Source organism: Microbacterium sp. STRO-2N (genome assembly GCF_057747775.1).
Map to the genome: position 1 here is coordinate 3,228,531 of NZ_CM173223.1, position 57,671 is coordinate 3,286,201.

A 57,671-nucleotide genomic window follows, 5' to 3' on the forward strand; every position below is an offset into this window, starting at 1 on the left:
AGCGATCCGATGCGGTCGCGCAATGAGACAGCGCTTGCCACGCAGATGCACCCTGCGCACCGATCACGCGGTAGCGTTTTCGCGCGAGGAGGTGGCCGGATGGCGGTGAGCGTGCGGGATGTCGCGGCTGCGGCGTCCGTGTCTGTGGGCACCGTGTCGAACGTGCTGAACCGGCCGTCGAAGGTGTCGCCGGCGACCGTGGAGCGGGTGATGCAGGCGATCGACGAGCTCGGGTTCGTGCGCAACGACGCCGCCCGGCAGCTGCGCGCCGGCCGCAGCCGCAGCATCGCGCTGATCGTGCTCGACGCCGGCAACCCGTTCTTCGCCGAGGTCGCCCGGGGTGCCGAGGACCGGGCCGCGGAGTCCGGGATGAGCGTGCTGCTGGGCAACAGCGACGAACGCACCGACCGTGAGGAGGCGTATCTCGACCTGTTCCGCGAGCAGCGCGTCAACGGCGTGCTCGTCACCCCCGTGGGCGCCGACCTGTCACGACTGGACCGCCTCCGCAACGGCGGGGTGCCGGTGGTCCTCGTCGACCACGAGGACGCCGAGGACTCCCCGCGCGCGCTCGCGTCGGTGTCGGTCGACGACGTCGAAGGCGGGTACCTCGCAGTGTCACACCTGCTGTCGACGGGTCGCCGGCGCATCGCGTTCGTGAGCGGCCCGCTCACGATCCGGCAGGTGGCCGACCGCCTCGAAGGAGCTCGGCGTGCCGTGAGCGAGGTCGAGGACGCCACCCTCGAAGTCGTCGAGATGCCGGCGCTGACGGTGCTGCAGGGGCGCGCCGCCGGTGAGGCGATCCGCGCGCGGCCCGCCACGGCGCGGCCGGATGCCGTGTTCGCCGCGAACGACCTGCTCGCCGTCGGCGCGCTCCAGGCCTTCACGCTCATGTCGGACGTGCTGGTCCCGCGCGACATCGCGCTGATCGGCTATGACGACATCGACTTCGCCTCGGCGACGGTCGTGCCGCTGAGCTCGATCCGCCAGCCCGCCCACCTCATCGGCTACACCGCCGTCGACCTGCTGCTGAAGGACCTCGACGACCCGAAGGGCGGGCACGAGCGCACCGTGCGTTTCCAGCCGGAGCTCGTCGTGCGGGAGTCGACCGGCGGCTGAGCAGCGCTCGCGATCACGAAGCGACGGCCCGGTCGCCCCGCCGCAGCACCGCCTCGCGCGCCGCCGCGGCGACGGCATCCTCCACGAGAAGCTCGAGGAGCCGTGGGTACGGCGTTCCCGCCGCTGCCACGAGCCTCGGAAAGTGCGACTCACGGCGCAGCCCCGGGATCGTGTTGACCTCGTTGAGCAGGATGCGCCCGTTCTCGTCGACGAAGAAGTCGATCCTCGCGAGGCCGCGGCATCCGAGTGCTGAGAAGCACTGCAGCGCCGCGTGGCGCAGGCCGGCGAGCGTGTCGTCGGGGAAGTCCGCGGGGATCTCGAGGACCGCTCCGGCACCCTCGTACTTGTGGGCATAGGTGAACCCGCCCTCGTCGGCGCCGGTCGGGTAATGCAGACGGGACGCCCCGGTCGCTCGCGCGGCTCCGGCATCCGTCCAGACGCCGATGCTCACCTCCTCCCCCGTCACGCGCGGCTGCACGAGCGCGACATCACCGTGAGCGAGCGCCTCGGCGAGCGCATCGCGCGGCGACTCCCCGCGCGCCACGATGTGAACGCCGATGCTCGACCCGCCGGTGTCGGGCTTGACGACGAGGTCGCCGTCGAACGATCGCCGGACCATCCCGGCGATCAGGTCGGGGTCCGCGACGTACCGCGGCCGGCTCACAGACCACGTCGGGATCACCTCCACGCCGGCCGCTGCGCTGAGCCTCAGGCATTCGAGCTTCGACAGCGCCCGGGCGGACGCGTGCGAGCCGCTGCCGACGAACGGGATGCCGCGCAGCTCGAGCTCGTGCTGCAGGCCTCCTCCTTCTCCCCAGCCGCCATGGAGGGCGGGAAAGACCACGCAGTCCTGCGGCGCCTCATCGAGCACGTCGCCGAAGGGCAGTGCGGGAGCGGATGCCGAACCGACGTGCCACGCGCCGGCGCGGTCGACGTGAACGTCGAGGACCGAGAAGCCGGCATCCGCCAACGCCGCGGAGACATCCCGCCCCGACGCGACCGACACGTCGTGCTCGGTACTGGCGCCACCCGAGACGACGACGACTCGACGCGTCATGCGTCGACCTCCTCTTCGACGACGCGCGCCACGCGCGGCCCGATCCCGGTCAGCACTTCCTGCGGGATGGTGCCGAGGATGAGCGACCATTCGCGCAGGCTCGGCTCACCGTGGGCGGGGTCGCCCAGCAGCACGACACGATCGCCGACCTCGACATCCGCGCCGCCGACGTCGACGACGCATTGATCCATCGAGACGGCACCCACGAGCGGATGCCGCACGCCGTTGACCGAGACGGTCACACCCGGCCACGCGGCACGCGGCACCCCGTCGGCGTACCCGACCGGCAGCAGCGCGAGCCGGCCCGCCCGCGCGGCGCGGTACTGCTGCCCGTAGCCGACGGGATCGCCCGGACCGACGTGGCGCACCTGCGCGACGGTCGTCTCCCACCGCGCCGCGGGAGCGAGCCCCAGCGCCCGGGCGGGCACCGGCTCGATGCCGAACAGGGCCGCGCCGATACGCACCAGGTCGAGACGAGCCTCGGGGCTGACGGCGGCGGCGAGCGACGACGCCGCGTGCCGGCGATGCGGCCGCAGCCCGGCGCGGTGCGCCGCAGCCCACGCCGCATCGAGCTTGGCGAGGGGATCGGCGAACGCCGCCGGATCATCGTCGGTGACCCCGAAGTGCGTCCAGACCCCCGCCACCTCGACGAGGCCGGCGCCCTGCGCCGTCAGGGCGGCGGCGAACAGCGCGCTCCACTCCGGCTCGGGGCATCCCGAACGATGCATGCCCGTCTCGACCTCCAGCTCGACGCGCGCCCGCACGCCCGCCTCCTCCGCCGCGGCGGCGACGAGCTCGAGCAGGTGCGTCGAGGGGCACGACAGCGTGATGTCGCTCCTCACCGCCTCGACGAGGGGCGCGCCGGGATGCAGCATCCAGACCAGGATCGGCGCCGTGATGCCCGCGGCCCGCAGCGCGAGCGCCTCATCGCACGTGGCGACGCCGAGCTCACCGGCCCCACCGGCGAGCGCGCCGCGAGCGACGGCCTCGGCGCCGAGCCCGAAGCCGTCCGCCTTGACGACGGCCATGACGCGGGAGCCGCAGTGCGCGCGCATCGAGGCGGTGTTCGCAGCGATCGCAGCAGCCGAGACGGTCACCACCGACGGTGCGCGATGCGCGACCCGGGGCGGGGCAGGAGGCGAGGGCATGACCAGAACCTACCGGTCGCGACATATCGTCGGCGTATCCATCCACAGGCCGCGTCGGGGCATGCGCGTCCGGGAGTCCCGTCCACCCTTCGGCGGCGTGCGCGCTCGGCGAGATATCGCCTCTCGACCTCGTTCGTGGCGAGCAGCTCGGCGGGCGATCCCGTCGCCGCGCCGACGCCTCGGACGGGGCGCTTGCTGCGTCCCGTCCGAGGCTTCCGTGTCGGCTAGGGCACCGCGGGGAACGCTCCGTAACCGATGCTGCGGGTCTCGGTGATGGACTCGCCGTCCACGGTGCCGGTGACCTCGATCGCGACCTCACCGGCCGGAATGGAGCCGAGCTTGGTGTCGATCGTCGCCGACTTCGTCTTGCCGGGCTTGACGTTCTTGACCGTCTTGACGCCGTGGGGCGTGGTGATCACGACGTCCACCGTCACGCTGTCGTTGTTGGCCACCGAAACCGACAGGACGACCTTCCGGCCCCGTGTCTGCGGGGTCACAACGGCGTCCACGTCCAGCTGCCCGGCGCCGGCGGCCACGAGGCCCGCCAGTGCGGCGCCGAGCGCGACTGCCTGCTCATCGACGGCCTCCTGCGACGCTGCCGCCGTCGTGAAGGCCGCCTTCGCGCCTTCCCGAGCCGACAGCAGCGCAGACGTGCTCTCGAGCGTGTACGCGTTGCTGTCCACCGCGTCGGCCTGAGCGATCAGTGCTCCGAGCTCCGACTTCTCGGCGGTGGAGGTCACCGGGCACCACGCGAACTCGTCGCCCGCGCGGTGCGTGACCAACACGGACGCAGCACCCGCGCGACCGGTGGCAGCGTCGAACGCGACGCCGCCCCCATCGTCGAGGCGTCCGTCGCCGGTGATGCGGACCACATCCTCGTCGAGGGAGTAGGCGCGGAACTCGTCGCCGCCTGGCACGGGTGTGATGCGCGCCGAAACCTTGGCGGCACTGTTCGCCGGCGCGATGATGGGCGTCGTGCAGGCAAGGGTGTAGCCCCCGTAGAGCTCGAACTCCCAGATGTTGAGTCCGTACTGCGTTGCGGGCAGGCCCGCCACGCGCACGTAGCGGACGTCCACCGGAGTGAAGACATGAGTGTGCTTCAGCGTCGGCTGGGCGGCCTCCACGCGGGCCAGCTGCGTCCACGTCGTCCCGTCGACCGACCCCTCGATGCGGTAGTCGTTCGAGGTTCCGGTCTCCCAGTCGACGACGGCTCGCGACACCGATCGGACGCTCTGGAGGTCGACCTGCAGCCAGTGCTCGGCCTTCGCCCTGCCCGACGACCACTTCGTCGCCGGCGACCCGTCGGTCGCCTTCGACGCCACGATGGTCGGGTTGTCGTTGTGAACGCTGTCGGCGGTCGACGGTCGGTTCAGCGCGAGGTTCTCGCTGCCTGCGGCGACGGCCGGAGCCTCCGTGACGGACTTGTCGGCGAAGACCTCGAACTCCCACAGCGACGGACCGTAGTTGAGAGCGCGCTTGACGGTCTGCATCCGGACGAATCGGGCGCTCTCGCCCGCGAGGGCGATCACGTCCAGCCCCCCGTCGCTTCCGGCGGCCGGCGTGGCGTAGACATCGCGCCAGGCCGCGCCATCATCGGAGAGCTGGATCCTGTACGACTTCGCGAACGCGGCCTCCCACGACAAGCGCACGACGGACACAGGCTGGGAGCGGCCGAGATCGACCTGTGCCCACGCGCTGTCGGCGTTGTTCCCACGCCAGCGCGTGGCGGGATCGCCGTCCGCGAGCATGTGCACGAGGTTGTACCCCGAATACCCGGATGCGCGCGTCGCACTGTCGGCGGCGAGGTTCACGCTCGAGTCCACGCCGAGCTCCCGGACACCGAACGACTCCGAGTCCCCTTCGAGGAGCACCACCCGCACGAGCGAGGCCGGGGTCGGGTTGATCGCGATCTCGGACGTCCCGCCGGCACCGTCGACGACATGAGCGTGGTCGGTCCAGGTGACGCCGTCCTTCGAGGTCTGCACCAGGAAGTCACGGGCGAAGGCCTCGGCCCATTCGATGGTGACCTTGGTCACCCACGATCCGCGCGCGAGCCGCCTGGCGACCCAGGCCACGCCTTCTTCGCCGGCCGACCACGCGGTGCCTGCGTCGCCGTCTGCGAGCGCGGCGACAGAGCTTGCCGGGGCGGTGCTGCTTGCCGAGACGTCGGATGCCTCGGGCGCGGCGCCCGTGACGAGCGGCGCCGTGACCGTCCGGCCGAGGTCGGCCCCCGAACCGAGGGCGAAGGTGCCGTGCCAGTCCGCGCCCTTCCCGGTGAGCGTGACCGTCACCGCCAGGCCGGCCCGATCCGGGTTGGCGACGCTGACGACAGGCGCATCGCCCGCCTCGTCCAGGATGACGATGCTCGGCTGATCGACCGTCAGGGTGCGGCCTCGTCCGAGGTCGACCGCGCCCGCACGGTAGAAGGTCGCCATCGTCAGTCCGCGCTTGTCGTGGCGGACCGCCTGCACCTCGGTGTCGTTCCGCACGGTGCGCACCGCCGGGTTCGCCGCGTACGCCTCGACCTCTGAGGGCGTGTTCGCGGGGAGCACGGTGTAGTCGTAGGTGCCCGCCTCGGGGTGGGCGCCGTGATCGACATACAGCGTGAACGCATCGCGCGTGACCGCGTCCTCGTCGATCCAGCTTCCGGTCTGAGCCTTGTTCGAGACCTTGACGTCCTGGCCCGCGGCGAAGACGTAACCCACTTCGTCGTTGAACGCCCAGCGCGCGTCACCGACGCTCAGCCCGTCCGCGCCCGCCGCGACGGCTTCGCCGCCGACGGCGGCGTTCTGCTTGGCCGTCGCCTGGTTGATCGTGGTGTGAACGGGCGCATCGCCCGCCGAGCGGATGCCGGCGCCGAGCGCGACCAGCCCCTCGTCGAAGAGGAAGTAGCTCTTCTGCGCGTGCGTCGCGGCTGTGTCGAGGGTCATGACGTTCGCGCCGTACACGCCGTTCGAAACTCCGCCGGTGAAGCTTCCGCCGTCGCCGTTGCGCGTACGGTTCTCGAAGCCACGTTCGGTGCGCTTCTCGTAGGGCGCCGTCACGCCGGGGTAGTGCCACCAGTCGAAGGTGGGACCGAGATCGAGGTACTCGCGATTGGTGACCTGGATCGCGGTCGCTCCCATGGAGTTCCAGTAGACCGGGTTGCCCACGTCGTCGCGGTAGGCGGTGCGAAGCTCGCCGCCCATCGTGCGCGACGAGTTCAGCCGCGTGAAGATCCCGTAGTCGTCTCGCAGATGCGAGCTGAACTCGGACCGCCAGAAGTACTTGTCTCCGGTGATGCCGTTCGTGCGGGTCTTGCCGAGCACGCCGTCCAGAATCGCCTGATAGCTCGTGGCGTACAGCGCATCGGTGCGCACCATCCGCTCGAGAGGCTCGATGAACTCCGACGCATGGCTGGTCACGCCCGAGATCGTCTTCGGCGATCGGTAGTTCAGGTACAGCATCCCGATCTCGCCGCGGATCAGCCACCGTGTGCCGTCGACGATGTAGAACGCGATCGAGTCCAGCTGATCCCGCGAGAACGCCAGCGACGTCCCCCGCGCCACGTCGGCCCACAGCGCGGCGTATGTGAACAGCACCATGCCGTAGCCCTCGCTGTACAGCTGGGCGCCGTGAGCCCAGAAGCTGGCGTCCGGCTGTACGGCCTCCTGGACGGTGCCCGAGCCGTCGACGGCGATCGTCGCGACGATCGTCTCGAATCCCGCCCGGATGTTCTCGATGTTGCGGGTAGCAAGCGCCTCGAAGAGGTAGTTGGAGGTTCGCCACGCACCGTTCGCGCCCACCGGGTCCAGCTTCCCGGAATTGTGCGCGAGCGTCACGCCGAAGGCCTCGTCGCTCAGCGCGTCGCCGAGGAAGATCGAGATCCGCCCCATCGCGATCGACTCGCCGATCTCGGTCTCCCACCAGTTCTGATTCCCGGGGTTCACCACGTTCCAGTGCACGAGCGCCCGCTCGACCGCGCTGAGCACCGCCGGGTCTTCGAAGCCCTCGGCGTCGGCATCCCGATACGCCTGCGTGAGTGCGAGCATGCGGTAGAGCGCGATGTAGGGCGACCAGACCGAGCCGTTGGCGGAACTGGTGCGGTCGGCGTAGTCGACGTCCGACCACGATCCGTCCGCGTTCTGCGACTGGACATAGTCCATCGCCTCGGAGGCGCGGGCCAGATAGATGCCGTTGGCGAGGATGATCTCGTCGCCTTGGCCGAGATAGTACTCCTGCAGTCGGGACTCGATCGTGCGGACGTCCTCTTCGGGTGTCGCCGCCGCGGCCGGGGCTGCGGCGAGGGCCGAGAGGGCGAGCGCGGAGGCGAGCACGAGCCCCGCCAGCGCCTTGATGTGCTTCACTGTGGCTCCTTTGCCGATGTGTGCGCGTCCCGTCCGGTCACGCTGCGTGGATCGGTGGTGGTGGGTGGCGGACCCGCGCCGCGCCGGTCGGACGCGGCGCAGGTCCCGCGCGGCGCCGCGCGACGACGTCAGTTCTGTGCGGTGAGCGCGTCGATCTCGTCCGCGGCGCCCTGCATGACCTCTGCGAGGTCGCCCTGACCCGACATCACCGCTTGGCTCCAGGCATCCCGGAAGGTCTGCCAGATCTCGGTGGCGTTGGGGATGTTGGGCACGTCGACGGTGAGCGGGACGGACTGCGAGAACGTCTCCAGAACGGGGTTGTCCGAGAGGTACTCGGCGCCGATCTCGGAGATGTCGGACCGGATCGGGAACTGACCGGTCGTCTCCAGGAGCGCGAGGTCGTTGTCGGCGTCCATCGAGAACTTCACGAAGTCCCACGCGGTCTGCTTGTTCTCGCACGAGGTGTAGAGACCGACGTTCTTCGAGTCGCCGAACGTGTACGTGTCTTCGGCGGCGGTGCCGTTCGCCGTCGGCAGCGGGACGATGCCGTAGTCGACCTTCCCGTCGAACTGCCCCGCACCCCACGGCCCGGCGATACCCATCGCCGCCACGCCGTCGGCGAACGGACCGGCCCATGCGTCCCCGCTGTAGGCCTCGGCCGACGCGTAGCCCTCGGTGTACAGCGTCTTCCAGAACTCGAGCGTCTCCAGGCCTTCCGGGCTGGTGAACGTCGCAGCGTCGTCTTCGACCAGCTGCGTGCCGCCCGAGTTCGCGAGGAAGAAGGGGTAGAAGTCGAACAGCGCGTTCGTGTAGTCGCTGGACGCCGGCGGGTACAGGGCGAAGTCGGCCGCGCCGGCCTCCTTGATGGCGGCGGCGGCCGCGAGCACGTCGTCGTATGTCTCCAGCTGCGGGTTCTCGGCGTCCAGTCCGGCCTGCGCGAACGCGTCCTTGTTGTAGTAGAGCATGAACGGGTTCGCCTTCCACGGCACCTGATACAGGTCACCGTCCGGAGAGCGGAATCCCTCGGCGGCGTCACCCGAGCGCTCGGCGATGAAAGACTCGCCGTCGTCGAAGGTCGTCGAGATGTTGACCAGACCGCCCTGCTTCTGGAACGCCGGCACCGCGGCGGGCGCGGTGTTGTACACGAGGCAGGGCGTATTGCCCGCCGTGATCGCGGCCGAGATCGCGTCTTCGGAGGACTTCCCGGAGGGGATCGCCTCGGCCGTGACCTGCTCGTCGGGGTGCTCGGCGTTCCACGCCTCGACCACGGCCTCGGCCCACGCGATCTCCTGCTCGTTGGTCGAGTACCAGATCGTGATCGGGCCGGAGGTGAGCTCCGATCCTCCGGCGTCGGCCGAGCCCGACGAACCGCACGCTGCCAATGGCAGCGCGACGGCGGCCAGAGCCATGATGCCTGCATAACGCTTCATTGCAAGGAACTCCTTCGTTCGAAAGCCGCCTCCGCGAGCCTTCTGCTGTTTCTCGGAACTTCGCGACCGCATCGGCCGATGCGGCGGCTTACGCGCCTGACCGATATCGGGATGCACCGGCCACCAGTAGTAAACCGGTTCTTGTCGATCTTGTCAACGGTTTGTGCTCGTCGGAACACAAGCGCGGATTTCTCGCGGAATTCGGCATCCGTTGGCCGACCAGTCAGTACTAAACAATACTAAACTTGCGCATGCCCATCAGCTGTCTTCGCGCACCAGCTCGGCGACGCCGATCGACGAGTCGGCCATGCCGTAGAACACGAACCGCCGGTCGCCGATCGTCTCGATCGCGGTCGGGAACACCACGTTGCCGAGGGTGCCCTTCCTCTCGTACTCGGTCTCGGGCTCGAGCAGGGGCTCAGGCGTTCTCGCGAGCACGCGACGCGGGTCGTCGGGGTCCAGGAGCATCGCGCCGGCGGAGTACCGGGAGCCGTACGCGAGCTCGAAGCCCTTCGGCACGGGGCCCGACACGCCGTGATGCAGCACCAGCCACCCTTCCGGCACGCGGAGCGGAGCCGGCCCCGCGCCGATCTTCGCGGACTCGTACGACGCCTCGGGGGCTGCGATCATCGACGAGTCCTCGACGTAGGTGAGCGCAGAGAGGTCGCGCTTCGCGGCGTCGAGGTCGACGTATCCGATCCAGATGGAGAGCCGCTCATCGTCGACGCCGGCGGGCGTCGGCGAGCCCTCGCCAGGGCGCAGCCAGTCCAGGTCCCACATCGGACGGTGCAGCAGCGCGAGCCTCGGTGTGCCGTCAGGCCCCGGCACCACCTCCGGGAAGAACACGATGTCCTTGTTCGCGAACAGGTTCAGATCGCTGTCGAGCTCGGGCTGATAGGCGAACCGCAGGGGTCCGAGCCGCCGCCACGTGACCGTGTCGTGCGAGACTGCGAGCGCGGGCTTCGGACCGAGCGGCCCGTACGCGACGTACGACATGACGTGCACGCCGAGTGCGTCGAGGAACGTGATCCTCGGATCCTCGACGCCGGCATTGCGGCGCCCCCGCTCCCAGCCCTCGTCGGGCGACAGGACGACACCGAGTCGCTCCACCGCCACCGGCACGCCCGCGTCCATGATCACGCGCGCCCGGGCGATCCGGGACACGTTTCCCTCGGCGACGACGCGCGGATACAGATAAAGTTCGCCGTCGCTCCCCCAGGCCGTCCCTGGGTTGAGCACGCCTTCGGCCTCGAGCGGATCGCTGGGGTCGGCCGTCATGATGGTTCCGACCCGCCGCAAGGCGTAGGGGACGGTGGCGGTGGACGCGACAGCGTCGAACGTGGTCATGCGATATACCTCGGTGGTCGTGGGCGAGTATCGCCCTGTATCGATGGATGCCGAGCTCAGCCCTTGATGGCGGAGCCAAGGTTGGCGGATGTGAAGTGACGCTGGAACAGCAGGAACAGCACCACGACAGGCACTGCCAGCACGCACGCGCCCGCCAGCACCGCCCCCATCGGGTTCTGGAGGAACGAGCCGTTCGATTGCGAGAAGTTCGCGAGGCTCACCGCGAGCGGCTGCATCGCCGCTTGCTTGGTGACCAGGAACGGCCACAGGAATTCGTTCCATGGACCGATGAAGGTGACGAGCATGGCCGTCAGCACGGCGGGCCGCACCAGCGGGACGGCGATGGACACCAGGATGCGGAACTCGCTCGCGCCATCGATGCGCGCCGCGTCGAAGACGTCCCGCGGGATCTGCAGGAAGTACTGGCGGAAGATCAGCACCGCGACCGAGTTGATCGCGAAGGGCAGGATCATCCCCACGAACGTGTCGGCCAGGTTGAAGTAGCGAACGATCATCACATAGAGCGGGATCATGAGCAGCTGGAACGGGATGGCCTGCACGAGCAGCACGAGGGCGAAGACGAGACCGCGACCTCGGAAGGTCAGCACGGCCAGCGCGTATCCGACGAGAAGCCCGAAGACCAGCGTGCACGCGACGACGCCGGCCGTCATGATGAGCGAGTTCAGCAGCGACTGCAGCAGGTTGATGGACTCGTTGATCTCGGCGAAGTTGTCGAGCGTGAGGTTGCCGGGCAGCGGCAGGAGCCCGACGAGGGTCGTGTCGCGCTCCTTCTGCAGCGCGCCGATCACCATGTAGTAGAACGGTACGAGGGCGGCGAGGGCGCCGACGAAGAGCAGCACGAACCGAAGTCCGGTGAGGACGCGGCCGGACGCCGGCGCTCCGGCACGCTTGGCCGGGGACGCCGGCGCTGTCGAGGACGCGGTCATCGGTTCTTGCCTTCCGTGATGCGCCGGGAGATGAGCGAGAGGATCATGACCGCGAGCACGAGCACCATGCCGATCGCCGCCGCGATGTCGGGCTGGCCTTGCTGGATGCCCTTCTGATACATCAGCAGTGCCGGCGTCATCGATGCCCCGTTGGGCCCGCCGCCGGTCAGCAGGTAGGGCTCCGTGAAGATCTGCCCCGTCGTGATGATCGAGAGCAGGATGACGAGCGATGTGACGGGCCGGACCGCCGGCAGGGTGACCGACCGGAATCGGTCCCACCGCCCTGCACCGTCCAGCTGCGCGGCCTCATGCAGTTCCTTCGGCACGTTCTGCAGTGCAGCGAGGTACAGCAGGATGTAGAAGCCCAGGTTCTTCCACGTCACGTAGACGGCGATGAGGGGCATGATCAGCACCGGGTTGGCAAGCCACGAGGGTTCGGGCGCAAGGCTTCCGAGCAGCGTGTTCACGACACCGTTGCCGCTGAAGAGGAAGATCCACACCGCGATCGTCGCCACCGACGCCGTCACATAGGGGATGTAGTACGCGACGCGGAAGAACCCCTTCCAGTGGATCGCGGCGTCCAGACCGGAGGCGAGGAGGAGCCCGAACACGACCGTCAGCGGGACGTTGATGATCAAGAAGATGCCGAGATTGAGGAACGCCTGACGGACGGCGGGGTCTTCGAAGATCGTGACGTAGTTCTGGAAGCCCACGAACGGATGCGGGACGTCGACGCCGGGAGCGGTGAAGTAGAAGTCGTGAAACGACATCCAGATGCCGTAGGCGAACGGGACGATGAAGATCACGATGACGAAGGCCGCGTACGGCGAGCTCAGCAACAGCCCCAGCGGGTTCTCGCCCAGCCATCGCTGCAGTCTGCGGCGCGACGTGCGCCGGGGCGGCGACGTTCGGGCGCGCACACGCGCACCTTCCGCCGGCGTCTCGGCCTCAGCTGATCTCTCGACATCAGCGCGCACCATCGCGTCCACTTCTCGCCCCTGTCTGCACGTCGCCTCGTCTGGATCGATCGAGTGACTCGATCGCGGCAGGCAGGTCTAGTAAACCGGTTCTGATTGCAACCGTCAACCGCGACCGCAGCGACGGCGACAGTGCGAGCAAACCGCGGTAGCTCTGCGGATCCCGGGTTCTAAATCGTTGCTAAACAGTGCGCTAGGATCGGCGATGTGAACGCACTCGCAGGTGAGCCGCCGTCCCCGCAGCCCTCAGCTGACGTCGCCGCCCACCGATCAGAACGCCGCGCGACGATCGGGGATGTCGCGGCGAGAGCGGGCGTGTCGAAAAGCGCTGTGTCCTTCGTGTTCAACGGCCGCTCCGGTGTCGGCGAAGCGGCCCGCGAACGCATCCTGCTGGCTGCCGAGGAGCTGGGCTGGAGGCCCGATGCTCGCGCACGAGCCCTGTCGCGAAGCCGTGCCCAAGCACTCGGCCTCGTCGTCCGTCGAGAGCCCGAGCTGCTGAGCACCGACCCGTTCTTCCCCCAGTTCGTCGCGGGGGTCGAAAGCGGGCTGTCGGAGGTCGACTACGCCCTGGTCCTGCAGGTGGTCGACAGCGAGCAGAGCGAGAGAGACGCGTACGTGCGATTCGCCCACGAGGCGAGGGTCGATGGCGTCTTCCTCACCGACCTGCGCACGACCGACGCACGGCCGGCGCAACTCGAGGCACTCGGGATGCCGTGCGTGCTCGTCGGCCCCACGACACCGAAGGGCAGCGGACTTGACCCGATCGGCGTCGACGACGCGGCCGGCGTCCGGAGGGCCGTTCGACACCTGTATGCACTGGGACATCGCCGGATCGCGCACGTGGCCGGTGCGCGCGGATACGTGCATTCGGACGTCCGCCGGCGAGCGTGGATGGACGAGATGGCCGAACTGGGCCTCGAGCCGGGGCCGGTCGTCGACGCCGACTTCACCGGCGCGTCCGGCGCACGCGCGACTCACGAGCTGCTCGATCTCGCCGTCCCCCCGAGCGCGATCATCTACGCGAACGACCTCATGGCGATCGCGGGGATGTCCGCTGCATCCGACCGCGGCATGCGGGTCCCCCTCGACCTCTCGATCGTGGGATTCGACGACATCCCCCTGGCGCCGTACATCGTGCCGCCGCTCACGACGGTCAGGCAGGACGTCTTCTCGTGGGGCGCCGAGTGCGCGCGCACGCTCGTCGCGATCGTGGAAGGAACGGAGCCGCCCACGATCCAGCTTCCACCCGTCGAATTCGTGGTGCGAAGCAGCACCGCGCCTGCCCCCGACCGGATGACGGGCGGTGATTGACGCGAGCAAGCGGAGCCGTGTCGCGGTGCGTCGGCTGCGCGCGTGAGGAAGGATGCTCTCATGCCTCGATCACGTCGACTCCGCCCGGTGGCTTCGGCGGCGGTGGCCGGCGTCATAGCTCTCGTCGCCGCTTCACTCGGTGGGTGCGCGTCGGGCGCCCCGGGGACGGATGCCGCAGACCCCGACGCGATCGCAGAGCGCGCAAGCGTCGTCGGCATCGCCGCCGACCTCGTGTTCACGACCGCCGTCGACGGTTACGATCTGGCGCCGCAGTCCGTCGGCATCGGCGCCGCCGACGGGATGTCGGCCACGTGGTTCAACGAGACCACGGGCGCCATGGTGACCATCCGCACCGACCATGGCGAGCTGACGGCTGCGTCGTGCGTGGAGACGCCGCTGTCGGAGGCACCCGCCGAACCGGTGACGTGCACGGACGAGGATGGCGTGTGGCACCGGTCAGGGGGCAGCGTGCACGAGTACATCGCCGTCCGGGACGACGCGTTGATCCGCGTCACCGGGATGAACGGCACGCCGCCCGCGGACCTTCTGGCGGCCGCGAAGGCCTTGCGCGTGCCGTCGGACGCCGAGCTCGAGCTCCTCTTCTCCGACCTGCCCACAGGTCCGGCCGAGCCGGTCGAGCGTGGCGACCTGCCCGAGAACGGCGACGGCGCCCCGATCGACCCGGTCGGACCGGGCGGCTGACATGGAAAAACCCCTGCAGAACAGGGGCTTTTCTGGCGGTGACGGTGGGATTTGAACCCATACGCCCGACGTCCGCCTCGATCTCGCACCACGGATTCATGCGGATTCGATCAGTTGGGTGACCCGTCTCGATCACCTGGATTGGGCTCGGTGTGATCCGGTTGTTGCCGCGGCATTGCCACACCACTCCGCTCGTGCAGCGCCGACGCGATGCTTCACGCGATGAGCGGCTGGACAGGGCGAGTATGCCCTGGGCGGTTGAGCCCGGCCCGTTGAGCATGTTTGCCGACGCGAGGCTTCGTGCTCAGAACGAGATGCCGGGCGGTAGGTTGGCGACGTTCCCGGGTTCGACCACGTAGATCACTACAGTGTCGGCCGGCACCTTCATCTGGAGCCGGGCCGTGAACACCGACCACCGGCTGATCACCAGCCGCTTCACCGTCGTTCCGTCGAGCCGCGTGCGCTGCCGGTCGACACCGAACCACCAGCCCGAGTAGCGGATCTTGACCTCGGCGCCGGCTGGCATCTGGAACCAGGCGGTCGTCGTCACGTTCCAGAACGTCTCCAGCGTCCGCCAATCCCCCGCGCGGACGAATTTCTCTCGGACAGGCATGATCCCAATCCCTTCCGTGTCTACGGAGCCGGGCTGACGCTCAGGCTGAGCGAGTAGTGCGCCCCTTCGGCGTTTCCGCTGCTCGCCACGAAATCGAAGGTTCCGTCGACGGGCGACGTCGAGATCGTGCGCTTCGCGATGAAGTCGTCGCGGTCGTACCAGTGGTCGCCGTCGTTCTCGAACAGGCTCAGATCCCGCGAGCCCACGAAGCGGAACTCGTCGCTGAGCGGAAGGGTCTGGCCCTTGGTCATGTTGGGCAGGGAGCGCTTCGTGCCGTTGAAGGTCACGTACAGCTCATCGGTGAACGTCTCGGCCTGCTCGACGCAGGTGATCGACCGAAGGCGTAGCACGGCCGTTCCGCTCGGCTCGCCCACGCGGATGCCGAGGGTGTAGCGTGCGCCGGCTGCGTTGCCGCTGTTCGTCGCGAACTCGAGGGAGGCATCCCCGGGCGACTCGGTGATCATGTGCGCCGCGATGAAATCGTCGCGGTCGTACCAGTGGTCTCCGTCGTTCTCGAACAAGCTGAGCTGCCGCGTCCCCTCGAAAATGAACTCGTCTCCGAGCAACTTCGTCTGCCCTTTGGTCATGTTCGGCAGCGAGCGCTTCGTGCCGTTGAAAGTCACGTACAGCTCGTCGGTGAACGTCTCCGCCTGTCCCTGGCAGGTGATCGACGTAAGCCTGAGAATGGCCATGTCACTCCTCCTCATCTCCGCAGACCTTGCCGACGCCCCAACCGATCAGGCCGCCGATCAGCATCCCGCCCGAACCTCCGGTGAGGAGTCCGCCGATGAGCATCCCGAACAGCCCCATCGCCGGTGCGACCGTGCTGTTGCGCGCAGCGTAGGTGACGCCGACCATGGTCGATCCCATCTCGCTTGCGTCGGGGTCGTCCAGCGACTCCCGGAAGAGCGTGTCGAGGGTGGCCGCGGCCTCCTCGGGCGGTTGCTTGCCCGCGTCGACCAGGAAGAGGATCCGACTCGCCTGCTCCAGCCGCTTCACGTCGACGTCGGTGATCAGGCCGCGAGCGCGGAGTCGCCGGATGCCGAGGCCGATCGCCCGCTGCCGGCTGCCGCCAGCCTCCTCGATGGCGCGCCGGGCCTCGTCTTCGATCACGGACGCGAGGTCGCCGGGTGAGATGCCCAGCGTCCGGTGCGCGCGCAGAAGCTCCACGGACCCGAAATTCTCCACGTGCAGAGTGCTCATGAGAACCCTCCTTCTGGATTCGACGGCCGGTTCGGTCGCTTGAAGGGAGGAGGGCAGGCGGCGCGGGTCTGATACACGGCGGCCTTCCGGCTTCACAGACGCCACGCTCCGCCGGATTCGCTCAGGTCGGGCGGACTCGCTGTCACGGCAGACCCCCGATCCCACTCTTCGCCGGGCCTGGCAGCGTTGCGTGGTGAGGCGATTGAGACGTTTGGATTCGCTTGTTGCTGATCCGTCGCCACGTGATGCACCGGACACACGGGGAAGCGGGTGACGGTGGGATTTGAACCCAAAGCGGTTCGGTCCTCCTCATTCCGCATCGGTCCATCAACCGCTGAAAGCCGCACGTTCAGCCGGTTCCACGATCGCTTTCGTGCCAGGGGCGGTCGGCATGCGCCGATGAAAGCGTGTCCCCCCGGCGCCCATGGTTGTCGTCGCATCGCGCACTGGCGAACGTGGTTCAAGCACGCTGCGCGGATCGTCCATGTAATGCACTGATCGTCTGTGGTGACCCCGGGTGGCCGCTTCCTAGGCTCGAAGCACCAGTAGGAGCACGGAGAGCCATCGATGCGGATCATCGCCGACACGTCCGCCTGCGTCGGAGCGGGCCAATGCGCCCTCGTCGCAGGCGGCCTGTTCGATCAGGACGACGACGGGATCGTCGTCGTCCACAATGCCGAGCCGGGGCCGGCTGATCGCGCCGCTGCGCGCCGGGCAGCATCGCTGTGCCCGGCACGAGCGATCAAGGTCGAAGACTGATGGGGGCGCATCGCCCACAGTCGCGCGTCGTCATCGTCGGCGCATCGCTCGCCGGGCTCGCGACGGCGGAAGCACTCCGCGCGCCGGGCTTCGGCGGAGACGTGCTGATCATCGGATCGGAACCCGCGCTGCCCTACGCCCGCCCGCCGCTGTCGAAGCAGGTGCTTCTCGGCGAGTGGGAGCCCGAGCAGGCGACGATGCTCACGGCCGCCGAACTCGATGCTTTGAATATCCAGGTGCGCACGGGCACGACCGCGACCGGCCTCGACATCCGCGAGCGCACGGTCGAGCTCTCGGGCGAGCGGGTCCGGTACGACGTGCTGGTGATCGCGACGGGCACGACTCCGCGCCGGGCGCTCGTGAGTGACGGACCGCGCGTACACGCGCTGCGCACCCTTGACGATGTGCGCGCCCTGCGCGACGCGTTCACGAACGCCGCGCGCGTCGCCATTGCCGGCTCCGGCGTGCTCGGCTCGGAGATCGCCGCCGCGGCGCGACGGATCGGGCTCGAGACCGTGCTCGCCGGCCGATCCCCGCGCCTGTCGCTCGGAGCCGCCGGAACCCTGCTGTCGGACCAGCTCGTCGCACTGCACCGCGAGAACGGCGTCGACCTGCGCCTGGGATCCGCGCCGCGGGCGGTGCGCCGTGGTCGGCGCCGCGGACGGCGTGACGCACGCGACGGCGGTGCGAGCCTCGTGCTCGACGACGGCACGGCGATCGACGCCGATGTCGTCGTCGAGGCGGTCGGCAGTGAGCCGGCGACTCGCTGGCTCGCGGGCTCGGGCCTCACCCTCGCTGACGGCGTCGTGTGCGACGAGACCGGCCTCGCGGCGCCGGGGGTTTTCGCTGTCGGCGACGTCGCGCGGTGGATCGATCCGGTCACCGGCCAGGGGCGCCGCATCGAGCACCAGGCGCACGCGATCGCCCAAGCGCTGTCGGTCGCCGCGTCGATCGCTGGCGCGCCGCCGACCCCTCCGGGACCCGCCTTCTTCTGGTCCGAGATCCATGGGATCCGCATCCAGGTCTACGGCGAGTTCGACCCGGCGTCGCCGCTCACCGTGATCGACGGCGACGACGCCGGCCGGGCGGTCTACGCGTCGCGCGGCCCACACGGGGTCGCCGGCATCGTCGGCTGGAACGCCCCGCGCCTCTTCCGCGATGCGCGCCGCCAGGTCGACGCGTCGCAGTCCGCGCCCGCACCCTCCGCGCCCGCACTGGCGAGCGTGTCATGAACAGGAAGGACGACATGCCATCCGAGCCGTCGCGGTGCCCGTTCCACCCGGTCACCCTTCCCGATGACGGTACGCCGCTGCGCCCGTCCCCCTCGATCGCCGCGTGGCGCGAGGAGGCCCCCGCGACACCACTGGATTACGAGGACGGTCACCACGGTCTGATCGCGACCCGCTACGGCATCGTCCGGACGGTACTCGAGGACCCGCGCTTCAGTCTTCACCCGGCACGCATGCCATTGGGGCCGGATGCCGCGCACGCCGGCTCCGCAGAACCCGGGTCAGCGGGCCCCGGGCCGCACGCGTCTGGCGACCACGACGCTAACGTCGTCGACGACGGAGCACTGGATGCCGCGGCAGTGCGCTCCGAGCGGGCGAACCTGCTGCGACTCGACGGCCAGGATCATGCGCGCCTGCGACGAGCCATCACGTCGCGCTTCTCGTTCCGGCACGTACGGTCGCGCCAGCCGGACGTCGCGGACACCGTCTCGCGGCAGCTGGAGATCTTCCGGTCCGAGGGGGCGCCCAATGACGTGTGGCGCCGGTATGCGCAGCCGATCGCCTCGATCACCCACTGCCAGGTGCTCGGCATCCCGCTCGATATGCACGATCGATTCGTCGACCTGTTCGTCGGGGGTGGGTCCGAGCAGGAGAAGTACAACTTCGTGCGCGAGATCATCGAGCGCCGCCGTGACGATCCCGGGGACGATGTGGTGACCGACCTCCTCACGTCGGACGTCGTGGACCCGGATGAGGCCGTCGGCCTGCTGCACATGCTCATGTCGTCCGGGCGCGACTCGGTGGCCTACCTGATCTCCACCGCGATGGTCGCGCTGCTGACGCACGAGGATCAGCTCGCGAAGCTGCAGCGGGAGCCGGAGGCGATCGGTCCGGCGATCGAGGAGTTCATGCGAACGGGCGCGATGTTCCTGACGCTGTTCCCGCGGACGGCGACCGAGGACGTCGACATCGACGGGTTCCACATCCCGGCCGGCACGACGGTGTCCGCCTCGCCTGTCGGGGCGAACCGTGATCCCCGACGCTGGGACGAGCCGGAGCGGTTCGACCTCGATCGTGATGCGTTCGGCCACATCGGATTTGGGCACGGCATCCACGGCTGCATCGGCCAGCAGCTCGCAAGAGTCGAGATCCGAGAGGCGATCACGCGCCTGCTCGAGCTGCCGGGCCTCCGGCTCGTGCGCGCCGAGCAGCTCGAGCCATTGCCGTTCGCCCACCCCGTCGCGACCTACGAAGCCGGAGAGGTGGTCGTCGCGTGGGACGGGCCGTGAAACGGGAGAGCGTCGCGGGCCCGGTCTTGACAGTCTCGCGCCCGCCGACCTAACGTGGGTTCGGAGGCGTTAAATCGATTTAATCGCTCATCCACACGAGACGTTCGCCACACGACGAGGGGGTCGCTCACACATGGCAGCAACGGCGGCATTGGTGACGCAGTCCAGCCGGCGCTCCGGTCCGCGCAGGGCCGGGCGCGCGGGACGGACGATGTGGCTGTTCCTGGTGCCCGCCGCGGCGTTCTACATCTTCGTGGTCCTCTGGCCGAGCGTGCAGGGCTCCGGTCTCGCGTTCACCGACTGGGACGGGTTGTCGTCGCAGCGCGAGTTCATCGGGATCGACAACTTCGTCAAGATGTGGAACGACCCCAAGGCAGCCACCGCGATCGGGCGCACCATCGTCATCGCGATCACGATCACGATCGTCCAGAACGCCATCGGCCTGCTGCTCGCGCTGGGCGTAAACACCAGGATCAAGAGCCGCAACGTGCTGCGGGTGCTTCTCTTCGCGCCGGCGGTCATCACCCCTGTCGCTACGGCGTACCTGTGGCAGAACCTCTACTCGCCGGGCGGCGCGATCAACGAACTGCTCGGAGCGATCGGCCTCGGGGCGATCGCGCCCAACTGGCTGGGTGATCCGAAGATCGCCATGTGGTCCGTGTGCATCGTCGTCATCTGGCAGTTCGCGGGCTACTCGATGGTGATCTTCCTCGCCAACCTGCAGGGCATCCCCGAAGAGATCATCGAGGCGTCGCACCTCGACGGTGCCGGCCCGTTCCGCCGCTTCTGGAGCATCATCCGACCCGAGCTCGCCCCCGCGATCACGATCAACCTCATGCTCTCGATCATCGGCGGGTTGAAGCTCTTCGATCAGGTGTGGGTCATGACCGGCGGCGGCCCGGGCGGCTCGACCGAGACCATGTCGACGCTCCTGTACAAGAACGCCTTCCAGCTGGGGGAGTTCGCGTACGCGATCGCGATCGCCCTCGTGCTGACCGTGCTCGTCGCGATCCTCTCGGCCGGCCAGTACGCCCTCCTCGCCCGCCAGAACAAGGGCTGACCGATGCTGCACCGATACACGTGGCGCACCGCCATCCTCGAAGTCGTCATGATCGCCGTGGCGGTCGTGTTCTTCATCCCCGCGTTCGTGCTCCTCAACCTGTCGTTCCGCGAGCCCAACGATCCCGCAGGGCCGGTCGACCTGCCGTCGACGTTCACGCTCGACAACTACGCGGACGCATGGGTGCAGGGAAACCTCGGCAACGCCCTCGTCAACAGCGCCGTCGTCACGGTCGTCAGCGTCCTCTTCCTCGTGGTGTTCTCGTCGCTGGCCGCGTATCCGCTCGCGCGGGTCACCCGCTCGTGGTCGAGGATCGCGTTCTTCGGCTTCATGGTGGGGCTTCTGCTGCCCTTCCAGCTCGCGCTCATCCCGCTCTACACCACGATGCGCGATCTCGGCCTGCTCGGATCGGTGTGGGGTCTGGTGATCTACTACATCGGCCTGCAGATGCCGTTCTCGATCTTCCTGTACACCGGATTCCTGCGGGCACTCCCGGCCGAGTACGAGGAGGCCGCAGCGATCGACGGAGCCGGCGTCTTCGGAACGTTCTGGCGCGTCGTCTTCCCGCTGCTGCGGCCCATCACGGGGACGGTCGTCATCCTCAACGTCATCACCGTGTGGAACGACTTCCTCACCCCGCTCCTGTACCTCTCCGGCAGCGGTCAGCTGACGGTCCCGGTGACCCTCTACAGCTTCGTCGGGCAGTACATCTCGCAGTGGAACCTCGTTTTCGCGGGGCTGGTCATCAGCATCGCGCCCATCCTCATCGCCTACTTCATCCTCCAGAGGACCGTCATCCAGGGCTTCGCGAGCGGGCTGAAGGGATGAGCGGTCGTCACACGGACCGCCGACCGTCGACGGTCCATCACCCGAAGAAACACACCAGAGAAGCAAGGAGCACTCAGATGCGCTACAGAGTCGTCGCAACAGCAGTGGCGGGCGTCGCGGTCGCCGCGAGCCTCGTGGCATGTTCGAACAATCCCAGCGGGGGAGGCGCGACGGGCGAAGGCGGGATCTCGCTCGCCGTCGTGACCAGCGACAAGGCGGGGGCCGAGGCCGTCGCCGAGGCGTTCACCGAGCAGACCGGGATCGACGTGACCATCACGTCGTCCGACACCGACAACTACATGAGCACGCTGCGAACGCAGCTTTCCAGCGGCACCGCGCCGGACGTGTTTTTCGTGTGGCCCGGCGACGGCAACCCGATGGCCAAGCAGGTCGTCGCCGAGGCCGGACTGGTCGAAGACCTCTCGGACATGGACTTCGTCGAGAAGATCCCAGAGGCGTACCGCGTCCTGAGCGACTACGAGGGGGCTACGTACGTCGCCCCGGTCAGCTCGGCCGGCATCGGAGCCGCCTACAACCTCACGGTCATGGACGAACTCGGCCTCACGGTGCCGCAGACGTGGACCGAGGTGCTCGCGCTGTGCGCCGACGCGAAGGCGGCCGGCAAGTCGGCATTCGCGCTCGCGGGCGCGACGCCGTGGAACGTGCAGCTCATTCCGTACGCGCTCACGCCCACGCTCGTGTACGGCCCCGACCCCGACTTCGCTCAGCAGATGTCCGAAGGCGAGGTGACTTTCGCCGATTCGGCGTGGGTCGACGCGTTCGACAAGTACATCGAGATGAACGATGCCGGATGCTTCCAGGACAATGCGCTGGGCACGGCCTACGAGGGTGCGCTCGACCTGGTCGCGAAGGGTGAGGCGCTGGCATCCGTGCAGGTGAACGCGTCCGTCGGCGCGATCCGTCAGACCGCCCCGGATGGCACCGAGTTCAGCCTCGAGCCGCTGCCGGCGAACGATGACCCGGCATCGACCCGCATGGCTGCGGCGATGGGCGCCGGATACGCGATCAACGTCGACACGAAAAACGGCGACCAGGCTCGCCAGTTCATCGAGTTCATCACATCTCCCGAAGGGCAGGCGCTCTACGCCGACGCGATCGCGGGCATCCCCGCGCTCGACCCCGAGTACGAGGTCGACGAGGCGCTGGCTCCCCTCATGACTTTCATGGCCGAGGGGAAGACCGACCCGTTCATGGATCAGCTGTGGCCGAATGCGAACGTGCAGCAGGTGCACCTCGAGGCCGGCCAGCAGCTCCTCGCGGGTGAGATCACGCCCGCCGAGGCGCTGCAGCGCATGGATGCGGCATACGCCGAAGGATGAGCAATCGGCGGCCGGCGGATCGTTCCGCCGGCCGCCGGCCCGCCACGGCCGCCGCGTGGCGGCGGAGAGGACGAGAGAACATGACGAACGTCGCAGCCGTGATGCCCGAGCTCGGGACGATCGAGCTCCGCGCGGTGCCCGAGCCGCAGCCGGGTCCGAGAGAGGCCATCGTCCGCATCGAGGCGGTGGGCGTCTGCGGGTCAGACACCGCCTACTATCGCGTGGGCTACATCGGCGACTGGAGGGTCGAGGGTCCTTTGATCCTCGGCCACGAGGTCGCCGGTGAGGTCGTGGCGATCGGGTCCGACGTCACGCGGGTTCGCGTGGGCGACCGAGTCGCGATCGAGCCGGGTCGACCGTGCCGGGACTGCGAGGACTGCATGGCCGGCCGCTATCATCTGTGCCCCGACCTCGCGTTCCTCGCGACCCCACCCTTCGATGGCGCTCTCGTGCAGCGGCTGGCGATGGACGAGCGCAACCTGTATCCAGTGCCCGATTCGATGTCCTTCGAAGAGGCGGCGCTGTGCGAGCCGCTCTCGGTGGGCATCTGGGCGTGCCGCAAGGCGTCGCTGCAGGCCGGTGATCGGGTGCGCGTCACCGGCGCCGGTCCTGTCGGCATCCTCGCCGCGCAAGTCGCGCGTGCGGAAGGGGCATCGCACGTCGTCGTGAGCGACGTGTCGGAGTTCCGGCTCGCGAAGGCAGCCGAGCTCGGATTCGCGACCGAGCGCGCGGGCGAGGTCGCAGACGGACCCGGTCACGAAGACGCCGACGTGCTGCTGGAGTGCTCGGGTGCTCCCGGCGCACTCGCATCGGGTCTGTGGCGACTGCGCAACGGCGGCCGGGCCGCGATGGTCGGCATGCCGAAGCAGGATGTCTCGCTGCCGCTGTCTCGCCTGAACGTGAAGGAGATCTCGATCTCACTCGTCAACCGGTATGCGCACACATGGCCTACGGCGATCGCGCTGGTGGCCTCCGGCCGGGTGGATGTCGCGAGCATCGTGACACACCGCTTCGCGCTCGACGGCAGCGAGGACGCCCTGACGCTCGCCTCCCGCGTGCCCGATTCGCTCAAGGCCGTCATCTACCCGAACGCGGTGCCCAGCGACTTCTCGTGATGCTCCCGGCGGGACCGGTGCACCGCTAACGTCGATTCCGACGACCGCGCGATGCCGGAGGGAGGCGCCGTGACCAGGAGTAAGGATCTCGGTTTCGCGGCTGTCGCGCGGCTGGCCGGGGTCTCGCCCGGGACGGTGTCCAACGCGTTGAACCGCCCCGAGAAGGTGGCCGAAGCGACGCGGGCTCGCATCATGGCGGCCATCGAGGAGCTCGACTTCGTCCCGAACCGCGCCGCCTCCGCGCTGCGCCTCGGCAACAGCCGTCTCATCGGCCTGGTGGTGCCCGAGATCGCGAACCCGTTCTACGCCGCGATCGCGAGCGCTGTCACCGAGGAGGCCGCCGAGCGCGGTTATACGATCGCCCTCTGCGTGAGCCACGATGATCCCGCGCGGGAGCTGGCGAGTTTCAACATGCTGGCCGAGCAGCGCGCGGCGGGGGTTCTCGTCGTCACACTGAGCGCCGACCAGCAGCGGCTGCGACGCCTGCGGATGGTGGGCGCGCGGCTCGTGCTGATCGACCGCGTGGCCGACAGCGCAGAAGGCTGCTCCGTCGCGGTCGACGACGTCACGGGCGGGCGCATAGCCGTCGAGCATCTCGTCGACAGCGGGTGCCGCGACATCCTGGTGCTCAACGGCGAACTCAACATCCCGCAGTGCCTCGACCGCAGCGCGGGAGCCCACTCCGCGGCGGATGCTTCGGGCGTGCCGTTGCGCGAGATCAACGTCGAGCACATGACCGTCGAGGCGGGGGTCGAGGTGGGCCGGGATCTCGCCGCAGATCCACCGGCCGGCGTGTTCTGTACGAACGACCTCCTGGCGGTCGGGGTGATCCGCTCCCTCACGGATGCCGGACTCCGCGTCCCCGAGGACGTCGCGGTCGTCGGCTACGGCGACCTCGAGATCGCCGAGATCGGCCGCGTCCCGCTGACGACGGTAGAGCAGCCCAAGGAGCAGGTGGGCCGTGCGGCCGTCGAGGCGCTCGCCGCCGAACTCGCCGCCAAACCCGACGAGCACGAGCATGTCTCCGCGGTGTTCCCGCCACGGCTCGTGATCCGCCGATCCGCGCCCGCCGTCACGCGGTGAGGAGCGTCACCGGCCCGTACAAGCCGGAACCGCGTTGCGACGGAAACGCCCACGCTGTGGGAGTGGATGCCGCGAGGAACGGCGCGAGCGTGTTGTTCACAGTGATAGCGAGGTCGAGCTCGCCGCGGCGTGCGCCGAGGTCGACGACGTACGGCACGCAGAAGAGGTCACCGACAACGTCGCCGTCGACCTCGACACGGACGCTGCCACGGATGCGTCCGAGGTCGAGGCGCGCCGTCTCGCACTCCTCGGGTACGACGATCCGCCGCCGGTAGCGGACTCCGCCCGACCATGAGGCGAGGCCGATGTCGCGCCAGTCGCCGAGCGTGATCGGGGCGGGCCCGGTACGAAGTAGTACGGGGCCGTCGAGCGCCGATCCTCCGCGCAGGAAGGCTGTCGGTTCGGTGCGAATTGTGACGGTAGTCGGAGCGGACGGCGGCGCGTCGAGCACGACCGTGTCGCCATCCCACGTGCGGGCGTGGCCGTCGATCTCGATCTCGGCCGGGAGGCGCAGCGGGATGTCGAGCGCCTCGGCGCCGGCAGGCATGCGGAAGGACAGGATCTGTGCGGCAGGCGCCACATCATCCGTCACCGCGAGATCAGGCGGCGTCCGGCCGGTCTCGGGTTCGCCGCGCAGCCAGGTCGCGCGAGGCAGGGGGTGGGGTCGATGCGCGGCGTGCGTCGATGCCGGCTCGTCCCAGTGTCCGAGGTGCGCCACCGCATCACCCGAAACGCCCCCGGCCGTGGCGCTCCACCCGGGTCCGCTCATGAGCGTCACGATGCCCTGCGCGGTGTGTGCCACGAGGTCGACGAACACGACGTCCGTCGCCGACCCCGGCCGCGTCTCGATCGAGACCTCGTGACTGCCGGCGCGCAATGCGGCGGTCGCGTCGTGCGTGAAGTGCGCCGGAATCGGCCCCCACTCCGCGCCGTAGTAGTCCACCTCGGCCTGCCGCGCCAACAGCTCGCCGTCGATGCGCACCACTGCCCCGGACGTCGCGCCCACGATCAGGGTCGCGCGCTCCGCATCGGCGGGCAGGTCGACGCGCGCGCGGTAGGTGACCGTTCCCGCGGCGGCAAGCGCCTCGGGCGCGCGCAGGTATCTCGGCCGCTCGGGGAAGTCGCCCGGACGGGCCAGCGTGAAGAAGCTGCCGAGCACATCGGCAGCCCCCGCGACCGCACGCGAGTTGCGGTTCTCACCGAGCCGGTATTCAAGCACGTTCACCGGTGCGACCTCGACGAGCACGCGCACGACATCCTCGTCGCCGTGCCCGATGACGGGCAGGCCGTTCCACCACACGTCCTTGACGGCGCCGGCGCCCACGATCAGCTCGGCCCGGCCATCGATGTCGCTGCGCACCAGCGCCCGCACGCTCGCGAGCTCGCCCGGCCCGGTTGCGGGCACCCGTACGAACTCCTCCGGCACGATCCCCTTCAGCCCGAGCGTCCCACGACCCGGGTCCTGAGCGCCGCGACTGCGCGAGTGCACATTGACGGCCCAGTCGTCCGGAGCGAGAGGTCGTTCGCCGCCGAGCACGGCCTGGGCGCCGCGGACATCCAGCGGCGCTGGCGCGTCCTCGGCCGCAACCGGCCCGAACGTCCGACACCGCTCGCCGTAGGTCGCTTTCGCTGTCGCGGTGCCGGGCCGACCCTGCTCGCGCCACTCGAACTCCCACACCTGGATTGCCGCGACGTCGGAGCCCACCGGCAGCGCGAGATCGCCCCACGTGTTGTCCATGGTCGGGACGAGCTCCCCGGTCCAGCCGTCGTCGAGCTCCGTCGATCGGCACCTCGGAGCGGCAGGCGGCGTCACCGGCGCCGCGGACTCGCCCGCTGCCGCCTCCCGCCACGCGACAAGCACGGCCGGCGCGCCATCGGTCCGCACCGTCAGGACGCTGCCCCCGTCCTCGTGCGCGACGGTGGCCGGGCTCCGGCGACCCGTGGCAGGGTCGAGCATAATCGCCTCGGTGACGCGAGCCTTCACTCGCACGGTGCGCTCGCGGGCGTAGAGACCGGGATCGAACGACGCCTCGGCGGGGACCCCCGCGACGGATGCCGTGGACCGAGGCCCGCTCGCGCCGGGATAGGCGCCGAGGACGAGCGCCACCCCGTACCGGCCGGACCGCCTCACGAGCAGGGGCACATCCGAGACGGCGTGGCCGGCAAGCTCGGTGAGCGCGTCGGCGGCGTGCGCGGCATCCGGAACCCGCTCCAGACGGGGGTGCGTCGCGAGGGTCGTGACGGTCGCGTCGTCGCCGCGCAGGCCCGCCGCCTCCCGCGGCGGCACCCCGACGACGATCACGCGGCCACCCGCGTCGAGCAGATCGATGAGCCTGCGGGCGGTCCGCTCCCCCAGCACCGTGGCGGACGGCAGGACGATCGCTCGATACGTCTGCGCCGCTACGACGATGCGCCCGTCGCCGAGAGGCTCGCGGACGATCGAATCCTCGTCGATCACGTCGAACGAGATGCGTGCGGCATCCAGCGCGCCGATGCGCGGGTGGAACCAGTTGTTCGTGCCGACCAGCGCGAGGTACACCTCCTGCGCGGCATCCCTCTCGCGCGGCGGTCCGTCTCCGTTCCCGGCGCCTCCGATCCGTCCATCGCCGAAATGGTCGACGGGCAGGTCGAGCGTGAGGTCGGCCTGGGCGGTCGAGGTCGGGTGCAGCACCGCGACCTCTGCGTCGTACGTGCCCCACGACATCATTGAGGCGATCCTGGCGACCGCCGTCGCGAACGCCGGGTACTGCTGCCAGTACGGCTGCCGCCAATCCGTCGAAGGTGGCGCCCACTCGAACCATCCGCCCGCCGTTCCGAAGTAGGTCGCGTGCGGGTTGTACAGGTTCGCGCCGCTGCGCAGGAACGGCAGGAGCCAGTCATAGGTCTCGTCGAGCGTCCCGCCCCACCCGCTGGAATGGAAGGCCTCGATCCACACGCGTGGATGCTCGTACAGGTGTGCGATCGAGGAGTGGATCTTCGCGTCGCCCTCGTGATCGCTGCCCGCAGCGCCGTACCAGCGGTGCGTGCGCAGGTAGTCCGAGTACAGCTGCGTCGCCTGCGTCGGGTAACCCGCGCGCGCGGGATGAGACTGATCGGCGCCGATGAGCATGCCGCGCTCGCTGTGCCACCGGGCGAGCGGGTGGAAGAACACCTCTTCGGCGAGCGCGGCGCGCACCGCGTAGTAGTCGCCGCGTACTTTGCGCTCGGTGGGTCCCGTGCCGCCGAACAGCGCCGGCAGGTGGTCCAGGATGTCGTAACCCCGTCGGTCTCGGAACTCGGCGGCGAACCGCGGGGTCCATGCGTTCGTCGCGGGCAGTTCATCCTGGAAGCTGCCCGCGATCACGGTGCCCAGGTGTTGGGGAACGCGGCGGTCGTACTCGCCGTGGACGCGGTCGATGAGGAGGGCAACGGCCTCGGGGGAGAGGTAGTCGTACGCGGTGGGAACCGAGGTGATCGCGTTCGCTGCGTCGCCCTCTCGCGCTCCCGCGATACGGCCATCGGGCGTGCTGTCGAGGCGTCGTCCGTCCAGGCGGTACGCGCCGACGAGCGTCTCGCCGGCCGCGAGCTGAAGCCGGCCTCCAGCGACCGCCGCTGCGCGGCTTCGCAGCGACGCGCCGGCGACCTCGGGATGCGACCCCGCGATGCCACCCTGGACGTCGGCGCCCGAGAAGCCGATCTGGTCGTAGAACCACAGCCGCATGTCGCGCTCCGCCGCGATCTCACACGCCTGCGTAAATCGCTCCCACCATGTGTCGCTGAACCAGCGCGGCTCGTCGGTGACCGCGCCGAACAGCGGTCCGGCGGGCGCGAGGTTGATCACCACGAGGTTGTGAATGCCGCCCTCGTCGAATGCAGCCATCTGCCACGCGAGCCGTTCCGGGGTCACGGCCGCCCCCGACCACCACCACAGCGGCGTCGGCCCGAACGCGCGGGGCGGGTGGTCGAAGAGCTCGGCGAGCGACGGCGGCATCATCGGCGGCGTGTTCCTTTCGCGCCTGGATCGAATCGCGGGAGTGTCGTGGACGCGGACTTGTAAAATCGATTTAATCGATCTACGGTCACCTTACGCCACCACCCACTCGACCACCACGGAAGGCCGCACTCGATGTCGAGCACGCAGAACGAGCTTCTCCGCCTCATCCCGCCGAAGCAACGTCGAAGGACGAGGATCGGTCTGGTCGCCGGCGGCCTGGGCACGTACTGGCCGCAGTTCCCCGGGCTTCTCCCGCAGCTGCAGGAGTCCGCGCGGTACGTGTCGGAGCGGTTCGCCGAGATGGATGCCGACGTCACGGACATCGGGTTCATCTCGGACGCGCAGGAGGGCGCGGTGGCCGCCGAGCGGCTGCGGCAGGCGGACTGCGACCTCATCGTGCTGTTCCTGACGACGTACCTCACGTCGTCCATGGTGCTGCCGATCGCGCAGCGAGCCGGGAGCCCCGTGCTTGTGATCGATCTGCAGCCCACCGAACGCATGGACCACGCGTCGTTCGACACCGGCGCGTGGCTCGCGTACTGCGGCCAGTGCCCGGTTCCCGAAGTCGGAAACGTGTTCCGGCGTGCCGGCATCCCGTTCCGGTCGGTGTCGGGATGGCTGCGACAGGAATCGGCATGGCGTCGCGTTGAGGAGTGGGTGCACGCGGCCCGCATCCGCGCGGCGCTGCGGCACGCGCGTCACGGGCTCATGGGACACCTGTATCCGGGGATGCTGGACGTGTCGACTGACCTGACGCTGCTGCCGACGACGTTCGGTTCGCACGTCGAAGTGCTCGAGTTCGACGATTTGCGCGTTCGGGTCGAGGACGTCACCGACGCCGAGACCGACGAGCGGATGGCGCTCGCGCGGGAGATCTTCACGCTCGACGACAGCGTCGAGGATGAGGATTTCGCGTGGGGCGCGCGCGTGTCGGTGGGTTTGGACCGGCTCGTGGAGGACTTCGATCTCGACACCCTCGCCTACTACCACCGCGGCCTGAACGGCGAGCAGCATGAGCGCCTCGGCGCCGGCATGATCCTCGGGGCGTCGCTGCTGACCGCGCGGGGCATCCCCGCGACGGGCGAGTACGAGCTGCGCACCACGGTCGCCCAGCTCGCCACGCAGGTGGTCGGCGCGGGCGGTTCGTTCTGCGAGATCCAGGCGCTGAACTTCGAGGACGGCGTGGTCGAGATGGGGCACGACGGTCCGGCGCACCTGGCTGTGTCGAGTCGGGATCCGCTGCTGCGGGGTCTGGGCGTCTATCACGGCAAGCGCGGCTGGGGAGTGAGCGTCGAGTTCGACGTCCAGCACGGACCCGTCACGCTTCTCGGGCTGGGTCAGGATCGCGACGGGGCCCTGTCGTTCGTCGCGTCGGAGGGGACGGTCGTGCCGGGACCGCTGCTCGAGATCGGGAACACGACCAGCCGGGTCGACTTCGGCCGCGACCCGGGTGAGTGGGTGGACGAGTGGTCGGCGACCGGGGTCGGCCACCACTGGTCGCTGTCGGTGGGCGGCCGGATCGGCGACTACCGGGCGGCGGCGTCGCTCCTCGGGATCGACTTCCGCGTCGTGTGAGGCGGTGTCGGCGCCCGCTCCCGGTGCGGCCCGCGCGGGCTCACGGGCGCAGGTCGCCGGCCCCGAAGCGGCTGGGTGGGACGCCGAACGTCCGACGGAACACCCGGGAGAAGTAGAGCGGATCGCTGAATCCGACGAGCGCGGCGACCTCGGCGACGCGCAATCCGGTCGTCCGCAGCATCAACGCCGCTTCGCGCATCCGGGTCTGCGTGATCCATGTCGAGACCGATGTGCCGGTGTGTGCGTTGAAGAGGCGTTCCGCCGTGCTGGCGCTGCATCCGCCCGCGGCGGCGACCTCGCCCACCGACAGCGGCCGCACCAGATTGTCTTTGACGAATCCCATCATCTGCTCGACGGCGACCGGAAGCGTGGCTTGCGCCTGCCCCTCGGCATCCCATTCGTCAGCTTCCGTGCGGATGACCTCCGCGAGCGCGCGGAACACGGGTTCGTTGAACGGCGCCGACAGGAACCGCTCGATGGCGAACCCGCCCAGTTCGGCCACGCGGCGACCGGCGCCGGAGGTGGCGGATGTCGTCGATGCGGGGGTGGTGCGCTCGGGTCCCGTGCGGCCGGGGTCGTCGAGCAGCGGGTCACCGGGGCGGTGGGCGACCCGTGGGATGGCGGGGTGATTGCGGACGTGACGGGGGACGATGTGGATCGTGCCGAGGTGGTACGGGCGGCGCGCGTCTGCGACGTACTCCACGTCGTGGTGCCACGGGAGGCGCAGGATTCGCGAGGAGTCCATGCGGAACGTCCCGTTGCCCGAGCGGATCGTGCCTCCGCCCTGCACCACCCAGAGGAAGCACTCGCTCATGACCCGCTGATGCAGGATGTGCTCGGACGGGCGGAACCGGTACCAGTTGGCTCCGACGATGACAGGGCCCGTGTCGCCCGCGCCGGTGTGCTCCACTGTCACCACGCCGGCGTGCCGCGTCGTTCGGGACGGTGACTGCGAGCGAGGCGGGCCAGCATGCGTCGCAGCTCGTCGACGTCGTCCGCCGACCAGTCGGCGAGCATGTCGCGGATGTTGACCTCCGCCGTGGCCATGATGCGCTCGCCGATGCGCCGTCCGGCGTCGGTCAGGGCCACGAGCACGCCGCGATCGTCGTCGGGCGCAGGAACCCGGACGACCAGGCCCGCGCGCACCAGCCGGCCCACGATCTTGCTCATGTTCGTCGCCGTCATGCCGAGCGCGAGTGACAGCTCGACCGGTCGCATCGCGCCGTTGTACGAGAGCTGGTTGACGACGAGGAACATTCCCATGTCGTCGATGGGGAACTCCACCTGCCCCATGACCCGCCGCCGCACGGCGGTGCTGTCGGCCCAGTGGACAATCGAGGCGAGTGAGAGCCGCAGGTCGAGCGGATCGTCGCCGACGATCGGGCTGAGGTCCGCGGCGGCGTCGGCGTCGAGCTGACCTCGTGCCATCAGTTCCCGTTCCCGTCGAATCCGACCCGTTTCACTCCCGCAGGAGCCGCACCGGCCCGAGAAGCCCGTATGGCCGGACGACCGCGTGCTGCGTGCGGCCGTCGCCCACGACCTCGGCGATGATGTCGGGGACGCGCTCATAATAGCCATTCGCCCGCAGGCGGTTGTTGAGCGAGCTCGACACCCGCACCGTGATCGTGTTGGTGCCGGCGTGGACGCCGGCCGTCACGTCCACGATGGGACGCGCGGTGTCGAACCCGCGCGCCGGACCGTCTCCGATGCGGACGGAGCCGAGTGCACCAGCCGTCGACCCCAGGTCGAGGAGGTAGCGCGAGCCGGCAGTCACGTCGTCGAGCGTCAGAGTGGCGGTGTATTCGCCGACGCCCGAGACCTCCGGTCCGACGGCGTCGAGCTCGGACCAGGGCGCGAGTCGCACGACGCCCGCGTCGAGGTGGGTGACGGCCGTCGTGGGGCGCACCTCGCGCGACGTGTATCCCAGCCCTCGATCCTCGGTGATCACCTCCGGTTCGCCGGCGTCCCAGCTCTCCACCACGAGCCGCCACTCGTCGATTCCGGCGACCTCGGTGACGGCCGCCGGCTCGGTCTCGGTGACGTCGGCAGAACGGTCGAGCACGACGATCGCCGATTCGCCGGGGGCGAGCGAGAGTTCCACGATCGAGCGGTCTTCGGAACGCCGGATGCCGCGGTGCGGGCGCAGCTCGCCGCTCCATGCGTCGAGCCGGTACGCCGCGCCGGTTCCCGCGAGCGCGACGCCGACGGTCGTCGGCTCGGCCGTCTCGTACAGGAAGTGGTAGGCGTAGAGCACCGTGAGTGGCCCGTCTTCGCGCACGTGCGTGAGGACGTTCGGGTTGTCCTCTTCGAATCGAGCACGGCCGAATCCGGCACGGCTGTCGCCGCCGCGATCGAGGTCGTCGAGCGCGGCCACGACGCCTGATGGCGACGTGACGCGTACGGTCGGCATCGTCCGCAGCTCGGCCATGATTTCGGCTAGTTCGGCATCCCTGCGGTCGAGTCCGGGCGTCGCGGCCGCGGCGCTCTCGTGCGCGTGGTGACGGCCGCCCGACAGCGACACGAGCTCGCGCGCGCCGTCGACGATCACGAGCCGCAGGCCGCGGCGGACCCAGCCCCGCAGGTGCGTAGCGACGTCCGCGTCGAGCGTGTCCTGGTACACGACGAGCGCGCGGTAACCCGGCCCCTCCGGCTGGACTTCGTCGCCGTCGAACGACACGTCGTCTCGCAGCAGCAGTGAGCCGTCGAAGAACTCGTACGTGATGCCGGCATCCTGCATCCCGAGGTCCTGCCACCAGAAGTTTGTGCGATCGCGCATCCACATCGTGCCGTAGGCGACCTCGTCGGGGATCCGCTCGCCGGCAGGCCCCCACATCGTCATGCCGATGAGGTTCTCGGTGAAGTGGTCCGTGCGGAGGATGCCGACATCCACGCGCGGCCGCCCGCGGCGGAGGGCGTATTGCAGGCGTCCGATCGCGGCGGTCCAGAGCGGGTAGAACTCCGACCCGGGCTGGCGAGTGTCGAAGCGCTCGGAGAACATCGGCCACATGCCTTCGTGCCCCGGCCACTCCGTCACGCCCTCCGCGCCGGCCGGGCTCGCCCATCCGTGCAGGACGGTCTTCGTGATGCCGGCCGCGAGCTGCGTCGCGATGATCTGGTCGTAGAACCGCTGCTCGAGCATGTAGTTGCGGGTCGTCGCTCCCGTCTCGGACGAGAACTGCTTGCCGAAGAGGTGCGCGGGGCCGGCCATGAGCCGATAGGCGTCGATCTGGCCTGCGAATTCGAGGGATTCCGTCTCGATTCCGTCGACTTCGGGTCCCGGACGAGTGAGCTCGAACGGCAGGCCATAGCTGATCTCGGCGCGAAGCGTCATCCCGACGCTGTGCAGGAACGCCGCGAAGGGGCGCAGCATGTTCTCGATATAGAGGTCGGTGAGCGTGCGCACGTAGTCGAAGCGCACCTTGTCGATCGTGCTGCGGTCGGCCGGGTCCACCGGCTCGTGGTGGTAGACGGTCGAGACAGCCATGAACGGCGCGCTGCGGGTGAGGAACGGCAGCCACGGCGCGATGTCGTAGCCCCGACGGGCGCGGAACTCGTCGGCGAACATGAATCCCCAGAACATCCCGCCGGCGCCGTAGGTCGACAGTTCGAGCGAGTCCATGTACATCTGGGCGCGCCGATTGCGAGAGATGAGGTCGCGCAGCTCGGGCGTGAGCACGATGTCGTCCCAGTACGCGATCACCGCGTCGACGCCGTCGCGGTCGAGGTAGTTGACCGTGTAGTTCACGCTCGCGGACGGCGATGCCGTCTGCCCGGTGCCGTGTACCCAGTAGGCGAACAGCCGCCACTCGCCTTCGCCGTCGGGCGCGGCCCAGTCGAGCGAGTCCCCCGACATTCGCGGCGTGAGATCGACGACGGATGCCACATCCAGCAGCCCCTCGCCGGCGATGCGCGCCGCGATCACCGCGACGAGATGCTGCTGTGTCACGGTGCCGCGGTGTCCGGGGATCGGCGTCTCGGCGATGGGGCCGTCCAGGTCGATGCGGGGGAGCGCGCCGGTGCGGGAGGCGCCCGCGCCGAGCGTCTCGTGGACGACATCCAGCTCTTGCGCGGCCGCGCGGTCGTCGGGCGTGATGGTCGGAAGGTTCGCGTTGGACCAGTTCGTGCCCGAGGTGAAGCTCACCGACATGCCACGATGCGTCGTCTCTTCGACGACCACCTGGGAGTCGTGCACCCATTCCTCGGAGCCCCACCCGTACCGCGCGTGATCGATGTCCCCCTCGTCCATCGCGAGGAACTCCATCCCGCCGAACCCGAGCCGGTGGGCATCGTCGATCTCGCGGCGAAGCGTGGCGTCGGTGTGGAGTCCTTCCGCGAGCCACCACCGCAGTTCGGGGCGGAATTCGATGGCCGGGTCGGCGATCTCGCGCCGGAAGTTGTCGAGCGTCATTGCAGCGTCCGTTCCATCTAGAACTGTCTCACCGACAGTATGTATTGTCGCCACGACACATGCAATGGATCCGTGCACATCCAGGTCGAGCTCTTGGCACTGAAGTCGAGGGATCCAGACTTCGTGAGGTTCCTGGCATACACCGGGCTTCGATGGGGAGAGGCGACGGCGTTGCACACGCGGGACCTCGATCTTGCCCGCAATCGCGCGCGAACCGAGGAGAACGCGGTGCTTGTGGGCACGACGGTCATCATCGGCACTCCTAAGTCGCATCGGGCCCGCACGGTACCCCTGCCGCCCTTCCTCCTTCCAGCGCTCGCGCTTCGCGGGAGGACACGGGCCCCGGAAGAAATACGTGTTCGGCGATGGCGCGCATCCACTTCGAGTTCCAAATTCGCGAGATGGCTGGTAGCCGCAGCCGAGGAAACCCGCCCCCTGCAGGGTTCCCCGACCGGCGGTCACGTGGGCGGGTTGATGCCGTCCTGATCTGCCCCGACCCCGATCGTTCGCTCTCGAACGTAGGCAAAATGTGGGCACGGTCCACTCGGACGAATGCGAAAGGCCCCGCGATCCCAGTGTTTCGAAGGGTTCGCGGGGCTTTCAAGCTGGCGGTGACGGTGGGATTTGAACTCATTCGACTGACATAGGAGTTGATACGGAATCGCGTCGTTCCGCGGATCCGATCAGGTTCGGCAGCTTCCTGGATCAGCGCGGACAGTCTCGATCGTCTGCGTTTGTTCCCACGCGATCTTGCTGCCAGTTTCGGAACCGTACGTCAGCCGAGCGCGGCGCCGGCCCGATAGAGCCCGTCGAGGACACGGTCTATGAGAACGCCTGCGCTTGGGGATGCACGTGGACGGCAGCTCGCCGTCGAGCCGACCGCTTTCGCTGACAGCATCGCCTTCGATGGCTCTGGAACACGGTCGCGCCACGCGACGAATGACCGTACGTGGCGCTGCTCGGCGGTCAGGCGTCGACTCCAGGCGTGTACGGGCTGGGTTGCGACGTCACATCTCGCGCGGCTCTGTGGCGAACGTAGCCCCAGGTCGCGAGGCCGAGCAGTGGACCCCACGCCCAGAAGGGGAGCATCAGCGCTGTGCCGCCCGGGGTGGCCCCCGTCAGCGCAAGAGTCAGGGACTGCACGCCGCCCGCAGTGAACAGCGCGGCGACCGTCACGGCTGGGACGGCGACCAGCGGCACGGGAACCGCGCAACCGCCGATCCGGGGAACCCACCGCGGCACGCGCTCTCCCCACGGAAGCACGAGTCCCAGGGTGAGCACGGCGCCGGCGAGCATTGCGGCTCCCAGCATGAGGCCGACGACACGGATGTCGGGACTCGCCGTGAAGATCTCACGACTGCCACCGAAGAGCGGCCACGGGGTCAGCCACGATGCGCGAGCGATAGCGTACGGCAGCGCCATTGCAGCGGCGGCGACAGTAAACGCGACGCGGTGGCGCTCGACGAATGCTCCTGCTCGCGTGGCGCGCCGCGTGATCATGCCTACCGACCACAGCGTCCACACACCCACGAATGCGGTGAGAGCGAGGGACGTTGCGAAGCGTAGTGGATCGGCCGCCAGGACCTGCGCGTATCGCGTGTAGAACGACAGGAGCTGGAACGCACCTGCCAGTTCCAGCACGACGAGCGCAGCGACCGCGGCGGTAAGGAGCACCGCGACGCCCGGTCGCCGTCGAGCCAGGAGCGGTACGAGCAGAACGACGGCGATCGGTACGAAGAATGCGAGGGTATAACCGGCGATGACGATGCCGTCGAAGCCGAGCAAAGCGACCGCAGTGACCCCGACCGCCGCCAGGACGACGACCGGCGCGACCACACCGCTGCCCATCCGACCAGCTAGGAGAAGCATGCCCGTGACGAGAGTGATCGCGGCTGCCGCCACCTGAATCCCGGCGGCGGCGAGCGGAGCTGTCTCCTCGCTCAGCCAGCTCCCGAGGAAGGTGCCTCCCGCGCCGTACGGGCCTGCCTGCGGTGCGACGAGCCAGACGAGGCCGGCGGCGAGCACGGCGGTCGCGATCCCGGAACCCGCCCAGGCCAGCGGACGGATGCTGCGAGCGGTGTGGAGCGGTGCAACGGCACCGGTGGTGATGGTCATGAAACGAGGCTCCCTCGCATCGACCTGCGGACGCCTCACCCGCACGGGTGGGGCACGCTCACCCGGTGGGGTGAGATCCGGGCACCACGATGCCGTGCTCGTACGCCCAGATGACGACCTGCACCCGGTCGGCGAGGTCGAGCTTCGCGAGGATCGCCTTGACATGGGTCTTCACGGTGTTCTCCGTGAGGTAGAGGTCCCTCCCGATCTCGGCGTTGGACGCGCCGCGTGCGAGGTGTCGCATCACGTCACGTTCCCGAGGGCTGAGCGCATCCAGCGCTGCTGAACCGGCAGCGATGCCGGCTCGGAGCCGCATGTGAGCGAGCAGTGCCGCGGTCGCGCGCGGCGAGACCACGGCATCCCCGGCTGCGACGCTGCGGATCGCCGCGGTGAGGGCGGCCGGTCGTGCGTCCTTGGTGAGGAATCCGCTTGCGCCCGCCCGGATTGCGGCGAAGACGTACTCGTCGATGTCGAAGGTCGTCAGGACCAGCACGCGGGTGCGTGGCCTTGCTCGGACCACCTCGACGGTGGCGCGGATGCCGTCCATCCCCGGCATCCGGATGTCCATCAGCACCACATCGACCTCGTGCGCCCGCACCTCGGAAACCACCGCAGCGCCGTCGCCGGCGGTCGCCACCACATCGATGTCCTGCTCGGCGCCGAGAACCGTCGCGAGCGCGTCCCGCAACAGCTCCTGGTCGTCGGCGAGCAGAATCCGTATCGGTCGGGTCACGACAGGTCTTTCAGCGGCAACATCACCCGGATGATCCATCCCCGCCCTCTCTCGACGTCCAGAGTTCCACCCGCGTGGCGCACGCGCTCCGCCATGCCGACGAGACCCGTCCCCGTCGCACCCGAATCACGAAGGCCCACTCCGCCGTCATCCGTGACGGTCAAGACGACCGTGTCATCGCGCCAGTCCAGCACGATGGCTGCGCTGAGCGGCGGCTCCACGTGGCGCACCACGTTGGTCACCGCCTCCTGCGTGGCGCGGAAGAGCGCGACCTCGCCGTCCGGCGCGAGCGCACGGGGTTGCCCGATCTCACGGAACGAAATGTGGTGAGCGGGCGAGATAGCGCCCTCAGCGAGCGCAGCGATGCCCCGGAGACCGGTCATCGGGGCGAGCTCCGGCGGCGCATCGAGCAACCGGAGCATCCCGCGCAGTCCTTGCATCGCGGATCGTCCGGTCTCCGCCACGCGCTCGAGCGCCGCGGACTGCGGCGGTCCCGGCGGAAGCACCTTGGCCGCCTCGGCCTGAGCGATCATCACGGTGAGTCCGTGCGAGACGACGTCGTGCAGGTCGCGGCCGATGCGCGCGCGTTCGGCGGCGAGGGCGCCGTCCACCTGCTGCCGGACCCACGCCGCCGCGGCCGCGCGCCGGCGGCGGGCATCGCGACCGAGCAACCAGCCGCCCGCTACGACGGATGCGAGCGCAATACCCTCGAAGGCGATTGTGAGCGGCTGCGGAGAGGCGCTTGTCAGAGCGTCGGAGATGGAGATGATGCCTGCACCCGTGACGCCGACGACGAGGGCCGCTATGGCGGTCGTCTTCGCCTGGGTCGAGGCGACCTGCCATTCCAGCAGCACGAACACCGCCGCCGATGGCACGAGCGCTGCGCTGGCCATTCCTCCGGTGCCCACCCCAGCGAGGGCCAACATCGCGAGAGCGCCGATCACGAACGCCGTGCGTGGAAATCGCGCGCACAAGAACCCCGCGGCGTGGAGGACCACCGCGAGGATGCCGACACGCAGGGCGAGGGCGACGCCGTGGTCAGGGGCCACGACCTGAACGAGCAGGACGATCGTCAACGGCAACGCCAGCGCGCACAGCAGTGCCGCCGCGATAAGGGGCGCCACCCAGCCGCGCGCAGACGCACCCGAGAGAGCGCGGCCGTCCCGCCCTGAACTACTCACAAACCCAGTCTCTCGTGCACTGCACCATCGTCGCCTCACCCACAAGGGCGAGCGCGTTACCCTCCCCCGGATGCGCCCGCAGACGCGTGAAGAGCCCCGGATCTAGGCTCGAGAGAGGTCACGTTGACGCAGTCCGACGGCCGCGGCAGCGACGAGCACCACGGTGATCGCGACGACGACGAACATGGCGAACAAGTCCACGGGCCCTTCCGGCAGTGACGGAACCAGTGTGTACGGCGAGATGCCCAGCACCGCGCTGTCGAGATAGCCCAGCTCGACGAGAAGCTCGAGGAGGAACAGCACGCCGAGGACGGTATACGTGACGACGGCGGCGATCCGCGGAGCGAATGCATACAGCAGGGCAGCCACTCCGATAAGCAGCCAGATGGCCGGGAGCTTGACGAGCGTGGCAGCGATGAGGGCGGGAAGCTGTTCAGGGGTGTTCGTCGAGGCGGCGTACGTCAATCCGAGTCCGAGGCCGAAAGAAAGCTGGATGAAGGCGGTCCCCGCGAGGGCAGCGAGCAGGGCGCCTCCGGCCCATCGAACGCGGGATACAGGAGCGGCGAGCACCATATCGGCGCGGCCGCTGATCTCTTCCTGACGCAGTCGGATGATGGCCTGGATGCCGAACAGCGTCACCACTTGAGCGAAGACGTAGACGATCAAGGCCATGAATGCGAGAGCTGGCTCGGGGCCATCCGCGAGGCCGCCGAGCGTACCGCTGTCTTTCAGTTGGCGCGAGGTGCTATCGGCAAGTGCGGCGATCAGCGCGCCGAATGCGAACAGCGCAAGCGCCCACGCGATGAAGCTCCCGCGATTGAGCCGCAGAGCGAGGGTCATGGCGCCGCGAAGGGTGCCGGGTGCGTGGGTGCGGCCGCTCCGCTCTGGCAGCAGGCCCGCGCCGATGTCGCGGGCGCTGAACCGCATCGCCATCCCGAAGACCACTGCGGTGAAGGCGGTGACCAGGAGGAGGGGCCAACCGTCATCGGCCGCGTACGGTCGCACCCAGCTCAGCTGGCCGAAAGGGCTTGCCCATGCCAATCCGGGCATGGGCGCGGCGTCCGCAATCCCGCGGATGGCGTAGAAGATCGACATCACGACGACCGCGAGTGAGGTCGCTCCACGGGACGTGGCGGCCAGCATCGCGGCGACCCCGCCCACCGCGGTCATGAAAGCGCCGGCCAAGAAGAACTGCGCGCCGGTGAGCACCGAACCCGCGAGAGGGAATCCCATCGCGGTATATGCAATGGCGATCACACCGGCGGTGATGAGGCTGGCGGTCACCGCGACGATCGAGGACCCTGCGAGTGGGGTGCTGCGTCCGAGGCCGACACCGCCGAGGAATTCCCGGTAGCCGTCGTCCTCCGCAGTCCGGGTGTGGCGGATCACGGTGAAGGCGCTGGCGATCCCGAGGATGAGCGAGACCAGGCCCTGGACACGCCAGGCGGCGAGCGCCGCGACTGTGTTCGCGTTGATCCGGCCGATCATGAAGAGCTCGGCGGGCGAGCTGTTGATCTCGTGGGCGTACTCGGCCCGTGCTGGGCCGGTCGGATAGGTCGCGCCGATGGAGGCCGCGACACCGACGGCGAGGACGATCGCGAGGCCATACCAAATCGTCAACCGCAGACGGTCGCGGCGGACGATAAGGCGGACGAATGGGGCCAGACCGGTCAACGCGTTCATCTCAGCGCCCACTCCGCATCGCGGCCGGAGCGCTGTCGTAGAAGCGCATGAACAGTTCTTCCAGGGTTGGTGGCGACACTGTGATGGCGCGGATCCCGGCGGTTTGGAGTTCGCCGAGAACCGTGTCGAAGGAATCGACCTTCAGGCGGACGTGATGCCCGTCGACCTCTACAGAGGTGACCCCCGGAAGCTGGCTGAGATGAGCCGGCACCGTGTCGAGAGTCGCGGTGATCGAGGTCGACGCGAGGTGTCGGAGCTCCGACATCGAACCGGCTTCCACGATTCGGCCGGCTCGGATGATGCTGATCCGGTCGCACAGTTCTTCTACCTCGGAGAGAATGTGGCTGGACAGGAACACCGTCCGTCCCGCGAGCTTCTCCTCCGCGATCGCGTCCTTGAAGACGGCCTCCATGAGCGGGTCCAGACCGGAGGTCGGCTCGTCCAGGATGAGCAGTTCCGTGTCGGCGGCCAGGGCAGCGATCAACCCGACCTTCTGACGGTTTCCTTTGGAGTACGTGCGGGCCCTCTTGCTCGGGTCCAGATTGAAGCGTTCGATGAGCTCGTCGCGGCGCCGATGATCGAATCCGCCGCGGAACCTGCCGACGACGTCGATGATCTCGCCTCCCGTGAGGCTGGGCCATAGGGCCACATCTCCGGGAACGTACGCGAGTTTGCGGTGCACTTCGGTCGCATGCGTCCAGGGATCCAGCCCCAGAATCTTCGCCTGGCCACCATCGGCGCGAAGCAGACCCAGGAGCACGCGAATCGTGGTGGTCTTCCCCGCACCGTTGGGTCCGAGGAAGCCGTGCACCTCGCCTGGGGCGACCTGAAGCTCGAGACCATCCAGCGCACGGTTGCGGCCGAACGACTTCGTGACCGACGACATCGAGATAATGTTGTTCACGCGCACAGCGTACATCTCATTCACGAATTTTGTGAAAGTTTAGAACTCCAATGCCTGATGCTGAAGAAGTCGCCGACTTTATCGAGCGGTATGCCGAAGCCCTTGCGTTGTCCGGATGGCCGCGCATGATGGCCCGAGTGTTCGCGTATCTGATGGCAGCCGAGGACGGCCGCAGCACCGCCGCTCAACTTTCCCAGGGTCTCGGTGTAGGCGCGCCCGCCATCTCGGGCGGGATCAAGGCCCTCCTTCAGGCCGGGCTTGTCACCCGCGAGCGTGTGCCAGGGGATCGACGGGACTACTACCGGGTCCAGGAAGACACGTGGTTCCGCGCAGTCACCGGCAACGACGCAAATCTCGCGCGATGGCAGGACGCGTCTGCAGCCGGCGCACGGCTGCTCGGAACCGATACTGAGGCCGGAAGACGGTTCGAGGAGACCCGCAGGTTCTTCGAGTTCCTGCGCGTCGAGCTTCCTCGATTGATGGATCGCTGGCACGAGTCACAACAGCGCTGAGGTCGCGGGGCAGGGTTCGTCGGCCTAGCGACACCCAAGGCTGCGCCGATCGCGTAAAGCCTGCCCGGACGCGGTAGGCGTTGACTCACACGCTCCAGCAGCCCCGGGCCCCCAACACGATGAAGCGAACGCGTCGGACCACAATCCTTGCGAAATGACACCACCCCGCCGAGTGGTTCATCGTCTCCGGCACCGAGCCTCGCTGTGATGTCTCGGGACATCGGCCCCGACGGCGGTCCCCGCAAAGAGCTGCTGGACGCCGTCTGCGGAAACCGTCCCACCGCGCTCGTGGTGCGCGACGAGCACGCCGCACGGGTCAGCACCGCGGCGCTGGAGCGAGCGGGGATCACGCACAGCACCCCGGCTCCGATCGGTGGACGGATCGAGCGGGACCGAAGCGGAAGCCCCACCGGCGTGCTGCACGAAGGGGCGATGGCGCTGCTGGACGGCGTGAAACCCGCGCCCTCGTCCGACGACCTCGATACCGCGCTGGTCGCCGGTCACGACGGCGGAGTGATCCTGCGAGTCGAACACGTTCCGGATGCGGGCTCCGTCACATTCCATGTCCGCTCACTCAACCAGGGGCTCGGAGTGGTTCGTCCGCGAGGTCGGCGCATCCGAGGGTGTCGGCGTGTGCGTCGTCGAGAGCGAGCAGATCGATCCGGCCTTCCCGCTTCAGTGGTACGTCACCATCCGATCCCCTGGCGAGCCGCCGGTGAACGTGCCATCGATCGGCGATGACGTGTGCGATACCCCGTACCTCATGGTCTCGCCGACGCCGTCACGACCCATGGCGGCGAGGTAAAAATGTAGCAAGCGTTCCAGTTTCATCCTAGGGTTGGTTTCGCACATCGACTCGAGGAGGATCATGGGGCGCTCCCCGAGCAATGAGGTGGCCGGATCGTCACCATGGCGAACGGCCGCATCGTCGAACAACGGCCCAGCGAGTATCCGCTCGCGCACGGCGACCGCCCCCCGGCGCTCCATGCGGCGCGCGCAAATTGACCGAGGGAACCGTCCGTGTAATGCGTCGAAACCGGCACTCACCAGTGCGTGAGCCGATGTCGAGAACGACATTTGACACGAGTCAAATCGTGTGGTTGTTTTGGCACGAGTCAAAACACCTTCGTGTGTTCGCTCCGAACAACGAATCGTTCGTGAAAGCGCCCATCGTCGGGCGAAAGGAGACCTCATGAAGCGCCGGCCGACACCCGAAGTCCCGCCGACTCTCGATCCGAGTAGCCAGGCCGCCCAGCAGACGGCCGCCCCCGTGGTGGGACCCGGCGAGACCGCCACACTCGATCTTCCCCGGGTCGGGGCGGGGTTCATCGCTGTCTACGGGTTCACGTACTTCGGTTTCTACCTCGTGCTGTTCATGCCGTCGCTGTTCAGCCTCGCTTACAAAATCGCATTGATCGATGAGGCGGGTAAGGAGGCACACCTGGGCGTGATCGTTGGCGTGGGCTCGCTGGTGAGCCTGCTGCTGGGTCCCGTCTTCGGTGTGCTGAGCGACGGCACACGCATGCGATGGGGGCGACGGCGACCCTTCTTGGTCACGGGACTCGTCCTCGCGGCATTGAGCGCGGTATGGATCGCCGTGTCGCCGAACATCCCGATGATCCTCGTCGGTTGGCTGGTGGCCCAGGCCGCGACCAGCTCGATCAGCGCGGCCCTGAATCCGACCTTGCCCGAGTACGTGCCGCCCGCTCAGCGCGGCAAGCTCGGTGCCCTCGGCGGAGTCGCAACGTCGATCGCCGGTGTGAGCGCCACCCTTGTCGGCAGCTTCCTCACCGGCAACCTGCTTCTCCTCTTCCTCGTGCCCGTCGCCGTCTTCGCTGTGGGCGTGGTGCTGTGGCTGTTCGTCATGCCGGACGCGCCCGCGCCGCCGACGATCGCCAAGACTTCGGTATGGGCGGCTCTGCGGGCGCTCGTCTTCAATCCGTTGAAGTACCCGGACTTCTCGTGGGTGTGGATCGGCAAGCTCTTCCTGAATATCGGGATCGCATTCTTCTCCACGTTCCAGCTCTACTTCCTCATCGACCGACTGGGCTTTACCGCTGAGACGGCCGGCAGGCAGCTGGCTGTCGTGGGTGGCATCAGCCTTCTCGCGACGATGCTGTTCACCATCGCCGGCGGGTGGCTCTCCGACAAGCTGGGACGACGGAAGCCCTTCCTCTATGTCGCGTCGAGCTTGGTGGCCGCGGGGGCTATCATCGCCGGCTTCGCGCCGGACTTCCTCGTCTACGCGATCGGCGGTACCCTCCTGGCGGCTGGCACCGGCGCCTTCAACTCCGTCGACCTCGCCCTGGCCGCCGACGTGCTGCCCAACGAGAAGGAAGGCGGCAAGTGGATGTCGATCTACTTCCTCTCCGGCAGCCTGGCGTCCGCCGTCGGACCCATCGTCGCCCCCCTCGTCCTCGCAGTCGGTTCCGGCGGCGCGAACTACACAGCACTCTTCGTGTCGGGCGGTGCGATCGCGCTCGGCGCTGCCATCACCGCTTCCCGCGTGAGAGGGGCACGCTGATGCCTATCGAGCCGACATACGGATTCATCGCGTCGGACACCCCCTACGAGGACGGCGCTCCCCTCCCCTACTTCAGGCGGAGCTTCGACGTCGGGCCAGGACTGCGCACCGCCACACTGCGCGTGACTGCGCTCGGCATCGTCGAGCCCTTCCTCAACGGGTGCCGAATCGGCGACGAAGTACTGGCTCCCGGCTGGACCTCATACCGGCACCGCGTCTCGGTGCGAACGCACGACGTCACCGCGGTCATCACGCCGGGCCAGAACGCCATCGGAGCGATCGTGGGCGAGGGCTGGGCCGTGGGCCGCATCGGTTACGAGGGTAAACGGCACCACTACAGCGATCGCCCCGCCCTCTACCTGGAGCTTGAACTCGACTACGGCACGCACGTCGAGAGGATCGGCACAGATCCTCAGTTCCGCATCGATACGGGGGCTGTACGCGCGGGTGGCATCTACGACGGTGAGATGTACGATGCTCGTCTCGAACCGCACGGCTGGAGCACCCCCGACTTCGACGACTCAGGCTGGCAGAACGCCGTCGCGTTCGAGTGGGACCTCAACACGCTCGAGCACGACGTCGCGCCGCCCATCCGCCGGATCGAGGAACTGCATCCGGTGTCGATCTCGACGACCACGACCGGGAAGAGCATCGTCGACTTCGGTCAGGTGCTCACGGGGTGGGTCCGCCTCACTGTCTCGGGGCGAAGCGGCGAGACGATCACCTTGCGTCACGCCGAGACGCTCACGCCCGCCGGTGAGCTCGAGCCCGAGACGCTCCGGACGGCGAAGTCGACGGACCGCTACATCCTCCGAGGCGACGGCCTGGAGACCTGGGAGCCTCGATTCACATTCCACGGGTTCCGCTACGTCGAGGTCGACGGGTGGCCGGGCGAGCTTTCGCCCGACAACCTGACCGCGGTCGTCGTCCACAGCGAGATGACACGGACCGGGTGGTTCGAGTCGTCCGATCCGCTGCTGAACCGGCTACACGAGAATGTCGTGTGGTCGATGCGTGGGAACTTCGTGGGTGTCCCTACAGACTGTCCTCAACGCGATGAGCGACTCGGGTGGACCGGGGACCTGCATGCATTCACGCCCACCGCGGCCTTCCTCTACGACGTGCGAGGGGTTCTCGGCTCATGGCTCCGTGACCTGGCAGCGGAACAGAGCGAGAAGGGGTTCGTTCCGTGGGTGGTGCCGGATGTCCTCAGTACACCGTCGGCCCCGACAGCACTGTGGAGCGACGTCGCCGTGGGGCTCCCGTGGGCGTTGTACCGGGAGTACGGCGATCCCGAGATCCTGCGCCGGAGCTACCACTCCATGACGGCATTCGTGGACCAGGTGCAGGGGCTCCTAGACCCGAACGGCCTGTGGGGTTCGGGATATCAGTTCGGGGACTGGCTCGACCCCGACGCCCCTGCCGACGACGCGAGTGGCGGCAAGACCGACCGCCATCTCGTCGCAACCGCCTACCTGGTGAAGACGGCGACCGAGATGGCTGCCGCCGCCCGCGTCCTGGACCTCCCGCAGGACGCCGAACGATACGCGGCGCTTGCCGAGCGCGTCCGCGCGGCGTTCAGGTGGGAGTATGTCGCACCCTCCGGGCGACTGGTGAGCGAGTCGGCGACCGCCTACGCCCTCGCGATCTGCTTCGACCTGCTCGACGAGGATCAGCGGCCGACCGCCGGGCGGCGTCTTGCGGAACTGGTGGCCAAGGCGGGGTACACCGTGTCGACAGGATTCGCCGGCACGCCTCTCGTCGCGCATGCTCTGTCTGACACCGGCCACCTCGACACGGCGTACCTGCTGCTGATGGAGCAGGAGTGCCCGTCGTTCCTGTACCCGGTGACGATGGGTGCGACCACGATCTGGGAACGCTGGGACGCGATCCGCCCGGACGGGACGCTCAACTCCACCGGAATGACTTCGCTGAACCACTACGCGCTCGGGGCGATCGCGCACTGGATGCACCGTGTGATCGGCGGGCTCGAGGCGATCGACGCCGGCTACTCACGGATACGGATAGCCCCGCAGCCTGGCGGTGGGCTCAGGCGTGCGCGCATCGTGCACGACACTGTTCACGGGCGTGTGGAGGTCGCGTGGCGACTCGACGGCGGTCAAATGACGCTCGACGCGATAGTGCCCGAAGGGACTTCGGCCGAGGTGATTCTCCCGCTCCACCCGGATGCGGCACGAGAGACGGTCGGCGGCGGCACTCACTCATGGGTCTACGACATCGTAGGAGACGAACGTCGCGAGCGCTACACGTTCGACACGCCGCTGAAGACGATCGCCGATGACCCGGCCGCATGGAGATCCCTCACGCGCGTATTCAGAAAACACTTGCCGTTCCCGATCGACGGAGCTGCTCCGGAAGCGGCGAGCATCACCCTGCGTACTCTTCTGCCGATGATCCCGCTCACGACTCCTGCTCTCGAGCAGGATCTCCACGAAGCGCTGGAGGCGCTGTGACCACACCCCCCGGCGTCCCGGCGCCCAGCGAGCCGACTGCGCAGAATCCGACGACCGAGCCCGGTGTGATCTGCAATCCGATCGACCTCGCCTATCGGTATCAAGACTTCGGCCGTGGCCCGCTGCGAACTGTCTACAGAGAAGCAGCCGATCCTTCCGTGGTGCGATATCGGGATCGCTTCTATCTGTTCGCATCGGTGAGCGGCGGTTTCTGGCATTCGGCGGATATGGTCCGCTGGGAGTTCGTCGCCACCCCCACGCTGCCGGCCGGTGACTACGCGCCCGATGTCCGCGAAGTGGACGGAGCGCTCGTGGTCACGGCATCCCGACGCAAGCCCGGAGGGCCGGTGTTCCGGTCGACTGACCCCCTCAAGGACGGCTTCCAGCAGGTGAACACGAGCACCTTTGCGTATTGGGACCCCAACGTGTTCCAGGACGAGGACTCCCGCACCTACCTCTACTGGGGTTGCTCCAACAGCGAACCCGTGCGGGGGATCTTGGTGGACCCGGGGTCGCTGGCCCCCGCCGGGGAGGGAGTCGCGTTGCTCGGCGGCGAGCCCCGCACCCACGGGTGGGAGCGCAACGGCGAATCGAATCGTATGACCCCGCCCGCCACCATCCGCGAGAAGCTCCTGGCCCGGCTGTTCGGCACACACAGTGAGGCGCCGTATATCGAGGGCGCATGGATGACGAAACACGACGGCAGGTACTACCTGCAGTACGCCGGTCCCGGCACGGAGTACAACGTCTACGCCGATGGGTACTACACGGCCACGTCCCCGCTCGGGCCGTTCGAATACTCGGCTCACAGCCCGTTCTCGTCCAAGCCCGGCGGGTTCATCACTGGCGCGGGCCACGGGAGCACTTTCCAGGATGCGTATGGCAATTGGTGGCACGCCGCCACGATGCGCATCTCCGTCAACCATCGCTTCGAGCGACGCATCGGCATCTTCCCTGCCGGCTTCGATGACGATGGCGTGCTCTTTTGCAATCAGAATTTCGGCGACTTTCCGATGATCGTGCCGACTCGGCGGGTCGACCCATGGACGGAAGTCGGCGCCGGTTGGATGCTGCAGTCGTTTCGTGCCGAAGCGAGTGCCACATCCTCCGCTCCCGGTCATGGACCCGAGTTGGCGGTAGACGAGGACATCCGGACGTGGTGGGTGGCGGGGAGCTCACGGGACGGCGAGGCTTTGACCATCGACATGGGCCACGCGCGGTCTGTGTCCGCAGTGCAGGTGAACGTCGCCGATCACCGCATCGCCGCGGTCAAGCCGCGCACGAAACTCCGCGACCCCGACTACCAGCCGGTCGCCCTCCGTGCCGTTCACCCTCAGGACCACCCCGTGCGCTACATACTGGAGGGCTCGACGGACGGCCGGTACTGGAGCGTGCTGCACGATGGCAGAGTCGACCGGGCGGATGCGCCTCACCGTCTGGTGGTGCTGCCGGAGCCCCGAATGCTGCGTCACGTGCGAGTGACCGGCGTGTCGTCGCCTTGGAATGCCCCGCTCGCAGTCAGCGGCGTTCGCGTTTTCGGCCTCGACGATGTCCCCGCACCGTCCGCGGTCACGCCAATCGCACATCGGATGGGGCCGCTCGACGCGCACGTCCGCTGGGACGCGAGCGCGGGAGCCGACGGCTACAACGTGCGGTACGGTCTGCGACCGGACCGGCTCTACCACTCATGGCAGGTCTGGGCCGACGAAGAACTCACTGTGTCGACGCTCAACGCCGGCCACGCGTACTGGGTTGCCGTGGACGCCTTCGGCCCCGGCGGCGTGACCACCGGACAGCCGGTTCCCATCGCGAACCCCTCGCAGTGAACCCGGCCGGCGCGTGTTGAGAGCGCCCGAGTGCGACGCGCACTCGGCGTTCTCAACACATCGGGTTCAGCGCGTTCCGTCGCGCGATCCCGCCCAGCCAGGCGAGGCTCGGCTTGGGCCGCCGTTCGAAGGTGCCGCGGTCGACCCGGGCGAGGCCGAACGTGGGCTCCCAGCGCCCCCACTCGAAATTGTCGAGCAGGCTCCAGTGGAGGTACCCGCGCACGTCGATGCCCTCCGAGACAGCGGCATGCAGATCCTGCAGCGCCACCGAGGTGTACGCGATGCGACGCTCGTCGTCATCAGTGGCGATCCCGTTCTCGGTGACGAGAATGGGGATGCCGGAACCGACCACGTCGCGCGTGTGACGGATAGCGATGCCGAGCGCATCCGGCCGGTAGGCCCAGCCCATCAGGGTGTTGTCGTCGGCCGGCGGATGCGGGACGATGCCGTTCGCGTCGACCGGCTGGCTCGTGTAGGACTGCACGCCCACGAAGTCGTCCTCGCGACTGACCTCGAGGAACTTGTCTTCGATCAGGTACTGCACCTCGGCGTACTTGTCCTCCGCACCGGGTGTGGGCGTCAGCGCTTGATTCGCGACGGTCCAGCCGACGTGCGCGCCGGTCAGTCGCCGCACGATGGGCGCGACCGCGCGGTGGGCGGCGATGAGGACGTCGGCGATCTCCTGGTCCGGCATCCCGTGCTCCGGATACGGGTTCCCCATCGCGACTTGGCGCTGCCCGCCGTGCGTGATCGAGAGCATGTTCGGCTCGTTGATCGTGACGATCCAGCGGACGTCGGCGAGGACCGAGCACGCCTGCTCGACGTACGCCGCGAACGCGTCCACGGCACCCTCGCCGAGCCACGCGCCGCGGTCGTCGAACCAGAGCGGGTGTGTGAAGTGATGCAGTGTCACGACGGGCTCGAGTCCGAGCTCGCGCGCCGTGTCGATCATCCGCCGGTAGTGTGCGAGCTCCGCGCGCGAGTAGCGACCGGGGAGAGGCTCGATGCGCGACCACTCGATGCTGAACCGGTAGGCGTTCATGCCCGCGTCGGCCAGCAGCTGCATGTCCTCGCGGAAGCGGTGATAGCTGTCGAGCGCGTCTCCGCTGGGCTGCACGCCGTAGTCTGCTGCGACCTGCTCGAGGCGCCACCAGTCATTGTTGAGATTGTTGCCTTCGACCTGGTGTGCCGCGGTGGCGGCTCCCCAGAGGAAGTCGGCCGGGAATTCCTGACGCATGTGATCGCCTCTCGTTCGGATCGGGTGGTTCAGAGGACCGATTTCATCTGCCGTGCGATGAGGTTCGTCGTCCACCGCGGCGCCGTGCGCACCAGACGGTCCAGCATGCGCGCGTCCGCACCCACCAGGATGCGGAACCTGCCGCGCTCGATCCCCCGCACGATCTGGACGCCGGCGTCGCGTGGCGTAGTGGCGCGCACACGGCGACCACCGCTGTCGATCATCGCCACGCCGGAGTTCTTGCTGATCTCGGTCGCGATGTTGCCGGGGAAGATCGCGGACACTTCGATCGGGTCGCCGGCGAGTTCCTGGTAGAGCCCCTCGGTGTACTGCTTCACTGCGCCCTTGCTGGCGCCGTAGACGGTTTGGCCGGCGAATGCCACGAGGGCCGACAGGCTCGACATATTCGTGAGCGATGCCGCAGGGCGAGTGCGGAGCACCGGAAGGAACGCGCGGCACATCGTGACAGTGCCCCAGAAGTTCACGTCCATGATGCGGTGCATCTCGTCGAGCGACAGCTCCACGCTCGGAACGAACCGGTGGATGATGCCGGCGATGTTGACGACCCCGTCGATCTGACCGTGCGTCGCCTCAACGACGGCGGGGAGCGCGGCGACAGCGGCGTCGTCGGTCACATCTACGCGGTGGGTGCTGACCCGCGCCGGGTCGGATGACAGGGCGACGGTGTGCGCGAGCGCCTCGTCACTCATGTCGACGGCGGCGACCCGCGCGCCCTTTCGGACGAGCTCGAGCGCGACCTCGCGACCCATTCCGTTTCCGGCGCCGGTGACGACGAAGACCTTGTCGGCGATCTGCATGCGGGTGTCCTATCGGGTCGCGGCCATGAGGGCTTCGAGCGCCTCGTCAGCGATCGGCAGCCCCGAGATCCGGACGAACTGGCGCATCGTCATGGACCGCACCATCGCCATCTGCTCGTCGGGTACCTCGACCGCGGCGAACCCCAGCGCGTGCATGGTCTGGTCGCCGACGTCCGGATGATCGAGCCATGCGCCGACGGCGGTGTCGAGCGTGAGCTCACCCGCGACGCGATCGCCCTCCAGGGTGATCGCTCGACGGGCGATGACGGTCGACGCGTCTGCGGCGAGCTCGACGGTGTACTCGCCGGGGGCGACGACCCAGCCTGCGCGCTCGATGTCCCAGTACGCGAACGCGCGGCGCGGTAGCTCGATCCGGACCTCGGCCGATTCGCCGGGAGCGAGGCTGAGCTTGTCGAAGCCGCGCAGCTCGCGAATGGGGCGTCGTACGGGTCCGGCGTTGGTGGCCACGTAGAGCTGGACGACGTGCTTTCCGGCGCGCCGACCGGTGTTGCGCACCCGGACCGTGACGAGAGCGGTGTCGGGGCCGGTCATCTCGACATCGGCGATGTCGCTGTCGAACGTCGTGTACGACAGGCCGTAGCCGAATGGGTATCGCACGGGAGTGTCTGAGGTCGCGAAGTAGCGGTAGCCGACGAGGACGCCCTCGCCGTAGCGTACGTGGCCTTGCTCGCCAGGGAAGTTCAGCCACGACGGGTGGTCCTCGATCCGCAGCGGGATGGTCTCGGCCAGGCGTCCGGACGGGTTCGCCGCGCCCGTGAGCAGCCGAGCGATCGCGTGCCCGCCACCCTGCCCGAGCACGAAGGCGTCGAGGATGGCGTCGACGTCGTCGTGCCAGCCCTCGAGGCTCACGATGCCACCGTGGGAGAGCACCACGATGGTGCGTTGAGCCGCGCTCGCCACGGCGCGGATGACCTGGATCTGGTCGGCCGGGAGCAGGATGCTGTCGCGGTCGAACCCTTCCGACTCCTGCTGCTCGCCGAGCCCCGCGAACACGACCGCGACGTCAGCGCGGCGTGCGACCTCGACCGCCTCGGCGAGAAGGTCCGCCGCCGTGGCGGCGCCGTCGACCGCGTAGCCCTCCGCGAACGTCACACTGCCCCCACACGCCTCGATGAGGCTGCGGATCTCAGCCAGCGGCTCGTCCACTCTCGTGGCATTCACGTGCGCGCTGCCGCCGCCCTGGAAGCGTGGCTGGCGGGCGAGCACGCCGATCACCGCGACATCGACTCCGCTCGGGAGAGGGAGCACGTCGTGTTTGTTGCGCAGGAGCACCACGCAGTCCTCTGCGAGCTCGCGGGCGAGCGCATGGTAGACATCCTCGTCGATCGGCACGGCAGAAGGGCGCTCGACCGCGGCCAGCGCCGACAGCCGTGCTACCGCCGCATCCACGGTGGCGATGTCGATGCGGCCCGCCTCGAGCGCCGCGCGGAGTTCTTCGACCCGTCCGTCTTCAGCCGGCATCTCGAGGTCGAGACCCGCCTCGAGCGCGCTCACCCGGTCGGTCACGGAGCTCCAGTCCGACATCACCGCCCCAGCGAAACCCCATTCCTCCCGCAGCACCTGCGTGAGCAGCCAGCGGTTCGCCCACGTGTGCACGCCGTTGATCCTGTTGTAGGAGGTCATGACGGTGCGCGGCCCGGCCTCCGTGACGACGCGTTCGAATGCCGGGAGATAGATTTCGCGCAAGGTGCGCTCGTCGACGTCCGAGCTGATGGTCTGGCGGTCCGTTTCCTGGTTGTTCGCCGCGAAGTGCTTCACCGACACTCCCGGACCCTCCGCTTGAAGGGCTCGGGTGAACGAAGCGCCCAGCACCCCGGAGACGAGCGGGTCCTCCGAGTAGTACTCGAAGTTTCGTCCGCACAGCGGGCTGCGCTTGATGTTCACGCCGGGCCCGAGCACGATGTCGACGCCCCGTGCCACCGCTTCACGCCCCAGCGCCGTGCCCAGTCTTCCGGCGAGCTCGCGGTCCCAGCTGTTGCCGACGGCCACTCCCGGCGGGAAGCACGTGGCGGGGTCGCTTGCGAAGATCGCGAGGTTGTCGTGCTGCCCCGACTGGTGCCGGAGCCCATAGGGGCCATCGGCGAGCACAAGAGAACGGATGCCATGCTCTGGGACGGCGTGCGTCTCCCAGAAGTTGGCGCCGACCAGCAGCGCGAGCTTGTCGTCGAGCGGGATCTGGGCAGCCTGCGCTGCGCCGCGGGTGTCGGTCATCGGTCTGCTCCGTGTGGGATGGTCTCGGGGCCTGGGAGGGCGAGAGTGGTCTGATGGGCGGGCGAGGCGGCGACCGCGGTGATGTCGACCGAGGCGGCTCCGTGCGTCCGTGAGCTCGCGGTCACCCGGACGGTGCCCTCGCTCCCGGTCGAACGCAGGATCGCAAGAGCACGCCCGCGATACGTCGTGGTCCAGGCGCCCACGTAGGACTGCTCGGTAGCCGGCGCCGCCGAACCGAGACCCACAAGTTCGGCGGGTCCATCGAGCGAGATCTCGATGAGGTCGTCGTCCAGCATCTCGGCGACACCGCCTGCGTCGGCGAGCTCGACGTGTACATACGCGAGGTCGGCGCCGTCTGCGGTCAGCGTGCGGGCTTCGGGCGCGAGACGCACGGTCGTTGGTCCGGACGTCGACCGCAACTCGCTGCGGGACACCTCGCGCCCGTCGCGGTACGCGATCGCCAGCAGGGTTCCCGGCTCGTACCGGACGCCGAAGCGAGTGCGGTACCCGACGCGTTCCCCCGCTCGGCGTCGGCCGAGCGAGCGCCCGTTCAGCACGAGCTCGATCTCGTCATCGGTGCTGTACACCTCGACCTCGGCGCGCACCCCCTCGCATCCTTGCCAGGCCCAGCTCTCCACAGCATCGGTGAACCGCCACGCGGAACGGACGTAGGGCTTGCCGCTGCGATCGACGGGCCGGACGGTGATGGCGGGCGCCTGCAGAACCCCCCACGCAGCCTGCGCGAGGCGCAGCGACGCGTCAGGGCGCCCCGTGAGGTCGAACATCCCCGGCCCCGCAACGATGTACGGGTACGGCTTCGCCAGCCCCGCCTTCCGGCCCGGCACCCACACGGCGACGCCCGCCTCACCGAGGTACTCCCAGCCCGCCCAGACGAAGTCGCCGATGACGGCCGGGTGCCGCTTGACGAGTTCCCACGCGCGGGGCACGTCGCCCGGCAGGGTCTCGGAGCCGAGGATCACGCGATGCGGATACCGGCGCACGTCGCTGGGGTACCGAGCCACGCCGTAGTTGTAGCCGGCGACATCGACGGTGGCGAAGGCATCCCTCGACGCCTTGTCGGCGCGAGGCAGGCGCGACACCAATCGCATCATCCTGCCGATGTGGTTGATCATCACATTGGCCTCGGTGCTGCCTGCCATGGCAGGCTCGGACGCGGGCGTCGGATCCGCCCGGTACGGCGATGCGTTCATCGTCACCATGGCGTTGAGGAACAGGTTCACAGCGAGCGTGACCGGACGGGTCGGATCGGCCGCGTGGAAGTGCTCGGTGATCTCCCGCGAGAGGGCGACGCCATCCGGCGTGGCCGTCTCGGGGATCTCATTGCCGGTGGCGTACATGATGACGCAGGCGTAATTGCGGTCCTTGGCGACCAGCGCATCCGCGTCGCCTCTCCAGGTGTCGCGGAAGCGGTCCGAATGGTCGTGCCTCGTCTTGCGCACGAACCAGTAGTCGGCGAGTTCGTCGACGACGTACATGCCGAGCTCATCGCATGCATCGAGGAGGTGACGCGAGGCCGGGTTGTGAGCGCTGCGGATCGCATTGAACCCCGCCTCTTTGAGGAGGCGGATCCGCCTGAACTCGGCGGCACGGTGCGTGGCCGCCCCCAGCAGGCCGTTGTCGTGATGGATGCACGCGCCCGCCAGCAGCACCTCACGGCCGTTGATGCGCAGACCGCGAGCGGCGTCGACCTCGACGATCCGGAGCCCCACCGGGGCACGCCAGACGTCGAGCGTCTCCCCTCCCGAGGTGGCCACGACCTCCAGCTCGTAGCGGAACGGATCTTCCGCGCTCCAGGGACGCGGGGCCGGAACGGCGAGCTCGATGGCTCCGTGGGGCATCTCGGCACGCGCCACTTCGACGCCGTCGGCCGACAGCGTCGCGGTCAGAACGACGTCGCACGGGGGTGCCCCTTCCAACCGAGCGGTGATGTCTACCCAGGCTCGCGCGGCATCGAGGCGGCGCGTCTGCACACGCACGGCGTCGCGGCCGAAATGCACCGCGCGTCGAACGCGAACCTGCACCGGGCGGTAGAGGCCGGAGCCGGGGTACCAACGTTCGCTCGGCTGGTCGCGGTGACTCACGCGCACTCGGATCTCGTTGTCACCACCCCACTCCAGCGCGTCACTGATCGGCAGCTCGAATTCGACGTATCCGCTCCGGATCTCGCCTGCGACCTGGCCGTTGACCGTCACGACGGAATCACCCTGCACACCTTCGAAAACCAGGCTGGCGGTGAGCTCCTCCCCCGCCGGGGCGGTCCAGACCGTTCGGTACTCGTAGTCACCGCCGAGGAACCAGGCTGTCTCAGATCCGCCCGGTGCCGACGGGGAACGGCCGGCGGTCAGCATCGCGTCGTGCGGGACGCGCACCGCGGTCTCGCTCCCTCCCTCCGCGCTGACGAACCAGTCGACGAGCGGGTGATCCGCGATGGGCGGGACGGGGGTGTTCATTGGGCGACGGTGTCCTCGAAGTCGGTGAGGCCGCGTAGCTGAATCGGCTCGGACTCAGGAAAACACGCGCATTGACTCGTGTCAAATCCGAGTCCGTGCGGGTTGCCTCGTGTCAATGTCTACGCTTGGAGGAGGTTCGCGGGCAGGGCTTGCGAACCGTCCCTGGAGGAGGATGTTCGCTATGCCGACAAGCGCCGAAGTAGCAAGCCACGCTGGGCTGTCTCGTTCGACCGTGAGCCAGATCCTCAACGGTCGCGAGCACCTCTTCTCGGATGAGACGATCGCGCGCGTGCGGAAGTCCGCGGCTGAGCTGGGCTACCGTCCATCCCTGGCCGGACGGACGCTGCGCCGCGGGACCAGCGACATCGTGATCACCTTGATACCCGAGACGGCGACCTTCAACCCGCGGCTCCGCGAGCTGGTGGACGTCATCACGCACGGCCTGGCCGAGAAGGGCTACACGAACCTCCTGCGATTCATCGGTTCCGCCGAGCTGCTCGAAGACGCCATCCTCGACCTCAAGCCGTACGGCGTCGTCAGCCTCACGCCCCTGCCCGACACACAGCGCGAGAGACTCCTCGCCCACGGCGCGCACTTGGTCGAGCAGCCGGTGGACGTGCAGGTCCAGATCGACCGCGCGATGGGTGCCCTGCAGGCGCAGCACCTGGCCGACGCCGGTTACACCACCATCGCACCCGTCGCGCCCGTCGCGGACGGAGAGCAGTCCTACGCCCTCCCCCGAGCAGAAGGAGCCAGGCATTGGGCAGAGGAACACGGTATCCACGTTCTCCCGACGATCGAACTCGCTCCCCGCGGTGATGCCGCCGTCGAGGCAGTTCGCGCATTGCCAGCGAGTCCTGTCGGTATCGCGGCCTACAACGACGAGCTCGCCGCCGCGGTTGTCAGCGCGGCGATCGACCTCGGCCGGTCGGTGCCACGAGACCTCGGGGTCGTCGGCATCGACAACTCGCCGATCGCGACAGCGCTCACCCCCTCGATCACGACGGTCGACTACGACATCCCCTTCAGTGGCCGCGTCGTCGTAGAGATGCTGCTCGGCATCACCGACGCGTCGTCACTGGCTGATATCGCCCTCGACGAGGTCACCACCCGCCTGCGTATCGTCCAGGGGGCCACGACACCGGACGCGCGCCGATAGCACCGTGCGCTCGCGCGGGTGGGCGGCAGCAGACCTCTGCCTCCCATCGTCCGCGCCGTGCGCTCAGCCCTGAGGTTCCGCCGCGGCCGCAGCCTTCGCGAGCAGCTCCTGCGGGAGGTCCTCGGGCAGCGCCCCCTGGCTGTACATGACGAGCTGCTCGAGCGTCAGACCGAAGCCGGCCGCAAGCTGCTCTTCGTCGACGCCCGGCATCGCCTCCAGCAGCAACCGGCGACCCACCGGGTGCTCAAACCACTCCCCGATCGTGCTCTCCTCGCTGAGCGTCATCGCGACCCGCTTCCGGTCAGCGTACCCGCGGGGTGCCGCGACCAGCGGCGCCGCATCAGCAGCCTTGACGAACGAGGAGCGCAGCGCCCTGTGTCGGCCGGGATGATGGACCCCGCCGACGAACGTCACCTCCGCACGCAATGGCGTGTTCGCCGAGGATGAGCCTACGAAGATCCGCACGCGCCCCGGCTCGACCACCCATCCTTCGCGCGGGTCCCACAGGGCCAGCATGCTCGCGGGGATGTCGACGACGAACCGCTCCTCCGACCCGGCGGGGATGCGGACGCGGCGGAAGGCGAGCAGCTGTCGCCCTGGGCGCACGCTACGGGCATGCGTGTCCTGCCCGTACACCTGCATGACCTCGTCGCCATCGAGCTCGCCGACGTTCGCGACGGTGAAAGCCACCCGTATGACACCGTCGTTCGCGACCGTGTCGGACTCCACGTCGAGGTCGCGGTACTCGAAGGATGTGTAGCTCAGCCCGTGACCGAACGGGAACACCGCGCGGACTGACCCGGAAACGTACGCCTCCGTCTGGAGCGTCCGCCAGTAGGGCACGGGCGCCGCCCCGACCGATTCCAGCAGGGCGATCGGCAGCCGCCCGGCCGGATTGACATCACCGAACAGCACCCGCGCGACGGCGTTGCCGGCCTCCTCGCCA

The 57,671-nt window shown here is 68.6% G+C and carries 43 protein-coding genes (1 of these 43 only partly in view); 18 read left to right on the plus strand and 25 right to left on the minus strand.

The features are described 5' to 3' along the window. Positions 1-99 precede the first annotated feature (99 nt). A complete protein-coding gene (locus AC3ANN_RS14925; RefSeq protein WP_488338172.1) occupies positions 100-1,116 on the plus strand; it encodes a LacI family DNA-binding transcriptional regulator in 1,017 nt (338 codons plus the stop codon). A 13-nt stretch (positions 1,117-1,129) separates the two neighbouring features. Here AC3ANN_RS14925 and AC3ANN_RS14930 read toward each other — a convergent pair whose 3' ends face one another. The 7 genes from AC3ANN_RS14930 to AC3ANN_RS14960 form a co-directional block, all read right to left on the minus strand. Further along, positions 1,130-2,173 carry a D-alanine--D-alanine ligase family protein gene (locus AC3ANN_RS14930; protein WP_488338173.1) on the minus strand — a complete coding sequence of 348 codons (1,044 nt, stop codon included), beginning with the start codon at positions 2,171-2,173 and terminating at the stop codon, positions 1,130-1,132. After that, positions 2,170-3,321, minus strand: coding sequence for an alanine racemase (alr, locus tag AC3ANN_RS14935; protein WP_488338174.1), 1,152 nt, complete (start codon positions 3,319-3,321; stop codon positions 2,170-2,172). Before alr ends, AC3ANN_RS14930 begins: the two co-directional genes overlap by 4 nt. A 224-nt stretch (positions 3,322-3,545) precedes the next feature. Further along, positions 3,546-7,667 (minus strand): discoidin domain-containing protein, encoded by a 4,122-nt coding sequence (locus tag AC3ANN_RS14940; protein WP_488338175.1) that lies wholly within the window; start codon positions 7,665-7,667, stop codon positions 3,546-3,548. Positions 7,668-7,795: 128 nt separating this feature from the next. Beyond that, positions 7,796-9,097: an ABC transporter substrate-binding protein gene (locus AC3ANN_RS14945; RefSeq protein ID WP_488338176.1), complete on the minus strand. Its 1,302-nt coding sequence runs from the start codon at positions 9,095-9,097 to the stop codon at positions 7,796-7,798. A 258-nt stretch (positions 9,098-9,355) separates the two neighbouring features. Further along, the gene (locus AC3ANN_RS14950) at positions 9,356-10,444 is read right to left on the minus strand and encodes a glycoside hydrolase family 130 protein (protein ID WP_488338177.1); all 1,089 of its coding nucleotides are present in this window, start codon (positions 10,442-10,444) and stop codon (positions 9,356-9,358) included. Between the two features lie 56 nt (positions 10,445-10,500). After that, positions 10,501-11,391 carry a carbohydrate ABC transporter permease gene (locus AC3ANN_RS14955; RefSeq protein WP_488338178.1) on the minus strand — a complete coding sequence of 297 codons (891 nt, stop codon included), beginning with the start codon at positions 11,389-11,391 and terminating at the stop codon, positions 10,501-10,503. Then, positions 11,388-12,311 (minus strand): carbohydrate ABC transporter permease, encoded by a 924-nt coding sequence (locus AC3ANN_RS14960; RefSeq protein WP_488338179.1) that lies wholly within the window; start codon positions 12,309-12,311, stop codon positions 11,388-11,390. The genes AC3ANN_RS14955 and AC3ANN_RS14960 overlap by 4 nt, the downstream gene beginning before the upstream one ends. A gap of 264 nt (positions 12,312-12,575) precedes the next feature. Here AC3ANN_RS14960 and AC3ANN_RS14965 point away from each other — a divergent pair, with 264 nt between their 5' ends. Continuing rightward, complete coding sequence (locus AC3ANN_RS14965; protein WP_488338180.1) at positions 12,576-13,679, plus strand: LacI family DNA-binding transcriptional regulator; 1,104 nt, start codon at positions 12,576-12,578, stop codon at positions 13,677-13,679. Positions 13,680-13,739: 60 nt separating this feature from the next. Further along, on the plus strand, positions 13,740-14,381 hold the full coding sequence (locus AC3ANN_RS14970; protein WP_488338181.1) for a hypothetical protein: 642 nt from the start codon (positions 13,740-13,742) through the stop codon (positions 14,379-14,381). A 304-nt stretch (positions 14,382-14,685) separates the two neighbouring features. Here AC3ANN_RS14970 and AC3ANN_RS14975 read toward each other — a convergent pair whose 3' ends face one another. The 3 genes from AC3ANN_RS14975 to AC3ANN_RS14985 are packed head-to-tail and all read right to left on the minus strand — an operon-like array spanning position 14,686 to position 16,197. Beyond that, positions 14,686-14,994, minus strand: a complete 309-nt coding sequence (locus AC3ANN_RS14975) for a hypothetical protein (protein ID WP_488338182.1) — start codon at positions 14,992-14,994, stop codon at positions 14,686-14,688. A gap of 20 nt (positions 14,995-15,014) precedes the next feature. Next, on the minus strand, positions 15,015-15,686 hold the full coding sequence (locus AC3ANN_RS14980; RefSeq protein ID WP_488338183.1) for a hypothetical protein: 672 nt from the start codon (positions 15,684-15,686) through the stop codon (positions 15,015-15,017). Between the two features lies 1 nt (position 15,687). Next, positions 15,688-16,197: a hypothetical protein gene (locus tag AC3ANN_RS14985; protein WP_488338184.1), complete on the minus strand. Its 510-nt coding sequence runs from the start codon at positions 16,195-16,197 to the stop codon at positions 15,688-15,690. Between the two features lie 567 nt (positions 16,198-16,764). Here AC3ANN_RS14985 and AC3ANN_RS14990 point away from each other — a divergent pair. The 8 genes from AC3ANN_RS14990 (at position 16,765) to AC3ANN_RS15025 (ending at position 24,900) form a co-directional block, all read left to right on the plus strand. Then, positions 16,765-16,956: a ferredoxin gene (locus AC3ANN_RS14990; protein WP_488338185.1), complete on the plus strand. Its 192-nt coding sequence runs from the start codon at positions 16,765-16,767 to the stop codon at positions 16,954-16,956. After that, entirely contained in the window at positions 16,956-18,188 is a 1,233-nt protein-coding gene (locus AC3ANN_RS14995; RefSeq protein ID WP_488338186.1) for an NAD(P)/FAD-dependent oxidoreductase, read from the plus strand. The genes AC3ANN_RS14990 and AC3ANN_RS14995 overlap by 1 nt, the downstream gene beginning before the upstream one ends. A 14-nt stretch (positions 18,189-18,202) precedes the next feature. Beyond that, positions 18,203-19,474 (plus strand): cytochrome P450, encoded by a 1,272-nt coding sequence (locus tag AC3ANN_RS15000; protein WP_488338187.1) that lies wholly within the window; start codon positions 18,203-18,205, stop codon positions 19,472-19,474. A gap of 133 nt (positions 19,475-19,607) precedes the next feature. After that, positions 19,608-20,534 carry a carbohydrate ABC transporter permease gene (locus AC3ANN_RS15005; RefSeq protein WP_488338188.1) on the plus strand — a complete coding sequence of 309 codons (927 nt, stop codon included), beginning with the start codon at positions 19,608-19,610 and terminating at the stop codon, positions 20,532-20,534. A gap of 3 nt (positions 20,535-20,537) precedes the next feature. Beyond that, a complete protein-coding gene (locus tag AC3ANN_RS15010) occupies positions 20,538-21,362 on the plus strand; it encodes a carbohydrate ABC transporter permease (protein WP_488338189.1) in 825 nt (274 codons plus the stop codon). 77 nt (positions 21,363-21,439) lie between these two features. After that, entirely contained in the window at positions 21,440-22,702 is a 1,263-nt protein-coding gene (locus AC3ANN_RS15015) for an ABC transporter substrate-binding protein (protein ID WP_488338190.1), read from the plus strand. A gap of 80 nt (positions 22,703-22,782) precedes the next feature. Beyond that, positions 22,783-23,817 carry an NAD(P)-dependent alcohol dehydrogenase gene (locus AC3ANN_RS15020; protein WP_488338191.1) on the plus strand — a complete coding sequence of 345 codons (1,035 nt, stop codon included), beginning with the start codon at positions 22,783-22,785 and terminating at the stop codon, positions 23,815-23,817. Between the two features lie 69 nt (positions 23,818-23,886). Further along, the gene (locus AC3ANN_RS15025) at positions 23,887-24,900 is read left to right on the plus strand and encodes a LacI family DNA-binding transcriptional regulator (RefSeq protein ID WP_488338192.1); all 1,014 of its coding nucleotides are present in this window, start codon (positions 23,887-23,889) and stop codon (positions 24,898-24,900) included. Here AC3ANN_RS15025 and AC3ANN_RS15030 read toward each other — a convergent pair. Continuing rightward, positions 24,890-28,873, minus strand: coding sequence for a hypothetical protein (locus AC3ANN_RS15030; RefSeq protein ID WP_488338193.1), 3,984 nt, complete (start codon positions 28,871-28,873; stop codon positions 24,890-24,892). The two genes, AC3ANN_RS15025 and AC3ANN_RS15030, sit on opposite strands and share 11 nt — an antisense overlap. Before the next feature lie 132 nt (positions 28,874-29,005). On the opposite strand from AC3ANN_RS15030, the gene AC3ANN_RS15035 reads away from it, so the two are divergent. Beyond that, positions 29,006-30,448: an arabinose isomerase gene (locus tag AC3ANN_RS15035; protein WP_488338194.1), complete on the plus strand. Its 1,443-nt coding sequence runs from the start codon at positions 29,006-29,008 to the stop codon at positions 30,446-30,448. Positions 30,449-30,488: 40 nt separating this feature from the next. Here AC3ANN_RS15035 and AC3ANN_RS15040 read toward each other — a convergent pair whose 3' ends face one another. From AC3ANN_RS15040 to AC3ANN_RS15075, 8 genes are all read right to left on the minus strand, one after another. Continuing rightward, a complete protein-coding gene (locus AC3ANN_RS15040) occupies positions 30,489-31,364 on the minus strand; it encodes a helix-turn-helix transcriptional regulator (protein ID WP_488338195.1) in 876 nt (291 codons plus the stop codon). Next, positions 31,361-31,876: a MarR family winged helix-turn-helix transcriptional regulator gene (locus tag AC3ANN_RS15045; protein ID WP_488338196.1), complete on the minus strand. Its 516-nt coding sequence runs from the start codon at positions 31,874-31,876 to the stop codon at positions 31,361-31,363. Before AC3ANN_RS15045 ends, AC3ANN_RS15040 begins: the two co-directional genes overlap by 4 nt. A gap of 31 nt (positions 31,877-31,907) precedes the next feature. Further along, positions 31,908-34,856: a glycosyl hydrolase gene (locus AC3ANN_RS15050; RefSeq protein WP_488338197.1), complete on the minus strand. Its 2,949-nt coding sequence runs from the start codon at positions 34,854-34,856 to the stop codon at positions 31,908-31,910. 966 nt (positions 34,857-35,822) lie between these two features. Continuing rightward, the gene (locus tag AC3ANN_RS15055) at positions 35,823-36,971 is read right to left on the minus strand and encodes a hypothetical protein (RefSeq protein ID WP_488338198.1); all 1,149 of its coding nucleotides are present in this window, start codon (positions 36,969-36,971) and stop codon (positions 35,823-35,825) included. A gap of 58 nt (positions 36,972-37,029) precedes the next feature. Then, positions 37,030-37,704, minus strand: coding sequence for a response regulator (locus tag AC3ANN_RS15060; protein ID WP_488338199.1), 675 nt, complete (start codon positions 37,702-37,704; stop codon positions 37,030-37,032). Next, the gene (locus AC3ANN_RS15065) at positions 37,701-38,885 is read right to left on the minus strand and encodes a sensor histidine kinase (protein WP_488338200.1); all 1,185 of its coding nucleotides are present in this window, start codon (positions 38,883-38,885) and stop codon (positions 37,701-37,703) included. Before AC3ANN_RS15065 ends, AC3ANN_RS15060 begins: the two co-directional genes overlap by 4 nt. 102 nt (positions 38,886-38,987) lie before the next feature. Continuing rightward, complete coding sequence (locus AC3ANN_RS15070) at positions 38,988-40,505, minus strand: ABC transporter permease (RefSeq protein ID WP_488338201.1); 1,518 nt, start codon at positions 40,503-40,505, stop codon at positions 38,988-38,990. Between the two features lie 64 nt (positions 40,506-40,569). Further along, positions 40,570-41,487, minus strand: coding sequence for an ABC transporter ATP-binding protein (locus AC3ANN_RS15075; protein ID WP_488340846.1), 918 nt, complete (start codon positions 41,485-41,487; stop codon positions 40,570-40,572). A 35-nt stretch (positions 41,488-41,522) separates the two neighbouring features. On the opposite strand from AC3ANN_RS15075, the gene AC3ANN_RS15080 reads away from it, so the two are divergent. Together AC3ANN_RS15080 and AC3ANN_RS15085 are read left to right on the plus strand one after the other, a co-directional pair. Beyond that, the gene (locus AC3ANN_RS15080; RefSeq protein WP_488338202.1) at positions 41,523-41,984 is read left to right on the plus strand and encodes a GbsR/MarR family transcriptional regulator; all 462 of its coding nucleotides are present in this window, start codon (positions 41,523-41,525) and stop codon (positions 41,982-41,984) included. A gap of 207 nt (positions 41,985-42,191) precedes the next feature. Continuing rightward, the gene (locus AC3ANN_RS15085) at positions 42,192-42,725 is read left to right on the plus strand and encodes an amidohydrolase family protein (protein ID WP_488338203.1); all 534 of its coding nucleotides are present in this window, start codon (positions 42,192-42,194) and stop codon (positions 42,723-42,725) included. On the opposite strand, the gene AC3ANN_RS15090 is transcribed toward AC3ANN_RS15085, so the two are convergent. Then, positions 42,660-43,061 (minus strand): hypothetical protein, encoded by a 402-nt coding sequence (locus AC3ANN_RS15090; protein WP_488340914.1) that lies wholly within the window; start codon positions 43,059-43,061, stop codon positions 42,660-42,662. The genes AC3ANN_RS15085 and AC3ANN_RS15090 overlap by 66 nt on opposite strands. A gap of 115 nt (positions 43,062-43,176) precedes the next feature. Between AC3ANN_RS15090 and AC3ANN_RS15095 the strand changes: the two genes are divergently transcribed. The 3 genes from AC3ANN_RS15095 to AC3ANN_RS15105 all read left to right on the plus strand — a co-directional run bounded on the left by AC3ANN_RS15095 (position 43,177) and on the right by AC3ANN_RS15105 (position 48,808). Further along, positions 43,177-44,508, plus strand: a complete 1,332-nt coding sequence (locus tag AC3ANN_RS15095; protein WP_488338204.1) for an MFS transporter — start codon at positions 43,177-43,179, stop codon at positions 44,506-44,508. Continuing rightward, positions 44,508-46,982 carry an alpha-L-rhamnosidase gene (locus AC3ANN_RS15100; protein ID WP_488338205.1) on the plus strand — a complete coding sequence of 825 codons (2,475 nt, stop codon included), beginning with the start codon at positions 44,508-44,510 and terminating at the stop codon, positions 46,980-46,982. The genes AC3ANN_RS15095 and AC3ANN_RS15100 overlap by 1 nt, the downstream gene beginning before the upstream one ends. A 65-nt stretch (positions 46,983-47,047) precedes the next feature. After that, complete coding sequence (locus tag AC3ANN_RS15105; RefSeq protein ID WP_488338206.1) at positions 47,048-48,808, plus strand: family 43 glycosylhydrolase; 1,761 nt, start codon at positions 47,048-47,050, stop codon at positions 48,806-48,808. 52 nt (positions 48,809-48,860) lie between these two features. Here the strand turns inward: AC3ANN_RS15105 and AC3ANN_RS15110 are convergent, their stop codons facing one another. The 4 genes from AC3ANN_RS15110 to AC3ANN_RS15125 are packed head-to-tail and all read right to left on the minus strand — an operon-like array spanning position 48,861 to position 55,566. After that, positions 48,861-50,045 carry a glycoside hydrolase family 1 protein gene (locus tag AC3ANN_RS15110; RefSeq protein ID WP_488338207.1) on the minus strand — a complete coding sequence of 395 codons (1,185 nt, stop codon included), beginning with the start codon at positions 50,043-50,045 and terminating at the stop codon, positions 48,861-48,863. 29 nt (positions 50,046-50,074) lie between these two features. After that, on the minus strand, positions 50,075-50,863 hold the full coding sequence (locus tag AC3ANN_RS15115; RefSeq protein WP_488338208.1) for an SDR family NAD(P)-dependent oxidoreductase: 789 nt from the start codon (positions 50,861-50,863) through the stop codon (positions 50,075-50,077). A gap of 9 nt (positions 50,864-50,872) precedes the next feature. Further along, positions 50,873-53,095 (minus strand): beta-glucosidase, encoded by a 2,223-nt coding sequence (locus AC3ANN_RS15120; protein ID WP_488338209.1) that lies wholly within the window; start codon positions 53,093-53,095, stop codon positions 50,873-50,875. Beyond that, a complete protein-coding gene (locus AC3ANN_RS15125) occupies positions 53,092-55,566 on the minus strand; it encodes a glycoside hydrolase family 2 TIM barrel-domain containing protein (protein ID WP_488338210.1) in 2,475 nt (824 codons plus the stop codon). The genes AC3ANN_RS15120 and AC3ANN_RS15125 overlap by 4 nt, the downstream gene beginning before the upstream one ends. A 181-nt stretch (positions 55,567-55,747) precedes the next feature. Between AC3ANN_RS15125 and AC3ANN_RS15130 the strand changes: the two genes are divergently transcribed. After that, positions 55,748-56,725 carry a LacI family DNA-binding transcriptional regulator gene (locus tag AC3ANN_RS15130; RefSeq protein ID WP_488338211.1) on the plus strand — a complete coding sequence of 326 codons (978 nt, stop codon included), beginning with the start codon at positions 55,748-55,750 and terminating at the stop codon, positions 56,723-56,725. A 63-nt stretch (positions 56,726-56,788) separates the two neighbouring features. Here AC3ANN_RS15130 and AC3ANN_RS15135 read toward each other — a convergent pair whose 3' ends face one another. After that, positions 56,789-57,671, minus strand: partial view of a beta-glucosidase family protein gene (locus tag AC3ANN_RS15135; protein WP_488338212.1) — the 3' portion only. It continues 1,781 nt past the right edge of the window; 883 of the gene's 2,664 nt are visible here — the last part of the coding sequence; its start codon lies beyond the right edge, outside the window; it ends in the stop codon at positions 56,789-56,791.

Bases quoted from the DNA above. Each gene is read 5' to 3' on its own strand.
- AC3ANN_RS14950 (WP_488338177.1), bottom strand. From the start codon at position 10,444: ATGACCACGTTCGACGCTGTCGCGTCCACCGCCACCGTCCCCTACGCC.
- AC3ANN_RS14925 (WP_488338172.1), top strand. From the start codon at position 100: ATGGCGGTGAGCGTGCGGGATGTCGCGGCTGCGGCGTCCGTGTCTGTG.
- AC3ANN_RS14990 (WP_488338185.1), top strand. From the start codon at position 16,765: ATGCGGATCATCGCCGACACGTCCGCCTGCGTCGGAGCGGGCCAATGC.
- AC3ANN_RS15030 (WP_488338193.1), bottom strand. From the start codon at position 28,873: ATGATGCCGCCGTCGCTCGCCGAGCTCTTCGACCACCCGCCCCGCGCG.
- AC3ANN_RS15055 (WP_488338198.1), bottom strand. From the start codon at position 36,971: ATGACCATCACCACCGGTGCCGTTGCACCGCTCCACACCGCTCGCAGC.
- AC3ANN_RS15045 (WP_488338196.1), bottom strand. From the start codon at position 31,876: ATGGCACGAGGTCAGCTCGACGCCGACGCCGCCGCGGACCTCAGCCCG.
- AC3ANN_RS14995 (WP_488338186.1), top strand. From the start codon at position 16,956: ATGGGGGCGCATCGCCCACAGTCGCGCGTCGTCATCGTCGGCGCATCG.
- AC3ANN_RS15035 (WP_488338194.1), top strand. From the start codon at position 29,006: ATGTCGAGCACGCAGAACGAGCTTCTCCGCCTCATCCCGCCGAAGCAA.
- AC3ANN_RS15115 (WP_488338208.1), bottom strand. From the start codon at position 50,863: ATGCAGATCGCCGACAAGGTCTTCGTCGTCACCGGCGCCGGAAACGGA.
- AC3ANN_RS15015 (WP_488338190.1), top strand. From the start codon at position 21,440: ATGCGCTACAGAGTCGTCGCAACAGCAGTGGCGGGCGTCGCGGTCGCC.
- AC3ANN_RS14985 (WP_488338184.1), bottom strand. From the start codon at position 16,197: ATGAGCACTCTGCACGTGGAGAATTTCGGGTCCGTGGAGCTTCTGCGC.
- AC3ANN_RS15020 (WP_488338191.1), top strand. From the start codon at position 22,783: ATGACGAACGTCGCAGCCGTGATGCCCGAGCTCGGGACGATCGAGCTC.
- AC3ANN_RS15120 (WP_488338209.1), bottom strand. From the start codon at position 53,095: ATGACCGACACCCGCGGCGCAGCGCAGGCTGCCCAGATCCCGCTCGAC.
- AC3ANN_RS15000 (WP_488338187.1), top strand. From the start codon at position 18,203: ATGCCATCCGAGCCGTCGCGGTGCCCGTTCCACCCGGTCACCCTTCCC.
- AC3ANN_RS15130 (WP_488338211.1), top strand. From the start codon at position 55,748: ATGCCGACAAGCGCCGAAGTAGCAAGCCACGCTGGGCTGTCTCGTTCG.
- AC3ANN_RS15110 (WP_488338207.1), bottom strand. From the start codon at position 50,045: ATGCGTCAGGAATTCCCGGCCGACTTCCTCTGGGGAGCCGCCACCGCG.
- AC3ANN_RS14945 (WP_488338176.1), bottom strand. From the start codon at position 9,097: ATGAAGCGTTATGCAGGCATCATGGCTCTGGCCGCCGTCGCGCTGCCA.
- AC3ANN_RS15010 (WP_488338189.1), top strand. From the start codon at position 20,538: ATGCTGCACCGATACACGTGGCGCACCGCCATCCTCGAAGTCGTCATG.
- AC3ANN_RS14970 (WP_488338181.1), top strand. From the start codon at position 13,740: ATGCCTCGATCACGTCGACTCCGCCCGGTGGCTTCGGCGGCGGTGGCC.
- AC3ANN_RS15005 (WP_488338188.1), top strand. From the start codon at position 19,608: ATGGCAGCAACGGCGGCATTGGTGACGCAGTCCAGCCGGCGCTCCGGT.
- AC3ANN_RS15125 (WP_488338210.1), bottom strand. From the start codon at position 55,566: ATGAACACCCCCGTCCCGCCCATCGCGGATCACCCGCTCGTCGACTGG.
- AC3ANN_RS15095 (WP_488338204.1), top strand. From the start codon at position 43,177: ATGAAGCGCCGGCCGACACCCGAAGTCCCGCCGACTCTCGATCCGAGT.
- AC3ANN_RS15050 (WP_488338197.1), bottom strand. From the start codon at position 34,856: ATGACGCTCGACAACTTCCGGCGCGAGATCGCCGACCCGGCCATCGAA.
- AC3ANN_RS15100 (WP_488338205.1), top strand. From the start codon at position 44,508: ATGCCTATCGAGCCGACATACGGATTCATCGCGTCGGACACCCCCTAC.
- AC3ANN_RS15075 (WP_488340846.1), bottom strand. From the start codon at position 41,487: ATGTACGCTGTGCGCGTGAACAACATTATCTCGATGTCGTCGGTCACG.
- AC3ANN_RS14980 (WP_488338183.1), bottom strand. From the start codon at position 15,686: ATGGCCATTCTCAGGCTTACGTCGATCACCTGCCAGGGACAGGCGGAG.
- AC3ANN_RS15090 (WP_488340914.1), bottom strand. From the start codon at position 43,061: ATGTCGTTCTCGACATCGGCTCACGCACTGGTGAGTGCCGGTTTCGAC.
- alr (WP_488338174.1), bottom strand. From the start codon at position 3,321: ATGCCCTCGCCTCCTGCCCCGCCCCGGGTCGCGCATCGCGCACCGTCG.
- AC3ANN_RS14955 (WP_488338178.1), bottom strand. From the start codon at position 11,391: ATGACCGCGTCCTCGACAGCGCCGGCGTCCCCGGCCAAGCGTGCCGGA.
- AC3ANN_RS15085 (WP_488338203.1), top strand. From the start codon at position 42,192: ATGTCTCGGGACATCGGCCCCGACGGCGGTCCCCGCAAAGAGCTGCTG.
- AC3ANN_RS15080 (WP_488338202.1), top strand. From the start codon at position 41,523: ATGCCTGATGCTGAAGAAGTCGCCGACTTTATCGAGCGGTATGCCGAA.
- AC3ANN_RS14930 (WP_488338173.1), bottom strand. From the start codon at position 2,173: ATGACGCGTCGAGTCGTCGTCGTCTCGGGTGGCGCCAGTACCGAGCAC.
- AC3ANN_RS14975 (WP_488338182.1), bottom strand. From the start codon at position 14,994: ATGCCTGTCCGAGAGAAATTCGTCCGCGCGGGGGATTGGCGGACGCTG.